The organism is Paraconexibacter antarcticus, from assembly GCF_024220175.1.
GTDB lineage: Bacteria > Actinomycetota > Thermoleophilia > Solirubrobacterales > Solirubrobacteraceae > Paraconexibacter > Paraconexibacter antarcticus.
Genome location: NZ_CP098502.1, coordinates 1000773 through 1053385, shown reverse-complemented (window position 1 = coordinate 1053385; position 52613 = coordinate 1000773). Strand labels below are relative to the sequence as shown.

The window sequence follows — 52613 nt, the reverse complement described above, 5'->3', positions numbered from 1 at the left end:
GGCGAAGTGGTGGCCTCGTCCATGCTCGACCTGCTGAGGCCCTCATGACCGTAATCGACCTATTTGCGGGCCCCGGCGGCTGGGATCTGTCCGCAGAAGCCATGGGCATCAGCCCCATCGGCCTGGAGTTCGACGACAACGCCTGCGCGACGCGGCGCGCGGCGGGCCTGCGCACGATGCAGTGCGACGTGGCCGCCGTCGATCTCACCGACCCCGTCGTGGGGTGGCCGGGGACGCGGGTCCACGGCCTGATCGCCTCCCCGCCGTGCCAGGCCTTCAGCACGGCCGGGAAGGGCGCGGGTCGCGGCGCCCTTGGCGTGTACGTGGAGGCGCTGCAGCGGATGGCCGACGGCGACCCGATGCCCATCGAGGAGCTCGACGCCGCGTGCGGCGACCCGCGCGGGCATCTGGTCCTCGAGCCGATGCGCTGGGCGCTGGCACTGAACCCGGAGTGGATCGCGCTCGAGCAGGTCCCCCCGGTGCTGCCGCTCTGGGAGATCATGGCCGTCAGCCTCCGCAAGCTGGGCTACTCGGTCTGGACGGGGATTCTGTCCGCCGAGCAGTACGGGGTGCCGCAGACCCGCAAACGGGCGATTCTCATCGCCTCCCGGACCCGCACGGTGTCTCAGCCGCCGCCGACGCATCAGCGATACCTGCCGACGCGGAAGAACGACGCCGAGGGCCTGTTCGACATGGAGCCGCAGCGGCGGGTGCATCCCGACGACCATGGGCTGCTGCCGTGGGTGTCGATGGCCGATGCGCTCGGGTGGGGCATGACCGAGCGGCCATACCCGGTGATCGCGTGTTCGAGCGGCACGGGCGGCCCTGACAAGGAGAAGGTCGGCGGCTCGGCGGCCCGCGCTGTGATCTACGACGAGCAGGCGGCGGGTCGGTGGTGTTTCAGGGCGACGAACGAACGCCCGCGCGCCGCCGAGCGCGAGCTGGACGAGCCCGCGCCCTCGCTGGCCTTCGGGCACAACCCACCTCGGTGGGTCCTGCGGGCCGGTACGAACGCGAACGACGCCTCGCGGCACCTCGACGAGCCGGCGCCCACGATGCGGTTCGGCGCCCGCCTGAATAACGTGTCGTGGGTGGAGGAGCGCCCGGCGACGACCGTCGCGTGCGACCCGCGGATTCACCCGCCGGGCCACAAGGTCAGCCAGGCCGATCTCGACGCGGGCCGCAACGACTACGAGGGTCGCGCCGGGACGAACGCCGTGCGCGTGACCATTGAGGAGGCCGGGGTGCTGCAGTCCTTCCCCGCCGACTACCCGTGGCAGGGCACGAAGACCAAGCGGTTCCAGCAGGTCGGCAACGCAATTCCGGTCCTTTTGGCCGGTGCCATCCTGAAGGCGCTGGTCGACTAATGCCGCGCTACAAGAAGCTCAAGATCGCCGGGAAGACCCTCTCGGCGCATCGGGTGATCTACGAGCAGCACCACGGGCCGATCCCGACCGGCTGGCACGTTCACCACATCGACGGGGATCCGCTCAACAACGATCCTGCGAACCTCCAGGCGCTCTCGCCGCGCGAGCACTCGCGGTTGCATAACGACCGCCATCCGCGGGTCAAGGCGTGCGAGGTGTGCGGGCGGGACTTCGAGCCCCCGCCAACGAAGCGCAAGCGCGCGAAGTCGTGCTCGCCCGAGTGTGCTCGCGCCCTGATGTCGGCCGCCGCGGTCAAGAGAGAGGCTGCGCGCCGCGCCCTCGTCGGCTGACGCCTCTGTCCGCAGTAACTTCCGGTGCGTGCCCGCTGCACCCTTCGAGGTCGACTACGACGCGCTGCTGGCCCTCCCGGAGGCCGAGCAGCGCGAGTGGTATGCCAAGATCGCGCGGCTCAAGCGGGACCTCGAGTCCAACCCGCTCTGGGGCTACGTGCCGCACGACGGCCGCGGGACCGGCGGGCAGATCGCCTACCACGAGTGCTCGACCGACGGGCTCTTCATCGCGGCCGCCATCGCCGGCAACCGCTGGGGCAAGACGCACGGCGGCCTCATGGACGACGCGATCCAGACGCTCCCGCCCGAGTTCGTCCCGCCGTGGCTTGAGGGCTACCGGCGCAAGCCCTACAACGGCGACTACCGCTGCCGCGTCGTCGTCGTCGACCTGCCGAACGCGCTCACGAAGGTGTGGCTGCCGAAGATGCGCCGCGTCATCCCCGCCGGCGCGCTCTGGAAGGGCGACTTCCAGAAGGCCTGGAACGAGCGCACCCGCATGCTGCAGTTCGCCGACGGCTCGTGGTGGGACTTCCTGACCCACGACATGGACGTGGACGCCTACGCCGGCGCGGACGTTGACCGGATCCACTTCGACGAGGAGCCGCCCGGCGCCAAGGGCCGCGCGCAGTTCGACGAGTCCCTGGTCCGCCTCATCGACCGCGACGGCGACGTGCGCTTCACGCTCACCCCGCTGCTCGGTCTGAACTGGGTCTACTACGAGATCACCGACGGCGGCGTGCCGCGCAACGACGAGGACTGCCGCGTCATCACCGGGTCGATGGACGACAACCCGCATACCGCCAAGGCGATGAAGGAGCGGCTGAAGAAGAAGTGGGCCAAGGACCCGCTGCTGCTCGAGGCGCGCATGAACGGCTCCTTCGTCCACTTCGCCGGCTCGATCTACCCCGAGTTCAGCGAGGCCGAGCACGTCGTCCCCGCGCGCCCGGTCCCGCGCCGGGGCGAGAAGGCCAAGCCCTCGGTGCCGGTCTATGCCTCCATCGACCCGGGTCTGGACCACCCTTCGGGCGTCGTCTTCGCCTGGGTGGACGAGCTCGACGTGATGGAGGTCTTCCACGCCTTCAAGATCCGGGGCACCGTCAGCGACGTGGCCAAGCACTTCCACGCCGCCTGCGAGCGGTTCGAGGTCAAGCCGCGGTGGGTGGTCATCGACCCCAGCGCCCGGAACAAGAGCCACATCACGGGCCGCTCGATGCAGCTCGAGTACGCCGAGCACGGCATTCACACCCTGCCGGGCCAGAACAGCCGCCTGGCGGGCTTTTCGCGCGTTAAGGAGCGGCTGTCGACCGGGAGGCTGCTGGTCCACGCCGGGAACGAGGAGTTGGTCGAGGAGTTCCGCGACTACCGCTGGAAGGCGCGGCGCAACCAGTCCGAGGATGCGAGCCCGGAGGAGCCGATCAAGGTCAAGGACGACATGCTCGACGCGCTGCGCTACCTCGTGATGTCGCTGCCGGTGAAGGGCCGGGCCGAGGCCGACGAGAAGCTGCTCACCGGCCCCGAGCAGATGCTTCAGGACGACCTGGCCTCCAAGTGGCGCAAGCGCCGCAAGCGCCAGAGGATCGGGTCCAAGTGAGCCAGGAGCAGGCGGGCTTCCTCCGCGACACGGCGCCAGCTGGCGCCTCCCTCGGCGCGCTCCTGGTGGCGGGCACCGAAGATCTGCGCTTTGCCGGCGGCAAGTCCTCCTTCGCTGCCGTGCTGTCGACGGCCGGCGACAACGCCGTCATCGCGCCGGCGGCCGGCAAGCGGATCCGCGTCTACTGGGTCGCCTTCATCCCCAGCAGCGACAACGCCTCGGCGAACCTCGTCACCGTTGGCTGGCCGTCGACCGCGGTGAACATGTACATCGGCTACGCGCTCGCGCACTGGGAGGTCTTCACCGGCGCGATCAACGAGCCCGTGAACGTCAACCTCGCCAACGCCCAGCCGGTCGCGGTGACCATCCACTACCAGGAGATCGCATGATCCCTCGCCTCGGCCAGGAGGTGCGCCTGCATGGCGCGTCGGCCTGCCACATGCGGGTCGTGCGCGCCGACGGGCGCGTGGAGCACTACTCCCACTTCAGCCGGCCGCGGCCGGTCTACAACCTGCGCGCCTGGCTGTGGCTGGTCGCGCGCTTCCTCGAGTACAAGCAGATGGAGAAGAACGATGCCCGCTGAGCGCACCGTCCGTGTATCGCGGACCTGGGACCTGAAGGTCACCGCCGAGTACGGCGACACCGACGAGACCCTCGTCGAGAAGGCCGTCGTCACCGACGCCGACGAGCCGTCCGAGACCCGCAACCTGCTCCCGGAGGACTGACCCATGGCCCTGACCACCGTTGGCCGAGGCTGGATCATCGACCGCCTCCAGAACGTCGAGCTCCCCGCCGGTGCGCTCATGCAGTTCATCGGCTGGGGCACCGGCTCCGTGGCCGAGAACGTCGCCGACACGGACCTCGGCACCGCGAGCTCGGAGGCGCGCACGACGGGCACGCTCTCGCAGCCCACGGCGACCACGGACCGCTGTGTCGGGACGATCACCTCGACGCAGACGCAGACGATCACCGAGGCCGGCCGCTTCAACACGCTCACGAAGGGTGCCGCGAACCAGCAGATGCAGCAGCGTCATGTCTTCACCGGCATCCCGCTGCTCTCGGGGGACGCCATCGTCTTCACGCTCGACCTGACGGACTGACATGGCGGTCGCCTTCCGCAACGCCAGCTCGGCGGCGGCACAGGCGGCCAGTGTCACGGTCAACAAGCCGACGGGTGTCGTCACCGACGACATCATGGTGCTGTTCACCGCCACGACGGCGAACGCCGCCTTCACCACGCCCACCGGCTGGACGGTCCTGACCTCGTCGGTGATCGTCCAGGACGGGGCGGCGACGCTGATGACGGTCGCCGCCTACTACCGCTTCGCGGGGGCGTCGGAGCCCACGACGTTCACGGTCACAAACGCATCCTCGGGCGGCATCTCGGCCGCGATCTCCGCGTGGTCGGGGGTCTCCAAGACGAACCCCATCGACGCTTCCGCCCGCGCGGCGACGGCGAACAACACCACGTCCATCGCCACCCCAACGGTCACGACGACGAAGGCCGGCTCGGGGGTCGTCATCGCGGCCGTGACGGCCGTCAACCTTGCCTCGGCGCCGGCGGTCACCTATCCCACGGGCACCACGAAGGACTCCGAGGCACTCGGGACCACGGCCCTGGCGAACAACTCTGGGTCCGGCGTCGGCCAGGAGAACGCCCTCATCGCCACGGCCGGCACGACGACGACCTCGAGGACGCTGACCACGGCGTCCAACGCGGGGTGGTCGGCGTGGACGGTCGCGCTCCAGCAGGCCAACGCCACCTACAACCAGGCGGGGGCTGCGGCTGCGACGTTCACCGCCGCCCGGGGCTCGCAGCAGATCTCGAAGCTTCGCGCTGCCGCCGTCACGTTCGCCGTCGTCCTGGCGCGATCCCTGCTGGCCAACCGGTCGCTGGCGGCGCCGGTCACCTTCGCCACCACGGCGACGCGCGCCGGCACACTGCGCCGCAGCCTCACGACGGCCGTCACGCCCACGGCCGTCGTGTCGCGCAGTGTCAGCGCCGCTCGAGCCTTCACCGCGTCCATGACCACTGGGGTTGCCCGGAGCGTGACCGTGTCCGCGATGCGCACCGCGGCGATGACGCCCGCGACCGCCTTCACCCGGAGCATCTCAGCCGCGCGTTCGTTCGCCGCCCCGGCGACCCTCTCAACGGTCTTCAACCGCGGCACCCAGGTGCCGCGCGCCTACGTCGCCTCGGTCGCGTTCACGGTGAAGGGCCGCGTCGACATCGCGATGAGCGTCCTGAACCGGATGACAGGTGGCGGCGGGACGACGATCATCAAGAAGATCACGACCTACGTCTTCGATGACTGACCCTCAACGTAAGGTTTAGGCATGAGCGTTCGCGGCGACCTGCAGGCAGCGATCAAGGCCTACACGGCTGCCTCGCAGCACATCTCCTCCGCGCAGGGGCTCGTCGAGCGCCTGCAGGCGTGCAGCCAGGACGTGGCCAGGCTCCCAGACCCTGAACCCCAGGGTGAGGGCATGGTGCCGCCGCAGCACGAGGTCGACGCCAGGACGCCGACCCCTGGGCAGCAGGCGGCAAACCAGGCCGGCGGCGTGCAGGTTCACGTCCATGTCGGGGGCTCGCAGCCGCCGTCGTTCCCCGACAAGAAGCAGGTCATGGCCCGGCTGCGCCGGAACGGGTGAGAACCTCTCAGCATGACTGACTTGTCCGCAGCCTCCAAGATTCGGCTGTCCGCACCCCCGACCGCGTGCGCTTCGTGCTTCGGCCAGTACCCCGAGCGCCGCCATGTCGACTTCGGCGCCGCCTACGACGGGCCGACGGTGGAGGGTGACTCGCCCCTCGCTGGCGTCACGACCGTCGCCATCGACGACCTCATCATCTGCGAGGAGTGCCTGTGTGCAGCCGCTGCACTTCTGGGCCTCCGCGACGACGGGGAGACCGCTACCGAGGTCGAGCGCCTGACCGCCCAGGTCGACGACCTCCGCGCACGCAACCTCGGAGCCTTGGACTACATCCGCCGGGTCGACGAGGAGATCGCCGAGCGCGCGAAGCTCGAGGAGCTCTTCCGGCCCAAGGAGGAGCCGGTCGAGGAGGAGAAGCCGCAGCGGCGCCCGACCAAGCGGACGGCCGCGTGAGCAGCCTGCCCAAGAAGGCCGACGGCTCGGTCGACGGCGACGGCACGAACGCCGCCACCTCCGCGCTCCACGGCTACGGCTTCACATCCGCCGGCAAGCTCGCCGTCGCGTCGGGAGGCACCGTGGCCTACATCCACAACGGCCTGCCGTTCACTGCTGCGGGCCAGGTCGCCGTCGCCGTCGACACCGCCATCACGGTCACCCACAACGGCTTCGGCTATGACGCCGCCGGCCGCTTGGTGACGACGCAGGCTGGCCCGTTCACGGTCACCCACAACGGCTTCAACTTCAACGCGGCCGGCGCGCTGCAGATGGCCATCGCATGACGGTCATCGCCTGCATCGAAGCGGTCGCTCTGGTGGTCGTCGTCATCGCCTTCCTGCGATACGCCCAGTGGGCTGCGGCGGCCGCGCAGCGTGAGCGCGCCGCCCTCCTGGACCTGCGCCTCTCCAACCCGCAGACGCAGTTTGTTGCCCCGCAGGGGCCGCGGCCTGTCCCTGACCCGCCGAAGGATCTGGCCAACCTGAACCGCATCGGCACCATCACTCGAGGAGTCCCGGATGCCGCAGATTGACTCGACCGTCGCCGACCTGGACGCGTTGCTCCTTGCCGCCGAGTCCGCGCGCCGGCCGTTCGAGCCGCAGGTCTTCCTGAACCTCGCGTTCTACACGGGCGACCAGTGGGTGGCCTGGGATGGCACACAGGTCTTCGAGCCCGAGCTCGAGGACTGGCGCGCGAAGGTCGTCGACAACCGCATCCAGCCCGCGGTCCTCACCGAGGTCGCGAAGATGACCAAGGAGCGGCCCAACTGGGAGGTGCTCCTCAACAGCCAGGCCGACGAGGACATCAGCGGCGCGCGCTTCGCCGAGATGGCGATGAAGGACGCCTGGCGCACCTTCGACATGGCCCGCAAGCTGCGCGGTAGCGTCCTCGCCTCACGAGTCATGACGGCCTCCTACTGGAAGATCTGGTGGGACTCTTCGGCCGGCAAGAGCACGAAGGCGCTCGTCTACGCCGACGATCACCCGCAGGCCGGCAAGGTCGCCCGGGCCAAGTCCTCCGGCGCCCCGTTGCGTCCGGACGCGCTCGGCTCGATGCCGCCCGAGATGGCGGCCATGCTCACGCCGAAGACCATCGCCATGGGCGAGATCCGCGTGGACCCGAAGAACTTCTTCGAGATTGCGGTGGACCCGATGGCCACCGATGAGGGGATCGCCTCGGCGGGCTACATCGTCGAGAAGGCGGTGTTCTCGCAGGACTACTGCCGCGAGCACTTCAGCGACTTCTACGACCAGCTGAACTTCGACCAGTCGCCCACCGCCGGCATCGGCAAGGGCCGCATGGCCTTCAGCCGCTTCATGGGCTCGGGGATGGCCACGCAGCACCAGGCCCAGGGCGCCGAGATCCGCGAGTACTGGTCCAAGGACAAGCACACGATCTGGACCAAGGACGGCCTGCTGCTGCTCGAGGAGGCCAATCCCTACCCGCGGCTGCCCTACTTCATGTTCCGCGGCCGCCCGGTCCCTGGTCAGTTCGTCCCGGACTGCACGGTCACGCAGCTCATCCCCCGGCAGATCAGCCTGAACCGCATCGAGTCCCAGCTCGAGGAGAACGCCGAGCGCATCGGCAACCCGCCGCTGCTCTCGCCCTCGTCCATCGACGACGAGGACTTCCCGTGGATGGGCCTGCCGGGCGAGAAGGTCATCTACAACGACACGGGCTCGCCGGGCGCGGTGCCGCAGTTCATGCGCGTGCCGGAGATGCCGGGCTACATCCAGAACCTCGTGCCGAGCATCGAGAAGTCGATGATGGAGATCTCCGGCCAGCACGAGGTGTCCGGCGCCAACGTCCCCCAGGGCGTCACGGCCGCCTCGGCCATCCAGCTACTGCAGGAGGCCGACGACACGCGGCTGGGGCCGGACATCTCCGAGATGGACAACACCCTCTCTGAGGCCGGCTCGATGATGCTCTGGCTGATGGACCGCTTCTACAACGACGAGCGGTTCCTGCGCGTCGCCGGCGACGAGGGCATGTGGGACGTGCAGTCGTTCAAGGGCAAGATGCTCAACGGCCACACGCAGATCCAGGCGCAGACCGGTTCGGGCCTGCCGCAGAGCACGGCCGCCAAGCAGGCGGCCCTCTCGCAGTTGGCGATGATGTTCACCCAGAACGGTCAGGCGATCCCCGACCGCGCCTGGCGCAAGATCCTCGCCGAGTACCAGATCGGTGGCCTGGACCAGTTCTTCGCCAACAGCACCCGGGACTCCCGTCAGGTGCTCGAGGAGAACCGGAAGATGGCCCAGCCGGACGCCGAGGACCTGCCGATCAACAACTACGACAACGACGACGCGCACATCGAAGAGCATGAGGACTTCCAGAAGACCGCCCAGTACAGCCAGCTGCCGCTGCTGAACCGGGAGATCATCGAGACCCATGTGCAGGCCCACCGCGACCGTCGCGGCCAGCTCCAGGCCGCCCAGCAGCAGGCCGGCATCCCGCCGGCCGCTGGCCCTCCGGGCGCCCCTGCTGGCTCCCCACCTCCCCCCGGACCGATGCCGCCGAGCTAGGTCTTACCTTTCAACCATCAGCCTCAACCTGAGAGTGAGCGTTATGAGCACCCCAGACAGCACCGACCGCGATCCCGTCGAGTACGGCGACCCGGCCAGCACGCCCGAGTCCCCGAACCCGGCCGCCATCGACCAGCCGACCACGGCCGAGCCGACGCAGGAGAGCACCGACGGTCCCGGCCTCCAGGACGACCAGGACGTGAACGCCGAGAGCGTCGCGCCCGGCGTCGACGCCCCGGAGCTCGTCGCCAAGCACGACGCGAAGTTCCCCCAGCCCACCCAGACGTTCGTGGACGGCGCCCCCATCGAGGGCCACTTCGTGACCATCGACTCTTCCTACGACGGCGTCAGCGACGCCTACGCCAACGTCAAGGGCCTCGAGGACCACAAGGGCTTCTACGGCGTGTGGTACTCGACGACCCGCGAGGGCCAGGCCGTCGTGCGCCTGCGCGACGACACCGCCGCGTACGTCACGGTGCCCATCGAGGCGCTCTCCCGCGCGGTGGCCGGCGGGCGCTGATCCCGATGTTCCCGCCCCCGAAGAAGAGGCCCGCTCCCGGCGCCGACGCCATGCCCCCGGAGGGCTCGCCGGCCGAGGAGCGCAACGAGTCTCCCGCCGAGGAGCACTCTGAGCAGGAGGCGGGCATGAAGGCGGTCGACGTGCTCGCCGGCCTCGTGTCCTCCCCGAAGGCTCAGCTCGCGCTGAAGATCGTCGAGCAGGACATCATGGGCGGCGGCGACGCCGGCCCCACCCACTCTTCCCCGCCCGGCTTCGCCGGCGCGAAGGAACAGGCCCTCGCCGCAATGAAGGCGCAGGGCTAACCAACCGACACGCGCCAAGGGCACGCCACAGCTTTCGGGCCAAGGGCGAGCTACAGCGCCAAGGAGCAGCATGGACAATCTGTCCGCATCAGATGGCGTCGTACAGCCCCACGAAGACATCGAGCCTTTCGACATCTTCCGCGCGGCCCGCTTTGGCTATCCGCTCCCCCGCCTTGCCGGCGGGTCTGGAGAGGGTGGAGAAGGCGGGGAAGGCGGGGAGGGTGGCGAGGACTCAGGTGTCGTCGACGCGGGCCAAGGCAACGGCCTCTACGACCTCAGCAGCGCGCCGGAAGAGCTTCGGCCGTACCTCGAGGAGCAGCTTCGTCAGGTGCAGAAGAACGTCGGGTCCAAGTTCGAGGAGAACGCCCAGTACCGCAAGCAGTGGGCGCCCTTCGAGGATCTTGGGATCCAGGATGTGCCCACGGAGGACCTGCAGGAACTGCTGGCCTTCCGTGACCTGTTGCAGGACCAGGACGGCTTCAAGTCCTGGCTGACCGCGGCGGCCGAGCAGGTTGGCCTCGACCTCGGTCAGGGCCAGATGGACGAGAACTCCTGGCTGGAGTACGGCCAGGCCAACGGCTTCCTTGCCGGTGGCGAGGACGACCCGATGGGCGAAGAGCCCGCCGGCGTCGACCAGCAGGGCCTCATCGACCAGATGATGGCCCAGATGGAGCAGCGGTTCTCGGGCTTTGAGCAGTTCATGGCCGAGCAGCAGCAGGAGAAGGCCGTCGGGTCCGCCGAGCAGGAGCTGCAGCAGTCGCTGCAGGCCCTCGAGGCAGAGCACGGGGAGTTCGACCAGGCCGCAGTGATCAGTCTGGCGCACGCCTTCATCGACCAGCCCGACCCGGTCGCGGCCGCCTTCGCTGAGTACCAGCGGATCGCGGGCACGAGCCAGGCGGACCTGCTCGACGAGAAGGCCACGGGGCAGCCCGCCCCGGCTCTGGCCCCCGGCACCACCGACACATCCCCCCCGAAGTTCAACGGCATCAACGATCCCGCCCTCAAGGACGCGGCCCGCGCCCGGTTCGCAGCCTCATCCTGAACGAACTAGGAGCCATCCATGGCCACGCAGACCCTCGCCACTGCGGACGCGATCCTCAAGGATCTCTACCGCGGCCCCATCATCGAGCAGCTCAACTACAAGACGTACATGCTCGACATGATCGAGCGCGACTCGGAGTCCGTCGACTTCACCGGTCGCCGCGCGATCTTCCCCGTCCACTCGGCGCCGAACTTCTCGCCCACGTCCTTCGGTGACGGCGGCGGCCTGGCCACCCCGGGCACCCAGGGGTACCAGGACGGCATCGTCGGCATCAAGTACCACAACGCCGGCATCGAGCTGACGGACCAGTCGATCCGTCAGGCGAACGGGGACAATGCTGGCGCGTTCGTCAACCTGCTCGACAACGACACCAAGCTGCTCGCGCAGGACATGAAGAAGAACCTCAACCGCCAGATCTTCGGTGACGGCACGGGGCTCATCACCGCGGTCACCGCGGGCGGCGCCGGCACGAACAACGTGACGGTCTCGTCCACCCAGTACCTGCGTCCGGGCGCCGTCGTGGACGTGCTCGTGCGCGCCTCGGGCGCGTCGGTCACGGCGTCCACCTCGGTGGTCATCCAGTCGATCAACCGTGCTACGAAGGTCGTCACCTTCACGACGACCATCACCGGCACCACGGACAACACGTTCGGGCTCTACCTGCCTGGCGCGCGTACGCTGGAGCTGGAGGCGGGCCTGCGCAACGTGGCCGCCACGAACCGCACGCTGCACGGCATCAACTCGGCGACGGCCGGCAACGAGTTCTGGAACTCGAGCCAGCGCGACGCGGCCTCGGCCGTGGCGGGCGAGTCGATCTTCGAGCAGCTCGCCGACGACATCGGCGGCGTGGGTCAGGGCGAGGTCGAGGTCTTCCTCACCACGCGCGGCATCCGGCGCCGGCTCGCGGACACCTACCAGTCCCAGAAGCGGTTCGTGGACGCCAAGGCCGTGGAGATCCACGGCGGCTACCAGTCGATCTTCGTCAACGAGATCCCCGTGATCGCCGACGACGACTGCCCGAAGGGCTACGCCTTCGCGCTCCGCAAGCCGAGCTGGAAGTGGTTCGAGCTCGCGGCGCCGGACTGGCTGAAGTCCAAGGACGGCTCGGTGTGGCAGCTGGCCAACTCGGCGGCCCCCGCCCAGGGCTCGCTGATCGGCCGGCGCGCCGCCTGGCAGGCGTGGTTCATCTGGTACGCCTCGCTCGCGTGCATGGCGCCCAACCAGACGGGCGCGATCATCAACGCCGCGGACGACGCTGCGGTGAACTACTAGGCCCTCTGTCCCTAGCAGTCGCCGGGGGGTGGCCCATACTTGGGCCACCCCCCGTCTTCTTGGAGAGCCCCGTGGACTACGTCGAGATCAGCCCCGCCACCATCACCCAGGTCCACCAGGCGATGGGCCGCACGAAGTCGCTCGTCCTCGTGGACGACGACGTGCAGGGCATCGCGACGAGCCTGCAGGAGATCGACGACTCGCTGCATCTGCACTACGACCCCCAGCAGGACATCTGGGTGGTCACGCAGGAGGTCCATCAGCCCGACGGCACGGTCGAGGACAAGCTCGTCACCACGCACTCGGGTGACCTGGACCACCGGCTCCTGAACCGTGTGCGTCAGGTCACCGGCCGCGGCTACGACATGCACGCCGACATCGAGGCATCCGAACGCGCTGCCGAGCGTGTCCGTGACCGCGAGCGCCTTGAGCAGGTCGGCCCGACGGCCGAGCGCCTGTTGCACGCCCTGCGTCGGGACCTCGGCTACGACCAGGACCGCATCTTCGTCCCGGGGGGGCGCGATGGCACGGACGTACGCTGACCTCGTTTCGGAGGCCATGGGGGCCACCCTCCCGGACTTCGACACCAACTCCTACCTGCCGCGCGCCCAGGCGTGGGTGAACGACGGCCTGCGCGAGATCGCGCGCCGCACGAACATCCCGGCGCTGGACATGATCGCCACGGTGGCGCTCGTCCCCGGCACGAACGCCTACAACCTGCCGACCGACTCGATCCGCGTGCGGTCGCTCGTGGATCCGCTCTACATCCGCGAGCTCGATCAGATCGACATCGGCGACATCGACTCGCTGGTCCCACTCGGGAGCGAGCCGATCTACTACGCGCTGTTCGACAACCAGCTCGTGCTCTACCCCACGCCGTCGTCGGCGCGGAACTTGACGCTCCGCTACCAGGCTCTCCCGGGGTTGCTTGCCGGCACGGATCTGCAGGCCACCATCCCGGACGATTACAGCCACCTGATCGTGTGCTTCGTCCGGGCACGCCTCTTCCGGGCCGAGGACGATTACGAGGCGGCCGGCGTGTGGCTCGCTGAGTTCGAGCGGCTGCTGGGCCACCTCCGCGCCGACCTGCAGCGCCAGGCCCCGTTCAAGGTCCGGCAGATCCGCGGGCGCACTGGCATGGACGTCAAGCGTCGGAGGATCTGATGGCGCTCCTTCCCCTCCGCGCGCGGGACGGCACGGTGCGGGCGTATGCCCGGTTCGATGTGGACGACCTGCGTCTTGTGCGAGGGCGGCCGTGGCATCTGGCCGCGGTCGGCTACCCGCGCAGCAGCCAGGACTATCTGCATCGCGTCGTCATGGGCCTGGAAGCCGGTGACCGGCGTAGCGTCGACCACATCAATGGCGACAAGCTCGACAACCGGCGCTGCAACCTCCGCGTGGTCACTCACGCTGAGAATCAGCAGAACCGCCGGGAGGGATACGGGATCTCGTCGCACCGCGGCGTGTCGTGGGACGCCACGAGAGGCAAGTGGACTGCCAGGGTCAAGCTCGCTGGGAAGGTGCATTACCTCGGGCGCTTTGAGGATGAGCAGAAGGCTGCCGATGCTGCGGCCCGCTTTCGCGCCGAGCACATGCCGTTTTCGGCCGATGCGATGGCAGAGAAGGTATGAGAGGCAATCCATTTTACTTCGGCGGGTTCACGGGCGGGCTGAACACCCGCGACTCCGCGTACGACGTCGAGCAGAACCAGGCCCGGGACCTGAGCAACATGCTCGGCACCAACACGGGCGCGATGCGCAAGCGCGAGGGCAACGTCACCTTCGCCACGCCGGCCTCGCCGCTGCAGTCGATCTTCCCCTTCGAGAACGGCGCCACCCCGTACCTCGTCGCCCAGGGCTACAGCGCCGGCGCGGGCAGCGCGTGGTACCGCATCGCCGCTGACGGCAGCGTGACGACGATCACCGGCACGAGCACGCCGACCGCCAACCTGCCGTGGTCGGCGGTGCAGGCCCCGTCGACCCTCGCCGGTCAGGGTCCGCTCTACCTCGCCAACGGCGTGGACCCACCCCAGACCTGGACGGGCTCGGGCAACCTCGCCGCCTGGACGGCGAACGCCACAAGCAACCTGCCAAACGGCAAGTACATGGTCTACACCAATGACCGCGTCTGGGTCGCCGGCATGTCCTCGTACACGCCGTTCGGCGCCAGCGCCGTCGCCGACCCCGGCTCGACGCTCGCGTTCTCCGGGATCGCCAACCCGCGCGACTTCCCGGCGATCAACGTCGCCACCTTCGACGCCAACGACGGCGACCAGATCACCGGCCTTGGCACCTACGGCCCGTACCTGCTCGTCTTCAAGCGCCGCAAGGTCTTCCTCGTCTTCGACCTGGACACCGGGGCTCACCGCCGGATCTCGGACGGCACCGGCTGCATCGCGCCGCGCTCGATCGTTGAAACACCGCAGGGCACGATGTTCCTCGCGCTGGACCGTGGCGTCTACCGCACCAAGGGCGACGGGGTGGAGCTGATGTCGGACATCATCCGCCCGTCCCTGGACGCGATCCCCTCGGCGCTGCGCGCCAATGCCTGCGCCGCCTTCCACAACAACCACTACTACCTCTCCACCTCCGAGACCTCCACATCGGTCTCGGACGTCACCTACGACTTCGACCTGAACCTGCAGTCGTGGTGGAAGCACAGCTTCGCCGCCACCCAGTTCGCGGTGTGGCGCGCGTCCACGAGCCAGGACCTATACTCGGCGCCGCTCGCCTCGCGCGTGGACAAGCTGATGGTCCCCGGCGTCTTCACCGACAACGGCAGCAACTACACCGCGTACTGGACCGGCGCCTGGCAGTCCCCGGCCTACTTCCGGCGGCGCATCATCCAGACCCCGGACTACAAGAAGCGCATCCGCGAGGTGCGCCTGCAGGGCAAGGGCAAGTTCAGCCTGTCGGTCGCCCGCGACTTCGCCGGCTCGCCGACGCTCGCCAAAACCTTCGACTTCACCGGCACCCCGACCACGTTCGGCGGCAGCGGTCTCTACGGCGGGGACTACCTCTACGGCGACACCCCGACGATCACCCAGGGCCGCGCCCCGACGCTCGGGGTCGCCAACAGCTTCTCCCTGCAGTGGGCGTCGGACGCCTCTAACTCTGGCTCGTGGGAGCTCGAGAACTACATCCTGCTCCTTCAGGAGCGGAAGGACTAAACCATGACGCTCTCCACTCAGCCCCTGCCCACGCTCGGCGCCTCCAACAGCACCGAGGACCCCAAGGTCCGCTCACTGCTCTCCGAGCTGCAGAACATCCTCAATGGCGGCCTGGACGGCACGAACCTGACCGGCGGCAACCTGAACGTGTCCTCCGGGCTCGGCGTCACCTCCGCCGGCCAGCTGACGCTCGCCTCGGGCGCGTCCAACGACACGATGTTGTTTCTCGGCTCCGGGGCCGTCGAGCGCGCGCGGTTCTCCTCCGCTGGCCTCGCCATCGCCAACGGCTTCCAGATGGGATGGGCGGACGCCTACTTCACGCGCCCGTCCACCGGGGTCATCAGCACCTCCCAGATCCTGCAGGCCCCCACCGCCACCGTAGGCACCAACACCACACAGGTGGCCACCACGGCGTTCGTGCTCGCCAATAGCGGGGCGGCCACGTTCCCGCAGGCGACGCTGACCAACCGCACCGCCGTCAACACCGAGACCGTCATGGCTCAGTTCTCGCTCGCGGCCAACAATCTGACCGTGGGCAAGGCGTACGAGATCCGCTTCGTGTACTTCGTGTCGACGGCGACCACCAACGCCGAGCGTCAGTTCTTGCGAATCGGAACCGCAGGCACGACGGCCGATGCCGTCGTCGCCCAACTGCCCGCCACGATGGACAACATCTCCACGTCCAACGCCATCGTCTTCACGGTCACGTTCACTTGCCTTTCGACCGGGACGACGGGAACGGTCACCGCGGGCGGTCACACGATCCACGCCACAGGGACCGGTTCACCGACAACGCCCGGCGTGTACGTCACGCAGTCCTCCCCGACCACCGCGACCGTCAACACGACCGCGACGCTGTTCGTGTCCGTGACCGCCTCAAACACAGCCAGTTCCGGGGCCACCGCGCGGCAGGCAACGATGCACCAGGTGGCCTGATGAAGCTGCCGTTCACCACCGTGCAGGACCCGGGCGCCACCCTGAACTTCGAGGCGATCTCCAAGCTGCTGCTCACCGGGCGCGGCAGCCCCGCGGGCGTCGTGTCCGCCTCGCCGCCGCAGCTCTACCTGAACCTCAGCGGCGGCGCGTCCACCACCCTGTACGTCAAGGAGACCGGCGTGAACACCACCTCTGGCTGGAGGGCTGTCTGATGACGCAGTGGGGAAGCCTCTCGTACGGCAAGCCGAAGCCGGTGAAGATCCCGGGGTTCTCGACGACGGGCTCCGTCGGGATCGGCTCCAGCCTGCTCCCGGCCGTGCAGGCGGCCCCTGCCGCCCCTGCCGCGTCCCCGCAGCAGCTGGCCCAGTCCTACGCCCAGGCCAACGACCAGCTCGTGGCCGCGTCCGCACCGCCGCCGGATCCCGCGCCCCAGGCCCCGGCGCCGCTGCCCCCTGACGCGAGCGGCGGCACGGCAGCCACCCAGGTGGCCTACCAGCAGCAGGCACAGGCGCCCAGCATCGACTCCAACACGGCCGCCCAGCAGGCGCAGGCGGCGTTCAACGCCAACCAGACCCGCGAGCGGCTGGCGCGCGACTCGGGCCAGGACAAGCTGAACTACGAGGAGGCGCTGCGCCGGCTGACCGACAACCAGACGATCTCCTCCCGCAACCAGGAGAACGCCGCCCACAAGGCAGGCCTCTTCTTCACGGGGACGGGCGCGGCAGATGCCGACCAGATCCGCACGAACTACACCCGCCAGCGCGCCGACGCCCTGCAGGGCTACGAGAACCGCGAGTTTTCCCGCCAGCAGGAGCTGAACGCCGCAAACCAGCAGCTCGTCGGCTCCCAGGCTGCCGCTGGCATCGCGGGCGCTGGTGGCGGCAGCAGCAGCACGAAGATGTCGGCCGACGGCTCGATGAGCCCCGGCTACCTGGACAACCCGGTGACGGCCGCCGCCCAGGCCGCAGCCGACAAGTACAACGCCGACGACCGCGCCGGCCTTCACGCTGTCACGCAGGCCGACATCGACCGTGATCTCGCCTTCCGTCAGGCCCTCATTGCTAAGTCACAGCAGCTGGCCGGCGGCTGACCCCCCACTAGGAGCACCTGATGAACCGTCCCCGCATGACCCCCACCCAGATGGCCGCCAACAAGGCCACCGCCACCAAGCGCGCGAAGCTCGGCATGTCCAAGGCGGTCGTCGACGCCAAGGAGGCCCAGGAGTCGGCCGCGTCCAAGGCGCAGCTCACCCAGTTCCAGCGGGAGGCCCAGGCCGAGGCCGGGACGGCGCCCACGCCCGCCCAGGTCAACCGCTCGGGCAACGCCAACAGCGGCAAGGAGTTCCAGGCGGTCCGCGCGGCCAACGGTCACGAGGAGCACGTCTACGGGGACGGCCACATCGTGGACATGGGGCCGGGCACCGCTCAGACCCGCCGCGCCGGCGCCGGGATCGCCAAGTCCGGCGGCAAGCTCGGGCTCGGCGCCGGCCGCCCCGCCCCGGATTCCGCCCAGCCGGATGTCCAGCGTGCGCTGAAGTCCCTGGCGTTCAACATGAAGCGCGCCGGGAAGGGCTGAGTCATGGCGTCGGCCAAGGCGAAGAGCAGCGCCATGAAAGCCCTGGCCGTCAAGCGCGCCCGGGCCAAGGGCAAGGTGAGCCCCGCCAGCAAGCCCGTGGTGACGAAGATCACGAGCCAGTCCATCAAGAAGCCCGTGGTGACGAAGATCACCAAGCAGCCGACGACGGGCAAGACGGTCCTCCCGCCGACGCCGGGACCGGCGGCGGCCGCTACCCCTGCCACACCCGTGGCAGCGGCTCCGGCCGCCGCGCCCGTGCAGGCGGCGCCGGACTACGCGGCGCAGGCCGCCGCGCTGACCGCCGGCCAGTTCGACCCGCAGGAGCGGCAGGCGAAGCAGTCCATCTCGGATGTGACGGCGCAGTACAACCTGCTGGCCGCCCGGCAGGCCGCCTACCAGAAGCAGATCTCTGACAGCGACGCCGCCGCTCGAGCGCGTTCCGCTGACCTGTCGAAGGCCCTCACCGGCGCCCAGCAGGGGATCACGAACAACACGAACGCCACGCTGGCCGCGAACGCCGCCACGGACCAGTCCGCCCGCGGCGAGGACTTCAACGTGCGCGGCATTGGCGTGGCGAACGGCGGGGCAGAGGATCACGCGCTGCAGGACCGTGGCGCGAACGACGCCGCCATCCAGTCCACGTACGGCACCGGCCAGTCCAACAACTACGAGCAGCTGCTCAACGCGATGGGCCAGTCCCGGGTGCTGGCCGGCGGCGAGGCGCAGTCCCAGCTGGATCTGGCTCGCTCGCAGGACATCGCCAAGGGTCAGGGCACCCTGCAGGATCTCGCGGCCAAGCGCGCCGCCTTCCAGACGGCGACCCTCCAGGACCTGCAGGACAAGGCCGCCGCCCAGGAGTCCGCGGATGCAAAGCAGGCCGCGGCGGACGCCAAGGACCAGCGCGACTTCAACTACAAGGCGTCCCAGGACTCAATCACCAACCAGCTCGCCGAGGCGGCGCTGAACATCAAGGACGACTCGATCTCGGCGGCGCTGCAGCAGAACGCGGCGAACAACAAGACCGCGCTGACGACGACGAAGATCAAGACGACGGCGGCCGAGCGGAAGGCCGCCGCGGATCGGCACGCCCGCTACGTGCTGCAGCAGAAGAGCCTCGCCGCCGGCAGCAAGACGACGGCGGCGAACAACGCGACGAAGCTGCAGACGGCGAAGATCGCGGCCCAGGCGAAGGCGGACGCTGCGCGCGTTGCGAGGGAGGCGGCCGCGAACCGCGCGAACGTGGCGAGCAACAACGCCTTCTTCCAGAAGTACGGCAAGACCAAGGCGCAGTACCTGGCGATGACCCCGGCGCAGCAGGCCGCCGTCATCCACCCGGCGAAGGCCGGCGCCGGCGCCGACAAGCCTCCCCTGACCCCGAACCAGGCGCTCAAGGCCGTCAGCCGGATCCACACCGCCGCCAGCACCGTGAGCGAGGTTCTGGCGAGCCACCCGGGGCAGTCGGAGGCGAAGATCATCGGGTTCCTGACCTCGTCCGCCGGGGGACGCTTCTCTGCCGACGAGGCCCAGTACGGCTTCTGGCTGGCCACGCACGGAGGCCTGAACCCGGGCCAGCTGAACACGCTCAAGGCCCAGGGCATCGACATCAGCAAGCTGCCGAGGGCGAAGAAGGCGTCCCCGGCGTCGGCGAAGAAGACCCTGAAGACGGTGCTGGGCGGCTAGCCGATGCCGGTCCAGAACACCAACAAGGGCGGCACGGTCCGCGCCACGCATGAGGGCAACCGCCAGCGGGCGCAGCGTGTGCGCGTGGACCGCGCGAAGCTCGTCAAGGTGCTCACGACCCCGGCGCCGAAGAAGGCCGAGGGCTGGGGCGGGTTCATCCCCGGCATGCCCAAGCCGAAGCCCGCTCCGGCGCCGCCGAAGCGCCCGCTCGCACTGCTGGACAAGCTCGACACGAAGACCGGCAAGGCCCACCCGGTCTCCGACCAGGGCCAGGTCAAGAAGACCGCCCAGCGCGCCGCCGTGACGCTGCTGAAGACCGGCGGCGGCCCGCACTCCCTCAAGGACAAGGAGAACGCGGCCGAGACCCTCAAGAACGTCGGCCTCATCCCCGGCGCGACCGTCCTGAAGGACCACCAGCGCCGCGCAGCACAGCGCGAGCAGGCCGACCAGGACATGCAGGCGGCGGCCGCCGAGCGCAAGAGCGCACGCAAGGGGTCGCTGCTCGGCGTCATCGACGCGATCCCGGTCGTCGGCGGCACGATCAACGCCGCGGCCGGGCTCGGCGGCAAGGGGCTCCATCTCACCACGGGCGAGCTCGGCAACATCCTCGCCGAGACCGGGTCCGGCTACGGCCTCATCCCCGGCGCCGGGAAGGTGATCAAGAACGCGATCACCGACGCCGGCGACATCCCCACCCAGCTGCTGCCCAGCCTCTACGAGACCGGCAAGGCCGGCGTCAAGGCGCTCGAGGGCGACTCCTCGGACCTGAAGGCCCAGGGCCGCGCGCTGCGCGACCAGACGTTCCTCGGCAAGCTCCTCGCCCACGGCGACGTGAAGGGCGCGCTCAAGCAGGCCGAGAACCACCCGCTCAACTCCGCGCTCGAGCTCTCTGGCGCCCGCGCCATCACCGGCCGCGGCGCCCTGACCGCCGCGCGCCTGGCCACGAAGGTCGGGCCGCTCGCCGAGGGCAAGATCGCCGACTTCGCCAACGCCGAGCGCGTGCCGCTGAAGCTGAGCGGCGACCGCGTCGTCCACCGCGACATCCCCGGCCGGCCCGGCGCCTACTCCGAGTCGGCCGACGTACGCGCGGGCCAGATGGCCTACGACCGCCACCGGTCCAAGAAGAGCGCGAAGCACGCGGCCAACGCCGAGCGGCTCACAGCCGAAGCCGAGGCCGCCACGGGCGCGCGGCACATCGAGCTGCGCGCGCAGGCCCAGGAGGAGGCCCACCTCGCCGCACGCCACGACCCCAACCAGGCGTCCCCCTCCCGCGTCAAGCGCGAGCTGAAGCGCCGCGCCGGCATCGAGTCCTCCATGCACCAGGCGGCACAGCGCACCGAGCGCAGCGCCGACATGCACTTCATCGAGCAGACCAAGCCCGACCGCCGGCCGGTTGCCGACCGCGTCGGAGAGGCCTCGCAGCCGAAGTACCCCCACGTCTTCATCGACATCGGCCAGGAGGGCGGCTCCCCACAGTCCCTCGTCGCCGACCTCACCCGGATTCGCGACCGGCTCATCGCCGAGCGCGAGGCGCACGGGCACACCTACACCCAGACCCAGGCCGAGAACGTCGCCGAGCACATCGACGAGCTGGACCGCGCGCTCGCCGACAAGAACTTCATCCACGAGCAGTCGCAGCCGAACTCCTCCTACTACCGGGCCATCCAGGCGTACGCCGAGCGCCAGGGGGAGAAGGAGCCGCGCCTCGTCGAGAACGCCAACCTCACCGAGCACCAGATCGCCGCCAAGTACATCCCGGCGATGGTCGGCCACGACCTCGGAGACCACGTCCCGCGCGGCGCAAGGCTGCCCACCGAGAAGAAGAAGGCCTACGAGGTCGCGAGGCTCACCGCGCGCGCCGACGCGAAGGCCCGCAAGACCACGAGCAACGTCCTGCTGTCCGAGCTTGGCAAGCGCAAGGACGCAGCAGTCGTCCACGCGCGCGCCGAGGGCGCAGCCGCCGTCCGGGCGCAGCGCACGGAGTCCGATGCCGCCCGCGCGGCCGCCGCGGAGGCAGATCGACACGCAGCGCGCGTGGAAAAGCTTCAGAAGGGCTTCGGCAGCCTCTCCCAGCGCCTCGGAGACCGCAAGGACCGCGTCGCTTCGCTCGAGCAGGAGCTGAAGGCCGCGCAGAACGGGACATCGGGGCCGCTGCTGGACCGTATCGCCGGCGCGAAAGCGTCGGTCGCAAAGACCGAGGCAACACTCGAGCGGACCGGCCAGAAGATCGACGAGCTACAGGCCACCGGCCCCCGTATCCCCATGCAGTCCGCCGTTGAGTCCGCGCGCTCCAAGGCCCTGCTGCGCGCCGACATCTCGCGCGGCATCAAGCGCAACGTCGTCCAACTCTCGGACACCGTCAAGCGTCTGGCCAGCGAGGACCGCGACGCAACGCGCGGAGAGGCGCGAGCAGTGCGCGACCTGAAGCCGCGCAAGGGCGAGGCCTACAACACCTTCCGCTTCATGGCCAAGCAGCCCGACGGCACGCTCTCGCGGACCGAGCCGGTGACCATCGCCGACATGGAGGACTTCTTCGCCTCCAGGCCCTCCCGCCTGGACGAGAACCTCCCCGGCCCGCTGAAGCCGATCTTCATCTCCCACCGCACCTCCAAGGGCGGCACGTTCTCCTCGTCCGGCTTCCCGCAGCCGCCGCGCTCGCGCACCAAGCGCACCGGCCAGGCCGCCAAGCAGGGCACCGCCGAGGGCGCATGGCGCAACGTGCAGGCCTCCCTCGTGTCGCAGGGCGTCCGGGCCAACGCGGCAGAGGCCTTTCAGCGGGTTCTCGGGCGCTACAAGATCGACCGGCTTCTCGACGACGCCGGCGATGCGGAGCGCGCGCGCGAGCACGCCGAGCGCACCCTCGGCGTGCCGATGAAGGTGCTCAACCTCAAGCCGCTGCTCGAGATCTCCAAGATCACCGACAAGATCGCCGAGCGCATCGGCGACCACGAGGTCAAGGCAGCCCTCGGCGAGGACGGCGGCAACTTCCTCGAGGGGCTCGTCCGCACCGCCGTCGCCTCAGCGCACAACCTCGAGGGACCGGGTCAGTACGCGGTCATGCCGGCCGACCTCGTCGACCACTTCGCCGAGCTCGCGTCGTCCATGTCCGCGCTGAAGATCAACGGCGCCACCATCCCCGCCGTGCAGTTCATGCAGAAGTTCACCCAGAACTTCCGCATGACCGTCCTGCCGTTCTCGACCCGCTGGTTCTTCGGCAACCACGCCGAGCCGCTCCTCTTCAGGATGCCCCTCCACGGCATCGGCCCGAGCGACATGCGCCTCGGCGCCGCCATCGCCCGCGCCGAAGAGCACGCCGGCCACACCGACCTCGTCAACGCCCTCGGCGGGATGCACTTCGGGTCCGCCGCGCTGCAGCAGATCCACGACCTCAACCCCGGCGCCATCTCCAAGACGCTACGGCTGAGGGGCATGCGCCACGTCCGCGCCGGCTTCCTGCGCTCGCGGGCCAAGATCCTCGAGGCCAACTCCGCAGGCGAGCACCGCTACCAGCAGGCCGTGCTCGGCGCCTACACGAAGAAGTGGGCCAAGACCGCCGAGGGCAAGGCGGCGCTGAAGGCCGTGCGCGAGGCCCGGCCCGAGCTGCGCAAGACCTTCGCGCTCCTGGCCAAGTCCCAGCAGCACAACGCCGACCTCGTCGAGGCCTTCATCGAGAAGGGCATCGCCGACCCCGACCGCGTCGCGCACATGCTCGGCTACCAGTGGCAGGTCCTCGGCCGCTACACCGGCCACACCGCCAACGAGCGGTGGGTCATCAACAACTTCGCCCCCTTTCTCGACTGGTACCGCAACTCGCTCTTCATGCTCGGCTGGACCCTTCCGGTCCGGCACCCCGTGAAGATGGGGATGTTCGCCGCCATGGAGGAGGCGCTGCAGGACAAGATCCGCGCCGAGGGCCAGTACCACGGCAGCCCGCTCTCCACGCCCAACCGCGGCTACCTGCTCGGCGGCATCCCCGAGAAGAACGGGTCGATCCTGCCGCTGCAGAAGTACCTGCCCGTCGGCGCGTTCTCAGACCCGCTGCAGTCGGCGTCCTCGCTCATCACGCCGCAGTTCAAGGCCGTCGAGGACACCTTCGCCGGCAAGGCCTTCACCGGCAACGACCTGAAGCTCTCCGGCGGCAACACCCCCACACAGCTGGACCAGATCCTCATCGCGCTCTACAACCTGGGCAAGTCGCAGGTTCCGCTCGCCGCGCAGCTGCAGACGATCAGGGAGGGCGGCGGCTCGGGCTTCGACGACTCCACGCTCTTCGCCCCGAAGACCCGGCCCGGCACCAGCGGCGGCGTGGTGAAGGGCCTGAACAAGACCTTCAACCCGCTGAAGCCCTACACCCCCGGCAACCGTTCCGGGACTGGCGGCGGCTCCGGCGACGCCTTCGACAAGTACCTCACGAAGACCAGCGGCGCGGCCGACGCCTACGGCAAGTACGTCAAGAACGGCGGCGGCAGCGGGGCAGCAGACGCCTTCGACAAGTACCTCAAGAAGCAGGGAGGCTGAGATGACCGACTACCGCGCGCTCACACGGCAGATCGCCCAGCAGCACAACCTGGACCCGCACGTCTTCGAGCGGCAGATCGAGGCCGAGTCGAACTTCAACCCGAACGCCGGCTCCGGCGCGGGCGCTGTGGGCATCGCCCAGTTCCTGCCGGCCACGGCGGCCAGCCTCGGCGTCAACCCGCACGACCCGGTCTCGAGCCTGCGCGGCGCGGCGAAGCTGATGCGCCACTACGTCAAGAAGTACGGCAGCTACGACAAGGCGCTGCGCGCGTACAACGCCGGCGAGGGGGCCATCGACCGCTCCCACAGCTTCGCCGAGACCAACAACTACGTGGCGAAGATCCTGCCGCACGGCGAGCCACGGCCGGGTGCAGCCGCTGCACATGGGACATCATCTGGGACGACAGCCAGGACATCTCGGACGCGCACGACCTCGCTGCCCGGCACGCCCGACCAGGTGGTCCCGGGTGCGGTCACCACGGACACCACCCTGGACGCGGACGCGCTGCGCCGCGCGCAGGGCGCCTCCATCGTCGCCGGGATGCTGCAGCGCCAGGGCCGCGGAGGGCCGCTCATCGCCGCGCTCGGCGGCACCGCGGCGCCGGACCCGATGAGCTTCTTGAAGACGACGATGCAGCAGGCGGCGCCCACGGTCGTCAAGGGGATCCCCGCCCTGAGGTCTACCGTCAAGCAGACGACGGGCGCGCAACAAGCGGGACATGCCCCGCTGCTGCCCTCTAGGGGTCGCGGTCAGGTGCAGGTCGCCGCGGGTGCCAACCGTGCCGGCACGCATCTGCAGCGGCCGATCCTGGACTTCTTGTCCCAGGTGTCCGCCGCGTCGGGCCGGCCGATCAAGGTCACCACCGGCACCAACCACAACCAGTACGTGGCCGGCGAGCCCGGCGTGCAGTCCGATCACTGGACCGGCAACGCCACCGACATCGGGCTGGGCGGCGACGCACGCCAGTCCCGGGAGGTGGCCAAGCAGGGCGACCTCATCGCCGCGCACGCCATCCAGGTGGCGGCCGGGATCCCCTTCCAGCAGGCCTACAAGATCGCCTCGGCGGGCGGCGTCCACAACTTCGAGACCAAGCACGGCCGCGTCCAGGTGCTGTGGAAGACCATGGTCGGCGGCAACCACTTCAACCACGTCCACATCGGCCTGAACCCCGGGCGCTAGCCCTCTGTCCGCCGCACCTACCGGGAGACTGTCTGGGTGCCCTTTTCCCCAGCACAACAGCGGGAAGCTGTCAACGCCCTGGCGATCAGCGGCGGGAAGCCCGGCGCTGCCCAGGCACTGCTGGACTTCGACATCTCGACGGACACGCTGCGCCGGCTGCGCGACGACTCGCACGCCCAGCAGTACGCCGACGCGCTCATCCGCGTGCAGCGCGAGATCGAGGCAGACACCGTCGTCAACCTCCGCTCGCTCGCCAAGCGCGCCACCGAGATCGAGGCCGAGCTCCTCGAGAAGGCGGCCAGAGCTCAGCCGCGCGACATCCCCCAAGCCCTGCGCGCCGTCGCCGACGTGAAGAGCAAGAGCGTCGACAAGCTCCTTGCGCTCACGGGCCGCTCGCCCGAGGCGGCTGCCGGCGACGGGGACCTGCGCTCCCTCCTGGAGGGCATGGCCGCCAAGGGCCTCGTCCGCCTCTCCGTGAACCTCGACATCGACCAGACGAAGGAGATCGCTCCATGAGCCTCGTATCCCGCTGGGCCGCTCGCAAGAAGGTCCGCCAGGGCCTGCTCAGCAAGGCTCGCGCCCGCTTCGCCGCACGCAAAACCAAGCCAAACCTGAGGACGGTGAAGGTCCGCAGGGCGCAGGTCGCCTACGCCCAGCGCGTCATCGACCGCCACACCCATCAGCCGGCGCTGCAGGAGCGCGCCCTGGACTTCGCGCGCCACACGCTCGCCCAGCACGTCTTCGAGACCGGCGGTAACAACCGCGGCCCGATGGTCGAGAGGATCATCCGCTACGCCGGCGGCGATGTCGGCGAGCCGTGGTGCGTGGACTTCGTCATCTGGTGCTACGGCAACGCCGGCTCAAGGGTTGTCCATCCGGGCTTCCCCCGCGCGGTGTCGATGATGAAGACGGCCAAGACCCGCGAGACCTCGACGCCGCAGCCCGGCGACATCGTCCGCTACACGTTCGACCACACGGGCATCTTCGTGCGCGACAACGGCAACGGCACGATCACCACCATCGAGGGCAACACGGGCTCGAGCGGCGCCGTGTCCGACGGCAACGGCAGCGACGGCGTCTACGAGAAGGTCCGCGCCAAGTCCCTCGTCGCCGACTACCTCCGGGTCTCCGAGTAGACCCACCCCCGAAAGGAACCCGATGTCCCTCACCACCCTGCTCATCATCATCCTCGTCATCTTCCTGCTCACCGGCGGCTACGCCGGCAGGGGGCGGTGGTAATGATGACCCCGGTCAAGGTCCGCACCGTCGGCCTCAGCAACAAGCTCTACGGGGCCATCGTGGCCCTTATCGCAGGTTTTGTGCTCCTGCTTGCAGGGGAGCGCAGCACCGGCCTGACGGTGATCGTGGGGGCGCTCGGCACCCTCGGCATCGGCGTCGGCATGCCGGCCGACAGGCAGACGCGCGCCTAAAGGGCTGCGCCTGGTATCGCATGGCACCTCTCGACATCGAGGAACGGGTCCGCGTCGTCGAGCAAAAGCAGGAGCGGCTGATGGCGCAGATGGACGAGGTCCGCCACCAGATCACCGTCCTCGGCACTCTGCCCGTCCAGTTCGCCGAGCTCGCCAACAGCGTCCTGAACCTCAAGGACGACATCAGCAGCATCGGCAAGCAGCTCCAGGAGCGGGCCGAGGCCGAGCAGGCTCGGGTGAGGGACGACAAGCAGGACCGCGTACGGCTGCGCATCGCCCTCTACAGCCTGACCGGCGTCATCCTCGCCGCGCTCATCGCTGCCGCCGCCACGGTCCTTGTCGCGAAGATGGGGGCAGGCGGATGATGGGCCAGCGCGACCCGGACAGCCCACGGATCTCCACCCCGGCGCTTGGCATCCTCGTCGCGGTCCTCCTCACGGTGCTCGCCCTCGTCGGCGTCGTGGGCGTGTTCGTCAACGGCCAGGCGAACACCAGGCACCTCAGGGAATCGCAGGCCGCCAACACCCGGCGTCTTGACCTTGCCCAGGCACAGAGCGCGCACAGGATCGTCGAGACCGCCTACGTCCTCAGTATCAAGCGGTGGCATGAGGTCATCGCAGCGTGCGAGGGCTCGGTCGGGATTCGCCGACTGCTGCTCCGTGCGGCGAAGGCGTCGGTGAAGGCAACGCTCATCGTGGCGCACGCCCCCCGTCAGCCACGCCGCACGCGGGTCGCTCGGCTATACGAGGCGCAGGCGCTCAAGCGGGAGATCCACGGGCTCAGGCTTCGGGTGCCGCCGCAGTACTCGTGCGCCCGCGCTAACCCGAAGCCGCGCGTCCCGGTGGGCGTGCGGCCCCTGACCTGAGCGCCGCGCCCCCGGGCTGGGAGGCTGGGGGCGCGGCGCCTCAACTGCCCGATCCTGGGGTAGCGCTGCTCATCGCAGAGCCTCGAAGCCCGCTGCGGTAACGGTGATGTCGTAGCCCCACTCTTCGTCGTGCCAGTCGCCCCGGATGACCAGGCCCTTGCGTTCCAGCGCGGGCGTGACGCGCCACGGGATGTGGCACCAGCCGAGGTCGTCACCGATCCACCCGTCAGACGGCGTGTCGCCGCGCTGTTGGATGCGCGCCGCCGCTTCAAGCACTCGACGCTGCGGCTTCGTGAGGGTGCTGCCCGATCTGGGGACAGCGGTCATGAGTTCACCTGGGAGTCGAGGGTGGTCCGCTTGTCCTTGCCGATGATCTTCTGCACGGCGGCAGCGGTGAGCCCGCACGCCTCCGCGATCTCGCGGCGCGACAGGCCCGCGTCGGCTGCGGCGCGGAAGATGCGCTCGCGCTGCGCGTAGGCGTCAGCGATCCGCGCGTGGGAGTCAGCCAGCGCGGCGCGCCACGTCGGGAACACGTAGTCCGCCTCGCGGTGCGCGATGAGCGGCGGGGCGCACGGCACCATCCGCTCGTCCGAGCTGCCCGAACGTGGGGTCATGCCGCCATCTCCCAGAGGGTGCGTGCGATGCCGTCCACGCCGTTGTCCTTGCGGGGCCGCGACGGGACCGACCAGCCGACACGCGGGGGGCGGGCGGCAAGCACTTTCCAGCCAGCGCCGCGAAGGCTCGCGCCCGACTCACCGGCCTGCGTGTACGTGATGAGCCGCCGATAACCAAGGTTGCTCGCGGCCTTCCAGGCAGCTGCGTACAGCATCGAGTTCGCGTTGCGCGTCCCGTCCGTGGCGGTCCGGTTGACCTCAAGGGTGCGTCCGTCGTCGTAGTGGCGGGCGACGGGCCGACCAACCATCGCCACGCCTACGAGCTTCTCGCCGTCCGCCACGCCGATGCTGAACTTGTGGCCGATGGGCGGGGTGTGGTGGCGGTGCCACATCGCCACGAACCCGCAGGCGTCCGCGAAGGACACAGGCACCAGTTGCAGAGCCGGGACCGCAGCCCCACTTCCGTCAGATTTCATGGTGTCCATCGTCGCTCTCCAGTCGGTCGTGCTGTGGGTAGGGGAGGCCCATCCCCCTCAGAAGGCCATGGGTCTTGCGATGGCACCCATCGCAAAGCGTTGTCAGGTCGGCGAGGTGCTCTGCGCCCACCCGCTCGTAGGTCAGGTGGTGAACCTGCAGCTTGCGCTTGGAGCCGCAACTCGTGCAGGCATGGTCGTCGCGCTCGAGCACGCAGCCTCGGATCTTCTTCCAGGCAGGCGACCGCAGGTAGGCGGCATAGGCCCCCTTCGACTTCGGCCGGCGCTTGCGCTTCGCCAGTTCACCTGGCCGCACGACCTCGTGCGTGCCGTCGCGGAACACACGCAGCACCGGGGAGGCCTTGCCCTGTGTCGGGATTTCCCTGCGTGCGCGCCCTTTTCTGCCCTTCTTCGATCTGGCCATAGGCCCCTCCCCTTGGGTGCCCTACACGGGTTCCCTGGTTGTGCTGCGGTCCTATGTGTCGATGGGGTGGCTGTACTCCCGAACTCCCCCGTGGTCTGCGACCTCGCGCCTTCGCCCTCTGGGCCGGCTCTGCCGATTCGCTTCCCCACCTTGGAACGCCCTGTCCGATTCGGCACTTGTGATCCAACACCGCCGAGCCGAGAGCGCCTCCTGCCATCGAGTTGTCTTCCGTTGGGCAGCCGTCTAGGCTTGGCCTTCGTTCGTGTTCACAACTAGAACGATACGCCCGGCCTCTGTCCGGTGCAAGCGTGGCCGGCTGGACCGCAACTTCGAGACAGGTTGCGACGCCAGCCGGCCATCGCTGCGTGTGCAGCCGCTGCACTCGCCGGTAACCTTGATGGCGTCAGCGCCTAGCGTTGATCTCCAGTCAGCCGATTAGTCACCGGCACCGCGAACGGCCCCCTCTGCGCGTCCCTGTCCCGCGCACCAGGGGGCCGTTCGTCTTCTTACACGGTGGAGATATCGTGCAGGTTTCTGTCCGGCGGCTGTGGAAGTGTTCTGTCCCGTAGTCGAGACCGGCTACGAGAACCACCGACTGGAGTTGCGACATGGCCTACCTGATCCTGTTCATCGCTGCCGCCTTCCTGGCTTGGGACGTGCGGCGTGTGTGGAAGCGGACGCGATGAAGCTGCGCCCCGCTGACCTGCAGAACCTCATCAACGAGGAGCCGGCTCGGCCGCACCTCTCGTACTCGTCGCTGTCGACGTTCATCAACTGCGGCCGCCGCTACGAGTTCGAGCGCGTCAAGCGCCTCGAGCCGATGTCGAAGTCCGACGGGCTGTCGATGGGCACCGCGTTCACGAAGGGCCTGGAGGCCGGCAGCGCGGACGCCGGCGCCGAAGTTCTGTCCGCTGCCCCCATCTTCAGCAGGGCCGACGAGGAGAAGCTGCAGACCGACCAGGCCATCGTCCGCGCGGCAATCACGGCCTACCTGCTGCGCTACGGCTCAGACCATCAGGGCCAGCGCGAGTACGGCTACCGCATCCGCCTGCGCTCGCCGTACACGGGCGCCTACTCGCGGACCTTCGACCTGCTCGGCTACGCCGACGGCGTCATCGACCACGGCGACCACCTCGAGCTGATCGAGGACAAGTTCGTCGGAAAGCTCGACGCCGCCACCGTGCGCCGGGTCAAGCTCGACCGGCAGGTCGGCCTCGAGGCCTACGCCCTGTGGCGCGTGACGGGCAAGCCGGTCACGCAGATCCGATACCGGTTCACGAAGAAGCCGTCGATCAAGCAGCGCCAGAACGAGTCGGTCGCCCAGTTCTGCGAGCGGGTCACGCAGGACTACGTCGAGCGGCCGGACTTCTATCTCGTCGAGGAGTCCACCACGCGCTCGCCCGACGACCTGCTGCGGCTCGAGGCCGAGCTGTGGGACTGGGCCGAGCAGCTTCGCAGCGCCGGCCACCGCGGCTTCTACGCGCGCAACACGACGAGCTGCACCGCGTACGGCGGCTGCCCGTTCATGGACCTGTGCTCGGAGGGCGCCTCGGCTCTCCCGCTCTACCGCGTCCGGCCCGAGCGCAAGGCGGTGGCCGCATGAACAGCGACACGACGGTGACGATCAGCTTCGGTGGCCTGCCGATGCCGAACGGCGAGCCCACCGAGGCCGAGGTCCGGCTGACCTGGGACCCCGAGGCGCACCAGGGCGCGATGGTGATGACCGCCGGCGACTTCACCCAGGTCACCGAGCTGGGGATCAACTGCGAGTGCCGGCACGACTCGGCAGAGGACATCCTCAAGATCCTCTCGCGATTCGCGAGCGCCTACCTGACCGACGTCGCGGCCGACGCCGGCTCAAGCCCGGTCGTTCACGAGCGTGACCGCCCGCGGGCCATGCCGCGCAGCCGTCGGAGGCGCAACCGATGAAGACCTGCCTGCTCTGCGACCGGCCGCTGCCGCCGCCGAAGAAGCCGGGCCTGCGCGGGCCCGCGAAGTACTGCTCGACCGACTGCCGCGAGGAGGACCGGCGCAAGAAGCCCCAGCCGGTCTGCCTCTCCTGCGGCAGGTCCATCGCCTACGTGGGCCGTGGGCGGCCCCGGAAGTACTGCAACAACGCGTGCTTTGTCGCGCATCGGGCGACCGGATGAAGCTCACTGAGTCCGACATGGAGCGATACGTCAGCAAGGTCCGCGAGCAGGACGGATGCTGGCAGTGGCTGGGGAGCTTCTTCAACACCGGCTACCCGGCTTTCTGGCTCGGGCAGAGCAACGTCGGCGGCCACAGGGTTGCTTGCACGCTGGCGCACGGCCCCTCAGGGGGGCGGATGGCGCTGCACACCTGCGACAACCCGGGCTGTGTCAATCCCGCCCATCTCCGTTGGGGGACGGCCGCCGACAACATGCACGACCGCTCGCGACGTGGCCGTGCGCCCGTTGGCGAGCAGCACGGATGCGCCGTCCTGACGGAGGGCCTTGTCCGCGATATCCGTGCTCGCGCTGCCCGCGGAGAGACCTACACCAGCATCGCCAAGGACGTGGGCGTGTCTCGCGTCACCTGCTCACACATCACGAACCGAAAGACCTGGAGACACATATGAGTCTGCTGCCCACTGAAAAGACAAAGCCTGTGCCGGGACTGGGTGCGAGGAATCTGCTGATTTTTGGCAACCCGAAGTCCGGCAAGTCCACGCTCGCCGCCAGCCTGCGCCCGGACACCACGCTCTTCCTTGCCTGCGAGGACGGCCTCTCGGCCATCGAGGCCTTCCAGGTCCCGATCCGTTCGTGGCAGGACTTCCTCGACGTGGCAAACGAGCTGCGCACCGCCGAGCACGGCTACGACACCGTCGTCATCGACACGGTCGACGAGCTCGCCCGCATGTGCGCCGACTTCGCGACCCGCGGCCTCGCCGAGAAGGAGGGAATCCCGGCGACGACGTTCGTCCACGCCTCCGACTTCGAGTACGGCAAGGGCTGGGACGCTGTCGCGTCGCTCTTCCGCCTGAAGGTGTCCGGGTTCTGCAACCTCGGGTTCGCTGTGATCTTCGTGTCGCACGCGAAGGAGGAGAAGGTCAAGAACCGCGTCGGCGTGGAGGTGACGAAGCTGTCGCCGGACGTGGGCCAGAAGGGCATGCGCAAGTGGCTGCTCGGCTTCGTCGACCTCATCGCGTTTTCGTACGTGGAGGAGGCGCAGGGCGGGGTTCAGCACGTTCTTCGCTTCCGCGGGGACGCTGACGTTGCTTCGGGCGGCCGCGTCGCCCAGGAGGACTGGGCGAAGCTGCCCGACACCGTCCCGATGGATCCGGCCGCCGTCAACGCCGTCTTCGAAGCGGTGTGGGGATGACCTCACCCGCGGACGAATCTGGGGATGCGATGTCGGCCCTTGCCGAGGCTCTTGCCGACGCCCTGGCTCCATTCCTAGAGGGACGTTGTTCGTCCTGCGCCGGGACCGGGACGCGGATCGTCAGCAACCTCGATTGCACGCACTGCGACAACGGCTATACGAAGGCCTACGGGCGCACCGCCCGGGACATGGCCGTCGAGAACATCGCGGGCGCGCTGAAGGACCAGGCGGTCGCGGATGCGCTGTACGACCTGCGCGAGGCCGGACGGTGAGGCCCGTTCGGGTTCACCTCCGCACGGGCGGCGATCCTGCCGCCGAGCACACGACGTACGCGATCAGCGTCCCGCGTCCGATCGGGCGACGCGCCGTGGACGCCGACACGTACTACCGCTGTGAGGAACTGCCCGGCGGGACGCTCGTCTTCCGGCCACTCGTCCCGATCCGCGAGGAGGTGACGGCATCGTGACCCCACTTCCCGAGAAGCCGTCCGAAGCCCCAGGATCGGGCAGCAGTGGCAGTCGCCGCGTCCCCGCCGACGAGATCGTCTACGTCGCCGTCGGCGTCCCGAGCGGCGTCGTCCGCGCCGGCTTCACCAGGAAGGCGCTCGCCGTGCTGAACAAGGCCGGCTTCGCCGTGAAGGAGCTGGCGCCCGAGGACATCGTCGCCAGCGCAGCACACATCGTCCGCATCCAGACCATGGCCGAGCAGGCCGCATCCACCGACACCATCGATCCCCAGGAGAACTGATCCACATGCCCATCGACAACCTCGAGCAGCGCCTTGCCAACCTCAACGAGCACTTCCAGAAGGCCGACGCCTCCGCTGACCCCTTCGCCCTCCCGGAGCCCGGCTCCTACAACGCCCGCCTGCGGATCGTCGACTTCTTCGAGGCCAAGGCCTCGGGCGCCGCGTTCCTGAAGCTCTCCTTCGAGATCTTCGGCTCGCCCGACTACGAGGGCAAGACCGTGGACATCGTCCACTGCCTGGAGCCGCAGCGGATCGGCGCCGCCACCCCTGACCAGATCGAGATGAAGTTCGGCTTCCTCAAGCGCGACCTCGAGCTCCTCGGGGTCGACACGACCGAGGACGGCTTCCACCTCGGCCTCGTCTACCCCGGCAGCGCGATCTGGGACTCGGCGCTCGACAGGGCCGTCGCGCTCACGATCTACGACGCCAAGAAGATCAACGAGTCCACGGGCAAGCCGTACCGCAACGCGAAGATCGAGCCGTACATCGGCTCCGACATGCCGGTCGTCGGCACGCCCATCGAGACCGGCGTGCCCTCGGGGGGTGGGATGGTGCCGTCCCAGGACATCCCCTTCGGCCCCTGCATCTTCTGATGGGTCGTCCCGCCTCCTGCTCGTGCGATGAGTGTCCGAGGTGCAAGAAGCGCATCTATATGCGCGGCTGGTACGCGGGCAAGTCGCAGGCAGAGCGGCGGGAGATGCTGCAGAACCGTGACCCCGAGCGCGTGCGTGCCTACGATCGCGCTCGGGGTGGGATGCGGGGCCGGAAGCCGTCGGAAAAGCAGAACCGGGCCCGGCGCAAAGTGCATCTGGCCCGGAAGGTAGGCGATCTCGTCCCTGAGCCCTGCTTGTTCTGTGATGACCTCCAGGTGGTCGCGCATCATCACGACTACGACCTCCCGCTGGAGGTGACCTGGCTTTGCCGGCACCACCATGGGCGGGTTCATGCCGACGAGGCTCGCGCCGCTGCGGCTGGGATCGTCCACGCATGAAGCCAGGACGCAAGCCCGATCCCAGCCGCCCCGCGTCAGCGGCGGAACACGCCGCCTCGGAAAAGGCCCGGTATTCCGATCTCCCGCGCGCCAAGAAACGTGCGATTGTGAATAATCGAGACCGGGATGCTCAGCAGGCGGCAGATCGCCGACGGCACGAGCGGGACAACGGTAAGCGCAACGCCAAGCAGCGTGACTACCAGGCAAAGACATGGGAGTCCGGGGCGGCGAAGCGGAAGGCGCGGGCAACAGCCCGAATGATGGATCCTCAGCCGTGCGCGTCCTGCGGGGCGAGCAAGGTCGAGGCGCACCACACCGACTACAGCAAGCCCAAGGAGATCACATGGCTCTGCCCGACGTGTCACGGCCAGCAGCATCAGAAGTCCCCGCAGGAGTAGACCACGCCTACGAGGTAGAGCAGCGCATCGTTGCCACGGTGGGCACTGTCCGTCGCGCCTGGGCTGACCTTGCCCGCGACCTCTACGAGTTCAGCGACCAGGCGATGTGGAAGACCCTGGGCTACGACACTTTCGAGGAGTGGCTCGAGGGGCCGGACGTGTCGCTGGACCGGCGCTGGGTCTACCAGCTCATCGCCCAGTGGCGCGAGCTCGTCGTCAACCTCGGCGCCGAGCCGTCCCGGCTGACCGCCGTGGAGCCGTCGAAGGTGCAGGAGATCCTGCCGGCCGTGCGCCGCGGCCAGGTGTCGCTCGAGCAGGCGCTGTCGGACTGCGAGATTCTCTCGCGCGCAGATCTGCGTCAGCGGTACGGCGCAGGCGCGCAGAATGGGACATCGGGTGAGATCCACGGCACCGCGTACGACCCGGCCGCCGAGCGCCAGTTCGCCAAGTGTCACGCCTGCGGCTCGACCTACGAGGTCAGGACGTGAAGCTCACCGCTGAGTCCGAGCTCCGCTTCCGCGCCACCATGGCCCAGATCCTGCAGGACCGTCACCCCGGCCGCGCGTTCTCAGTGGCGCCGGCCGGCGTACCGCTCCCAGTCAAGGGGGCGGATCTCGGTGGCCTTCCGCTTGCGGGTGGGGCCGCCGTCGGGCTTCTCCCCGTGCATGAAGAAGAGCAGCCGGTCCTCAATCGGATCCTGTCGGCCTGAGCGGATGAAGATCGCATCCCACACGCTGCCGAGCAGCTCCTTCTGCTCCTCGACCTCGAGCGTCGGCCACATCCGGCGCAGCTCGGTCGGGGGCATGAGGAGCTGCGAGTCCTGCGACCGCGCCTCGATGAGCGCGCGGTTCGCGGAGTCAACGCGCTCGGCCCGCGTGCGCAGGCCGGCGACGAACTCATCCGGTCCGAGCACGCTGATGATGCGCGGGTCGTCGCGGAAGATCGTCATCTCTCGTTCGGCCTCTTCCGCCTCGCGGATCAGGTCGGTCAGGTCGTCGTCCTGATGGTGCTCGCTCACCCACCGCTTGCCCATCAGCTCGAGAAACCTGCGGATGACCTCGGTCTCGACGATGTTGCCCAGCACGGCGGCGCGGTCCATGCACTTGCCGCTGGCGTGATCACCGCGGCAGCGGTAGGTGCGCACGCGCTCCCCGGTGCCCTTGTTGAGCATCGTGTCGGGCTTCATCGCGTACTGGCAGCCAGCGCAGCGGAGCAGGCCGGCGAGCAGCGACGGGCCGAGGGTGGTGGCGGGGCGGGAGTACTCGGCGCGGCGCCCGTTCGCCAGGTTGAAGGTCTCCTCGTCGATGAGCGGCTCGTGCGCGCCCTCCTGGCTGAACGATCCGCTCGTCGCCCGGCCGAGGTAGGCGGGGTTGGCGATGATGTGCCGAATGGTCGGCGAGGACCAGTGCGAGGACCCGGTCGTGACGATGGCGCCGGCGCCCATGAGCATCTCTGCGATGGCCGAGTAGGGCTTGCCGGCGGCGCGCATCTTGAACGCCTCGGTGATGTACGGCGCGGTGGCGTTCGGGATGAGCCGGCCGTCAGGTCCCTTGTCGTAGCCGCTCGGCGGGTGCCGGGAGATGTGGACGCCGCGGCCCACGGCGTGCTCGCGGGCGGTGCTCCACTGCTCGCGGATCCGGTCGAGCTCGAACTCTGCGAGGACGAGCAGGAGGTTCGTCTGCATCTTGCCCATGGGCGTCGTCGGGTCAACGCCCAGGTCGACGCAGACGAAGTCGCCGCCGGCGTCGTGGATCCGCTTGATGGTCTCGAGCGCACCCTGGAGGGAGCGCGCGAAGCGGTCGAGCTTGGCGACGACGATGCCGCTGCTCTCCTTCGCCTCGACGCGCTCGATGGCGCGCTGCAGCCCGGGACGGTCAAAGCCGCCGCCGGACTGGTCGAGGTCTTCGTGGATCTCGAGGATCTCCGCGTTGCGCAGCTTCGCCCAGTGCGCGATCTGCTCGCGCTGAACGGTCGGGGAGATGAAAGATTCACCGGAACGTCCGGACACTCGCGATACTCGCACGTATCCGTCGAGCTTCAGGGTCGACACGGCATGGCCTCCAGTCAGAGTTCAAGAGGCTGGTCAGGCCCCCCGGTGCCAGTCGAACGTCGCTGTTCGATTAGCCACGCCCTGAGTGTATACACCTATTGATCTCCTTGAAGCCGTCGATGTCGACGACGAGCACGGCCCCGCCGAGGCGATAGCCGACCGCGTCCGCCACGCGCTCGGCGAGCTTCTCGTCGAACCGCCGCCCGTTCATCAGACCCGTGAGCGCGTCGTGGTCGGCGAGATGGCGGACCTGCTCCTCGAGCCGCCGGCGCTCGCTGATGTCGCGGGCGATGATCGACGCGCCGGCGATCATCGCGTCCGCGCCGACGATCGGCGAGATCGTCAGCGCGACCTCGACGTGGCTCCCGTCGCGGTGGCGGCGCTCGGTCTCGAAGCGCTGGATGGCGTCGCCGGCGAGGACCCGCTCGACCGCCGCGCGATCGTGCTCGGCGAGGTTCTCGGGCATGAGCAGCCTCGTCGTGCGGCCGAGGACGTCGGCCTCCGGATAGCCGAACAGCGCCTCGGCGGCGGGGTTCCAGCTCACGAGCAGGCCGTGGTGGTCGACCGCGTAGATCGCGTCGCCCGAGGACTGCACGATCGACGCGAGGGTCGAGAGCGTCCGCGCCGCGCTCTCCTGCGCGGTGACGTCCTCGCACACGCCGATCATCCGGATCGGGGCGCCGCCCGCGTCGCAGACGACCTCGCCCTGCGTCCGCATGAGGATCTCCCGCCCGTCCTCGCGGATGACCCGCTTGACGTCCTCGAAGGGCTCATGGTCGGCGAACGCCTTGTGGTTGCGGGCGTCGACGTCCGCGCGGTCGTCGGGGTGCACGTACGCGAGGAACTTGTCGTACGAGGGCGTGATCGACTGCGGCTCGAGCCCGTAGATGCGGAAGAGCTGGTCGGACCACTCGACCGCGTTCGCCGGGATGTCCCACTCCCAGCTGCCCACGCGGGCGAGCTGCTCGGCCTCGGCGAGGCGGCGGCGGCTCGCGCGCAGCTCGGCCTCCACCCGCCGGCGCTCGGTCGTGTCGTGCAGGATGCAGACCGTCAGCTCGCCGTCGTCGGTCGGGAGCGGGGTGCGGCTCAGCTCGACCGGGACCTGCGTCCCGTCGGCCCGCACCGCGCACCACTCCGCCGGGTCCCCGTCCGCGCCGGGCACGAGGTCGGCGAGCGCCATCGTGAGCAGCGCGGCGCGGTCGTACCCGAAGAGCGCCTCGGCGGCGGCGTTGGCGAGCCGCACCTGACCGGCCGCGTCGAGCCCGACGATGGCGTCGGGCGCGTGCTCGAGGAGCCCGAGCGAGATGCCGGCCGGCGCCCGCGTCGTCCCCGGCGCGTCCCCCGTCCCCTTCGGGAGGCTGCGGAAGGACGTTCGACCCTGACCCATGATTGGAGTATCGGCAGCCGGTGGCGCATCTGCAGTCGAACATCCGCGGACGGGCCCTGAAGACACCGAAAAGCAGAGAAGCCCCGCGTGGCGGGGCTTCTCGTGGTCCTGCTCGCGGGCGGGTCGAAGACCGCGATCCTGTTCCTGCTCCAGTCGGGGCGCCCGGATTCGAACCGGGGACCTCGCCGACCCGAACGGCGCGCGCTACCAGGCTGCGCCACGCCCCGATGAGGCCGGGAAAGTATCCCAGGTTCGCCTGCCGGACGTCCGCCCGGCGGGCCGCGGGGGTCAGCCGCCGCCGGCGACGGCCTTGAAATAGCGGACGGCGAGCCCGGTGATGAGCGTCTGGAAGGCGGCGTCGACGCCGATCTCCTCCCGCTGGGCCCAGCGCGAGAGGCCGAGCCGCTCGATCGCGTCGGCCTGGGCGATGACGTCGTCCATGAGGTCGGGGTGCCGGTCGCAGAAATAGGCCCCGATCGAGTAGAGGCTCGTCTCGGTGAGCGACTCGAGGAAGCCGTCGGCGGAGAGGTCGGGGGGTTCGGACGGGCTCAAGCTCGCGCGACGATACCGTCCCACCGGACCCATGACCTCCATCGACACGATCCTCGCCGAGCTCGACGGTCTCCTCCGGCCCGCCGACTTCCGCGACTACTGCCCGAACGGCCTGCAGGTCCCCGGGGCCGAGGAGGTCGCGACCGTCGTCACCGGCGTCTCCGCCCACCTCGAGCTCTTCGAGCGCGCGGCCGAGCTCGGCGCCGACCTCGTGCTCGTCCACCACGGCCTCTTCTGGAACAACGCGCCGCGCGCGCTCGACCGGGTCGCCGTCAGGCGCCTGCGGGTCCTGCTCGAGCACGACATCGCCCTCGTCGCCTACCACCTGCCGCTCGACGGGCACCAGGAGCACGGCAACAACGCGCTGCTCGCCGCCGCGCTCGGCGCCGAGTCGTGGGTGCCGTTCGCCGGGGACCCCCGCGCGCCGATCGGGGTCGCCGCGACGTTCCCGGGCGACGGAATCGCGCGCGAGGAGCTCGTCGCCCGGGTGCAGGAGGCGACCGAGGGCCGCGCGCCGCTCGCGTTCCTCGACGGCCCGGCGACCGTCCGGCGGGTCGGGATCGTCTCCGGGGCCGCGAGCGATCACGTCCACGACGCGCTCGCCGAGGGCCTCGACGCCTTCATCACCGGCGAGCCCGCCGAGCGCGCGATGGCGATCGCGCGGGATTACGGCATCACGTTCCTCGCCGCCGGGCACCACGCGACCGAGCGCTTCGGCGTCCGGCGCCTCGGCGAGCTGCTCGCGGAGCGCTTCGGGGTCGCGCACACGTTCATCGACGTGCCGAACCCCATCTGACCCCTAACCTGGACCGGGTGCGCACCGACCCGACCGACAACGGCGGTCTCTTCATCGGTCGCCGTCCCGGGACGGCGCCGCTGAAGTACCGCGAGCTGCCGGACACCGGGACCGCCGGCCGCCGCCGGACCGATGCGGTCCTCGCCGCCGGCCTCCTCGCCGTCCAGGTGCTGCTGAACCTCCTCTTCTGGGGGCCGATCCCGGCGGGGTCGCTGTGGATCGCCTCGCAGGTCCAGTACCGCACCGGCAGCGTCTCCCTCGGCATCCTGCTCGGGTTCGTCGCGCTCCTCGCCGCGCTCTTCGGCGGCCTCTCGATCCTCAAGCGCCTCGATCACGCCTGGGTCCTCGTCCGCCGCGCCTCGGGCGTCGACCAGCGCGAGGGCGTCCTCGGCACGGTCTTCGGCGTCTGTGCCGTCGTCGGCGGCAGCGCGTTCGTCCTCTGGCTCCTGCTCATCGGCGGCCTCGGTTCGATGGCCGTGTCCGGCCAGGCCTGATCCGCCTCAGCCCGTGGGCCTCCTCGACCGCTACCGGCAGTTCGAGGCGCTGACCGAGGAGGAGGTCAACGCCGGCAAGCGCGCGGAGGCCGCCGCCCGGCGTGCCCGCGAGCTCGAGCAGGTCCCGCCGCTGGACCTCTCGCGGACCACGTGGCCCGGGGTCCCGCCGCCCGACGTCGTCGGCGCGATCACCTTCGCCGCCCGCCGCGGGCTGCACCGCTACGCCGACCGCGATGCGGGCGCCCTCCGCGGGGAGCTCGCCGCCCGGCACGGCCTCGATGCCGCGCGGATCGTCGTCGGCGACGGCGCGGCGGCGCTGCTCGAGTCCGCCACCCGCGCCCTCGTCGAGGAGGCGGGCGACGAGCTCATCACCCCGTGGCCGTCGTACACGCTCTACCCCCTGATGGCCCGCCGCGCCCACGCCTGCCCCGTGCCGGTCGCCGGCTTCGGGGTCGACGCGATCCTCGCCGCCGTGAACCCCCGCACCCGGCTCGTCGCGCTCTGCAACCCGAACGACCCCACCGGCGAGCTCGTCCCGCTCGCGGAGCTCCGCCGCCTGCTCGTCGCCCTGCCCGAGCGCGCCGTCGTCCTGCTCGACGAGGCGCTCCGCGACTACGCGGTCTCCGAAGCCGTCGACGACACCCTCACGCTCCTCGAGGACCACCCGCGCCTCATCGTCTTCCGGAGCTTCTCGAAAGCCTGGGGGCTCGCCGGCCTCCGGGTCGGCTACGCGATCGGCGGCCCGGGGTCCGAGCCGCTGCTCGAGGCGCTCGCGCCGTCGCTCGGCGTCGGCGACCTCGGCCAGGCGGGGGCCCTCGAGGCCGTCCGCGGCCACGGCACCCTCGCGCGCTCGCGCGGCGCCCGCGTCGCCGCCCTCCGCACCGAGCTCCGCGACAGCCTGCGCGAGCTCGGCTACGACGTCGCGCCGAGCGAGGCGAACGTCCTGTGGGTCGCGGGCCCGGGCGGCGGCGCCCTCGCCGCGAAGCTCCAGCGCCTCGGCGTCCTCGTGGCGCCCGGCGCCGCCCTCGGCGACGACACGCGCGTGCGCGTCACGGTCCCGCACACCCCCGAGCTCGCCGGCCGCGTCCTGCGCGCCGCCGAGCTCGCCCGCGACCTCTAGTCCGTCGAGGAGGACTGGCGCAGCAGCGCGCCGGTCGTCTGCTCGAGGATCTTCCGCCACGCGCCGGTACGCTCCGGCTCGGACCCGAAGTGCTGCACGACCTTGCGCACCCGCGTCGGCGAGATCTCGATCCCGTGCTTGTCGCACACCGCCTGGAAGCGGTCGTAGTCCTCGGTGAGCTTCAGCGTCACCGACTGGAAGCCGTGCCGCGCGATGTCCGTCCGCGCGCTCGTGCTCATCATCGACGTCTGGAACATGAGCTCGTCGTCGGGGGCGGGCTCGATGAGGACGATGTCGACGCCGGGGTAGCGCTCCTGCCACTGCTTCGCCATCTCGTGCAGCCGCTGGTAGGCGACGAGCTTGTAGGCCTGGAAGCCGATCTGCGGGAAGCCCGTGTCGCTCACGTGCCGCGGCCGCGCGCCGAGCAGCGTCGGCACCGTCCTCGTGAAGTCGTTGATGTACGGCACGAGCGGATTGATGACGACGATGAACTTCGCGCCCGCCTCCACCGCGATGTCGAGGTTCGTCGTGGAGACCACGCCGCCGTCGACGAGCTCGCGCTCCCGGACCTTCGCCGGCCGGTAGAGCATCGGCATCGCCGTCGACGCGCGCACGGCGGTCGAGATCGGGACGTCGTCCCAGCCCTCGCTGCCGAAGACGATCCGCTCGCACGTGTCGAGGTCCGTCGCCGTGATGTAGAGCTCGCCCTCGAGGGCGCGGAAGTCGTCGCTGCGGTCCGGGTCGCTCAGGACCGTGCGGACGTACTGCTCGACGCCGGACCCGGAGTACAGGCCGCTCGGGAGCGCCTCCGCGAGCCCGAGCACGATGTCGACGGCGTTGACCGACCCGAGCCGCGGGGCGAACTCGCGGGCGAGGCCCAGGAGCTTCCACGGCAGGAGGAGGCCGGTCTTCGCGAACTCGCGGACGTTCGGCCGCAGGAGCTGCCCGAGGTCGATGTCCCGGAACGGCGTCGGCACCTGACGGTTGACGACCCGCATCATCTCCTCCGGCGTCACCCCGTTGGCGACCATCGCCGCGAGGAACGCGCCGGACGACGTGCCGACGTAGACGTCGAACTGGTTGACCGTCCGCTTCACCGAGAGCAGGTCGAGCGCCCGCAGCGCGCCGATCTCGTAGACGCCGCCGGTGAACCCGCCGCCACCGAGGACGAGCGCCGTCTTGGACCGGCGCTTGCGCCGCACGCGGGTGCGTGCGGCGTCCGGTCCGCGCCCCTCCCCGGGGTCGAGCTTCACGACCTTGCCCATTGGGGCTGAGTCTACGCCGAGTGGCGGCGTGCCCGGCGCACCGCTACCCGCAGGCGTCACCGGTGTTGCCTACCCTGCATGCCGATGCTCCCGCCTTCCCGCCGGACGCCGCGCCGCGTCGCCGGAGTCCTCGCCGTCGCGTTCGCCGTCCTCGGGCCCGCCGGTGGCCTTCCCGGCCTCGGCGCCGGCCCGGCCGACGCCCGCAGCCGCACCGAGCTGCGCGCGAAGCTCACGAAGGAGAGCCGCAAGCTCGCGCCTCACTCGGGCTCCTACGTCGTCGACCTCACGAGCGGCCGGGAGCTCTTCGCGCGCCGGGCCGACCGCAGGCTCTCCCCCGCGTCGAACGAGAAGCTCTTCACGACGTCGACCGCCCTGCTGCGCTTCGGGGCGGACGGGACGTTCTCGACGGGCGCGCGGATCGGCTCGGGCGTGGCCGTCGACGACAAGGGCGTCCTGCGCGGGGACCTCTACCTCGTCGGCGGCGGCGACCCGAGCCTGAACGACGTGGCGCTGAAGGCCCTCGCGCAGCAGATCGTCGACCGGACCGGCCTGAGGAGGATCACCGGCGGGATCGTCGGCGACGAGTCGATCTTCGACGCCCGGCGCGGCAGCTTCGACTCCGGCTTCGGCCCGGACGACGACCTCGGCGGCCAGCTCGGCGGCCTGACCTGGGGGCACGGACGGGCGACGCCGGGCGGCCCCGCCACGGTCGCCGCGGCCCGCCTGCAGTTCTTCCTCGCCCAGCTCAAGGTCAACGTCACCAAGGCCGCGCGCACCGGGCTGCTGACCTCCGCCCCCGGCGGTCCGGGCGCCACGCTCGGCACGGCCGTCTCCCCGCCCATGGCGACGCTCGCGGCGATCACGAACCAGCCGTCGGACAACTTCTACGCCGAGACGCTGCTGAAGGACCTCGGCGCCCGCGAGGGCACGGCCGGCACGACCGCCGCGGGCACGGCCGTCGTCCGCAGCACCCTCGCGGACGAGGGCGTCGCGCCGGCGCCGACGATCGTCGACGGCAGCGGCCTGTCCCGGACGGACCGCACCACCCCGCGGCAGATCGTGACGCTCCTGCGCGCGATGCAGCGCTCGCCCGTGGCCAAGGTCTTCGGCGCCTCGCTCGCGGTCCCCGGCCGGGTCGGCACGCTCGCGGGCCGGATGCGCGGCACGGCCGCCGACGGTCGCTGTCAGGCGAAGACGGGCACCCTCCACCGGGTGAGCGCGCTCTCGGGCTACTGCCGGACGGTCACGAACCACCTCGTCGCCTTCTCGTTCCTGGAGAACGACATGGACGCACGTTCCGCCAAGGCCGTCGAGGACCGCATGGTCCCCGCGATCGTGAGCTACCGGCCATGAGGCGCCCTCGCGGTGACGAGCCCGTCCGTCCGCGTGACCGTCGTCCCGCGCGTGACCGCCCGCGCGAGCCGCCGCGCCCGCAGCCGGGTGCGCTTCTCCGCGCCGCTCCCCCGCCGTTACCCCGCCGCGGGCGGCCCCTCCTCGACGAGCCGGAGGAGGGCCGCCTCGTCGATGACGGGGACGCCGAGCCGCTCGGCCTTGTCGAGCTTGCTCTGCCCCGCGGCCTCGCCGGCCGCGAGGTAGCTCGTCCGGCCGGAGACCGACGAGGTGACCTTGGCGCCGGCGGCGACGAGCCGCTCGGTCGCCTCTTCACGCGTGAGGGTCGGGAGCGTGCCGGTGAGGACGAAGGTGAGCCCGGCGAGCCGGCCCTCACCGGGCGGCGGCCCGGCCTCCTCCAGGCGTAGCCCGAGCCCGCGCAGGTCCTCGATGAGCGCTCGCATCGCCGGATCCTGGAGCTGCTCGTGGATGCGCGCGGCCATGATCGGCCCGACGCCCGGCACCGCCGCGATCTCCTCCGGCGTCGCGGCGAGCAGCGCGTCGACGGTCCGCAGGTGCGTCGCCAGCGAGCGCCCGGTGACGAACCCGACCTCCTCGAGGCCGATCGCGAACAGCACGCGCGCGAACAGCCGCGCCTTCGACGCCTCGATCGCCTCCACGAGCCGCCGCGCGCTCACCTCCCCGTAGCCGTCGAGCGCGGTGAGCCGCTCGACCGTCAGCCGGTAGAAGTCCCCGGCCGTCTCGACGAGCCCCTCGCGCATCAGCCGCCCGACCTGCGTCTCGCCGAGCCCGTCGACGTCCATCGCGCCCCGGCTGACGAAGTGCTTCAGGAGCTGCCACTGGCGGGCCGGGCACGAGCGGTTCGGGCAGCGCGTGAAGACGCTGCCCTCGGGCTTCACCGTCGGCGTGTCGCAGCTCGGGCAGCGCGACGGCGGGACCGGCGGCTCGGCGCGGTCCGGCCGCTCGACGGCGTGCGGCGCGGGCGAGAGCACCTGCGGGATGACGTCCCCCGCCCGCAGGACGAGCACCTCGTCGCCGATGCGGATGTCCTTGCGCGCGAGGTCCTCCTCGTTGTGCAGGGTCGCGAGCTTCACGACGACCCCGCCGACGCCGACGGGCTCGAGCGCCGCGAACGGGTGCAGGTCGCCGAACTTCCCGACGTTCCACATGATGTCGCGGAGCGTCGTCACCTTGATCGTCGGCGGGAACTTCCACGCGACGGCCCAGCGCGGGTCACGACCGACGGTCCCGAGCCGGCGCTGCAGCTCGAGGTCGTCGACCTTCACGACGACGCCGTCGATCTCGAAGTCGAGGCCGGCCCGGCGCTCCTGCCACGCCTGGCACTGGGCGACGACGGCATCCTCGTCATCGAGGACCACGATGTCGTCGTTCACCGGGAAGCCGTGCGCACGCAGCCAGTCGAGCGCCTCGTGGTGGGCGGTGAAGGCGAGGCCGTCGCTCTCGCCGACGCCGTAGGCCCAGAAGGAGAGCGGCCGCTCGGCGGCGAGCCTCGGGTCGAGCTGGCGGATCGTCCCGGCCGCGCTGTTGCGCGGGTTCATGAACGTCGACTGCCCGCGCTCGGCCCGGCGCTCGTTCAGCGCGGCGAAGTCCGGGAGCGACATGAAGATCTCCCCGCGGACCTCGACGAGCGCGGGCGGCGCCGAGCCGTCCGCCGCGTCGGGGAGCCGCGCCGGGATCGCGGCGATCGTCCGCAGGTTGTGGGTCACGTCCTCGCCCACCTCGCCGTCGCCGCGCGTGGCGCCGCGTTCGAGCACCCCGTCGACGTAGACGAGGGACATCGCGAGGCCGTCGACCTTCGGCTCACAGACGTATCGGAAGGCGGGGTCCTCGATCCCCTCGCGCGCGAGGTGGCTCCGCATCCGCGTCACCCAGGCCCGCAGCTCGTCCGCGCTCCGCGCGTTCGCGAGCGACAGCATCGGCCGCAGGTGCGTGACCTTCACGAGGCTCGAGACCGGAGCGCCGCCCACCCGCTGCGTCGGCGAGTCGGGCGTCACGAGCGTCGGATCCGCGGCCTCGAGCGCCCGCAGCTCGTCGAGCAGCGCGTCGTACGCCTCGTCGTCGATCTCGGGATCGTCCTCGACGTAGTAGCGCCGCCCGTGATGGGCGAGCTGCTCCCGCAGCTCTGCGGCGCGTACCTGCGCCCCGCCCGCCATCAGGCGCCGGGGGCCACCGGGGCGAGCAGCCGCTCCAGGCGCGCCTCCCCGAGCGCCCCGAGCCCCTCGTGGTGGGTGAGGTCGAGGTGGACCGGCGTGACCGCGATCCGGCCCGCGTGGACCGCGTTGAGGTCGGTGCCGGCCTCGTCCTCGAAGTCCGGCTCGGCTCCGTAGATGAAGAAGCTGCGGCGCCCCGGGTCCGCGCCGTCGTCCTGCGGGTCGAGCCGGTCGCGGTAGATGCGCCGCCCGAGCCGGGCGACCTCGACGCCGGTCGGCGTCCCCGCCGGCACGTTGACGTTGAGCAGCGTCGACGGCGGCAACGGGACGTCCTCCAGCTCGGCGACGAGCCGCGCCGTGAATCGCGCGGCGACGTCGAAGCGGAAGTCCACCCCCTGCCGGAAGTCCATCTCGCGCGCCTCGGACTGCTGCGACACCGCGATCGCGGGCAGGCCGAGCATCAGGCCCTCCATCGCGGCGGCGACCGTCCCCGAGTACGTCACGTCATCCCCGAGGTTCGACCCGTGGTTGATGCCGGCGACGACCATCTCGGGCGCTCAGCCGTCGACGAGCCCGAGCGACGCAAGCCGCACGCAGTCCACCGGGGTGCCGTCCGTCGCGAACCCCTCGCCCCCGTCCTCGAAGGTCACCCGCTGGACCATCAGCGCCCGCCGGGTCGTGATGCCCCGCCCGATCGCCGACCGGTTCCCGTCCGGGGCCACGACCTGCAGGTCGATCCCGGGGACCGTGAGCAGCGCTCGCCGGAGCGTCTGCAGCCCCTCGGCGTCGACGCCGTCGTCGTTGGTGAGCAGCACCCGAAGGGACACGGCCTCAGGATAGTCCCGAGGGTCCGTCCATCACGCCCCGGGGAGGATCGCCGCCGACGGGGCGGGTGAGTGGAATCCTGGCGCTGCCTGCGAGCACCGCGATTCCACCCAGCCCTCCGAAGACGACGAAGGCCGCCCCCACCGACCACCGCCACCGACCCCGCTAGTACCGCACCCCGACCAGCGTGAGCCCGTGCGGCGGCGCCGTCGTCCCCGCCTCGCGCCGGTGCGCGCCGTCGAGCAGCGCGACGAACGAGCCGATGTCGCGGCGGCCGAGGGCGACGTCGAGCATCGTGCCGACGAGCGCCCGGACCATGTTGCGCATGAAGGCGTTGCCCTCGATGGCGAACGTCAGGTGATCGCCGTCCCGGCTCCAGCCGGCGCGGTGGACGTGCCGGCGGAAGCTCTTGTGGTCGGTCTCGGTAGGCGTGAAGGCCCGGAAGTCGTGGGAGCCCGGGAGTGCGGCCGCGCAGGCGTGCAGCGCGGGCTCGTGGAGCGGCCGCGAGAAGTGCAGCTCGTGCCGGTGGTGCAGGGCGCTCGCGGTGCGACGCGTCAGCAACCGGTACTCGTAGGCGCGCGCGACCGCGTCGTGGCGGGCGTCGAACCCCTCGGGGGCCGGAGCGCTGGCGACGATCCGCACGTCCCGCGGAAGGATGGCGTTGAGCTGATGCGCCCGCACCGGCACGCCGTCGTGCGACGCGACCTGCCCGGTCGCGTGGACGCCGCGGTCCGTCCGCCCTGCCACCGTGAGACGCAACGGGCGCCGCGCGATGATCGCGAGCGCCCGTTCGACTTCACCCTGCACGGTCCGGACCTCCGGCTGGACGGCCCAGCCGAAGAAGTCCGTCCCGTCGTATTCGATGTCCAGGCGGGCGGTCAACGCTCGCGCCGGGACGTCAGACGAGTTCGATGAACACCATCTCCGTCGAGTCGCTGCGACGCGGCCCGAGCTTCAGGATGCGGGTGTAGCCGCCCGGACGCTCGGTGTAGCGCGGCGCGACCTCCTCGAACAGCTTGTGGACCGTGAACTTGTCCTGGCCCAGCGCGCTGAGGGCCTGACGACGAGCGTGCAGGTCACCCTTCTTCGCGAGGGTGATGAGCTTCTCGACCTCGGGCTTGACGGCCTTGGCCTTCGCCTCGCTGGTCTTGATCCGCTCGTGCTGGATGATCTCCTTGCAGAGGTTGGCCAGGAGGGCCTTCCGGTGCGCGGAGTCGCGGCTGAGCTTGTGACGGGTCTTCTGGTGGCGCATTGCTCGTGGTCCTAGTCGTCGCGCAGGTTCAGGCCGCGCGCGTGGAGAGTCTCGATGACCTCATCGATCGACTTCTTGCCGAAGTTCGGGATGGCGTTGAGCTCACCCTCGGACTTGGAGATCAGGTCGCCGACCGTCTGGATGCCGGCACGCTTCAGGCAGTTGTACGAGCGGACGCCGAGCTCGAGCTCCTCGATGAGGATGTCGTGCATCGGGCCGCCGGCCCCGCCGCCGCCGTTGACCGCGGCGACGCCGCCGCCGTTGTCGAGCGCACCCGCACCGGGGACGCCGGCGCGGAGCTCCTCGACCCGCTCGGGGTCGGTGAAGATCGCGAGCTGCTTGATGAGGATCTCGGACGCCTCGCGGAGCGCGGCGGTCGGATCGATCGAGCCGTCGGTCTCGATGTCGAGCGTCAGCTTGTCGAAGTCCGTCTTCTGGCCGACACGGGCCTGCTCGACGGCGTACGCGACACGCTTGACGGGCGAGAAGATCGAGTCGATCGGGATGACGCCGATCGGCTGGTCGGGGGACTTGTTCTCCTCGGCCGGACGGTAGCCGCGGCCACGGCCGATCGTGAGGTACAGCTCGAGCTTCGTCTTCTTCTCGAGCGTCGCGATGTGCACGTCCGGGTTGAGGATCTCGACGCCCGCGGGGAGGTCGATGTCCTTCGCCGTGATGTCACCGGGGCCGGTGACGACGAGCGGCGCCTCGATCTCGGTCGCGTCCGAGTGCATCTTCGCGACGACGTCCTTGAGGTTCAGGACGATGTCCGTGACGTCCTCCTTGACGCCCTTGATCGTCGAGAACTCGTGCGCGACGCCCTCGATCCGGACGGAGGTGACGGCGGCGCCCGCGAGCGAGCTGAGCAGCACGCGGCGCAGGGAGTTGCCGAAGGTGTAGCCGAAGCCACGGTCGAGCGGCTCGATCGTGAACTGGCCGCGGTTCTCCTCGACGGATTCGCTGGTGATCCGGGGATCCTGGAAGTCGAGCATCAGAAGGGGTCCTGTCTGTCGTGTCAAAGGCGGAGGAGGGAGGCCGCCGGGTCCTGGCCGCCGCGCGCGCCGCGGATGGGCGTCGCGCGCAGCGGGTGAAGCAGTCCTACTTGGAGTAGAGCTCGACGATGAGCTGCTCCTGCACCGGCGCGGTGATCTCACGGCGCTCGGGCTGGCGCAGCACCTTCGCCGTCAGCGCGTCGTGGTCGGCCTGCAGCCACGCGGGGACCTGGGCGGTGAGCTCGGTCGCGTCGCGGATGAGCGCCTCGGCCGGCGTGCTCGCCTTCACCGAGATGACGTCGCCCTCCTTCAGCTGGTAGCTGGGGATGTCGACGCGGCGGCCGTTGATGTTCCAGTGGCCGTGACGGATGAGCTGCCGGGCCTGGCGGCGCGAGGCGGCGAAGCCGAGGCGCACGAGGACGTTGTCGAAGCGGCGCTCGAGGAGCGTCAGCAGGTTCTCGCCGGTGATGCCGTCCTGACGGGACGCCTTCTCGTAGTAGTGGCGGAACTGCTTTTCGAGGACGCCGTAGTAGCGGCGGGCCTTCTGCTTCTCGCGGAGCTGGACGCGGTACTCGGACTGCTTCTGACGGCCGCGGCCGTGGTCGCCCGGCGGGTACGCGCGACGCTCGACGCCGCACTTGTCGGTCAGGCAGCGCTCACCCTTGAGGAAGAGCTTCTGGCCTTCGCGGCGGCACTGCTTGCACTGGGGAGAGGTATCTCGAGCCATGGTGAGGTGTTCCCTTCGCCCTTAGACCCGGCGCCGCTTGCGGGGGCGGCAGCCGTTGTGGGCCTGCGGGGTGACGTCCTTGACGCCGGTGACCTCCAGGCCGGCGGCCTGGAGCGAGCGGATGGCGGTCTCACGACCGGAGCCGGGGCCCTTGACGAAGACCTCGACCTTCTGGAGGCCCTGCTCGATGCCCTTGCGCGCGGCGGCATCGGCGGTGACCTGCGCCGCGAACGGCGTCGACTTGCGCGAGCCCTTGAAGCCGGCGCCGCCGGCGGACTCCCACGCGATGACGTTGCCCTCGCGATCGGTCAGCGACACGATCGTGTTGTTGAAGGACGTCTTGATGTGCGCCTGGCCGATGGGGATGTTCTTCTTCGGCTTGCGGCGGCCGCGGGAGGGGCGCTTGGGAGCGGGCATTACTTCTTACCGGCCTTCTTCTTGCCTGCGATGGACATGCGCTTGGGACCCTTGCGCGTACGCGCGTTCGTCTTGGTCTTCTGCCCGCGCACGGGGAGTCCGCGGCGGTGACGCAGACCGCGGTAGCAGCCGATCTCCATCAGGCGCTTGATGTTCTGGCTGCGCTCGCGCCGCAGATCGCCCTCGACCGTGAGGTCGCCGTCGATCAGGTCGCGGAGCTTGGTGACCTCGGCCTCGGTGAGGTCGCGGACGTAGGTGTCGGGCGAGATCCCGGCCTTCGCGAGCAGCTCGTTGGAGGTCGAGCGTCCGATGCCGTAGATGTAGGTCAGACCGACCTCGACGCGCTTGTTGAGGGGGATGTTGATCCCTGAGATACGTGCCATGCGTTGATTACCCCTGGCGCTGCTTGTGACGCGGGTTCTGGCAGATCACGAGCACCGCACCGTGGCGGCGGATGATCTTGCACTTCTCACACATCGGCTTGACCGACGGTCGTACTTTCATGATCCCTTTCGGCTGTTATTCCGGCGATCGTGGCTCTGGCTGCCGCTGCAGGCTGCCGCTACCAGTCGCGGAGGCGCGCACGCAAGGAACTCCCCAAGCGCGCACGGGTTCGTCAAGATAGCAAAGCCCCGGTGCCCGGCGCGGTCCGCCCAAGGCGTCCGACCGGCCTGCTACGCCGGAGTCGGGTCGGCGGCGAGCTCCTCGTGCCACGGCGTGAGGATCCGCGGACCCTCCTCCGTGACCGCGATGGTGAACTCGAAGTGCGCCGCGAGCGACCCGTCCTGGGAGTAGATCGACCAGCCGTCGTCGCCCATCCGCACCATGTGGCGACCGGCGTTGACCATCGGCTCGACCGCGAAGACCATGCCGGCCTCGAGCAGCGGGCCGCGGCCCGGCTCGCCGTAGTTCGGGATCTGCGGGTCCTCGTGCATCGCCCGGCCGACGCCGTGGCCGACGAGCGAGCGGACGACGCTCAGCCCCTCCCCCTCCACGAGGGTCTGCACCGCGTGGGAGACGTCCCCCAGCCGGTTGCCGACGCGGCACTGCTCGACCGCGGCGAAGAGCGAGGCCTCGGTGACCTCGAGGAGCTTCTGCGCGACCGGGGTGATCGGGCCGACCGGGAAGGTCACGGCGCCGTCGGCGACCCAGCCGTCGTAGGTGACGCCGATGTCGACCGAGATGATGTCCCCGCGCTTGAGGCGGTACGGCCCGGGGATCCCGTGGACGACCATCGAGTTCGGCGACGCGCAGATCGAGCCGGTGAACCCGCGGTAGCCCTTGAAGGACGGCTCGGCGCCCTGCGAGCGGATGTACTTCTCCGCCGCGGCGTCGAGCTCGGCGGTCGAGACGCCCTCGCGGATCTTGCCCGCGACGAGCTTCATCGTGCGGGCGTGGATGGCCCCCGCAGCGGCCATCTTCTCGATCTCCTCGGGGGACTTGCGAATGATCACTGCGGCCTCCGGCCTTGCCTGACGCTCAGAGCGCGTCCTCGAGGCGGAGCGTCGCGACGGTCGCCCGGATGTGGTCATGCACCTCGGTCGGGGACCGGGTGCCGTCGAAGCGCCGCAGCAGGCCGCGGTCCTCGTAGTAGTCGATGAGCGGCGTCGTGAGCGCGTGGTACTGGTCCAGGCGCGCCTGCACGACCTCCGGCTTGTCGTCGTCGCGCTGGAGGAGCGCGGAGCCGTCGATGTCGCAGCGGCCCTCGTGCTTGGGCGGGTCGAACTCGACGTGGTAGATGCGGCCGGACTGCGACGTGCGGCGCCCGGAGATGCGGCGGACGATGTCCTCGTCCGGCACCTCGATGAGCAGGACCGCGGTCATCTTGCGCCCGAGCTGCTCCATCTCGCCCTCGAGGGCGTCGGCCTGCGCGACGGTCCGCGGGAAGCCGTCGAGGAGGAACCCGTCGCGCGCGTCGTCGGACTCCACGCGCTCGAGGGCCATCCCGATCATGACGTCGTCGGGGACGAGCCCGCCCGCGTCCATGAAGGTCTTCGCCTTCAGGCCGAGCTCGGTGCCGGCCGCGACGGCGGCACGGAGCATGTCGCCGGTCGCGATGTAGGCGAGCGGGAAGTCCTGGGTCAGGCGCTCGGCCTGGGTCCCCTTCCCGGCCCCCGGAGGACCGAGAAGGATGAGATTCAGCTCAGACACGGTCGCAGGACCCTACAACGAACGGCTATTTGAGGAAGCCTTCGTAGTTGCGCATCATCAGCTGCGCCTCGAGCTGCTTCATCGTGTCGAGGGCGACGCCGATGACGATGAGCAGGGACGTGCCGCCGAAGAAGAAGTTCGCGGACGTCGAGTTGATGAGGATCGTCGGGAACGCGGCGACCGCGGCGAGGTACAGCGCGCCGGGGAACGTCAGGCGGGCGAGGACGCGGTCGAGGAACTCGGCGGTCGGCCGTCCCGGCCTCACCCCGGGGATGAAGCCGCCGTACTTCTTCAGGTTCTCCGCCTGGTCCACGGGGTTGAACGTCACCGCCGTGTAAAAGTAGGTGAAGACGATGATCATGATCGACTCGCCGACGATGTAGGGCGCCTTGCTCGGGCTGAAGAAGTTCGCGACCGAGTGGGCCCACGGCTGGTTGATGAGCTGCCCGACGGTGGGCGGGAAGGCCATGATCGACGCCGCGAAGATGACCGGGATGACGCCGGCCATGTTGACCCGCAGCGGCAGGTAGGTCTGCCCGCCGCCGCTCATCCGGCGGCCGATGACGCGCTTGGCGTACTGCACCGGGATGCGGCGCTGGCCCTCCT

The 52613-nt window shown here is 70.0% G+C and carries 69 protein-coding genes, 1 tRNA gene and 1 pseudogene (2 of these 71 cut by a window edge); 50 read left to right on the top strand and 21 right to left on the bottom strand.

The window, feature by feature from the left end; all coding sequences use genetic code 11:
• The 34 genes from NBH00_RS05290 to NBH00_RS05125 form a co-directional block, all read left to right on the top strand.
• Positions 1-48, top strand: the 3' portion of a protein-coding gene (locus tag NBH00_RS05290; RefSeq protein ID WP_254572304.1) for a hypothetical protein. 174 nt of this gene lie to the left of the window's left edge; 48 of the gene's 222 nt are visible here — the last part of the coding sequence; its start codon lies off the left edge, out of view; the stop codon is at positions 46-48.
• On the top strand, positions 45-1367 hold the full coding sequence (locus NBH00_RS05285) for a DNA cytosine methyltransferase (RefSeq protein ID WP_254572303.1): 1323 nt from the start codon (positions 45-47) through the stop codon (positions 1365-1367). Before NBH00_RS05290 ends, NBH00_RS05285 begins: the two co-directional genes overlap by 4 nt.
• On the top strand, positions 1367-1717 hold the full coding sequence (locus NBH00_RS05280; protein WP_254572302.1) for an HNH endonuclease signature motif containing protein: 351 nt from the start codon (positions 1367-1369) through the stop codon (positions 1715-1717). The genes NBH00_RS05285 and NBH00_RS05280 overlap by 1 nt, the downstream gene beginning before the upstream one ends.
• A 28-nt stretch (positions 1718-1745) precedes the next feature.
• The gene (locus NBH00_RS05275) at positions 1746-3308 is read left to right on the top strand and encodes a terminase large subunit domain-containing protein (protein ID WP_254572301.1); all 1563 of its coding nucleotides are present in this window, start codon (positions 1746-1748) and stop codon (positions 3306-3308) included.
• A complete protein-coding gene (locus NBH00_RS05270; RefSeq protein WP_254572300.1) occupies positions 3305-3697 on the top strand; it encodes a hypothetical protein in 393 nt (130 codons plus the stop codon). Before NBH00_RS05275 ends, NBH00_RS05270 begins: the two co-directional genes overlap by 4 nt.
• Positions 3694-3891 (top strand): hypothetical protein, encoded by a 198-nt coding sequence (locus NBH00_RS05265; RefSeq protein WP_254572299.1) that lies wholly within the window; start codon positions 3694-3696, stop codon positions 3889-3891. Before NBH00_RS05270 ends, NBH00_RS05265 begins: the two co-directional genes overlap by 4 nt.
• Positions 3881-4033 (top strand): hypothetical protein, encoded by a 153-nt coding sequence (locus NBH00_RS05260; RefSeq protein WP_254572298.1) that lies wholly within the window; start codon positions 3881-3883, stop codon positions 4031-4033. The genes NBH00_RS05265 and NBH00_RS05260 overlap by 11 nt, the downstream gene beginning before the upstream one ends.
• A gap of 3 nt (positions 4034-4036) precedes the next feature.
• The gene (locus NBH00_RS05255; protein ID WP_254572297.1) at positions 4037-4408 is read left to right on the top strand and encodes a hypothetical protein; all 372 of its coding nucleotides are present in this window, start codon (positions 4037-4039) and stop codon (positions 4406-4408) included.
• Between the two features lies 1 nt (position 4409).
• Positions 4410-5624: a hypothetical protein gene (locus tag NBH00_RS05250; RefSeq protein WP_254572296.1), complete on the top strand. Its 1215-nt coding sequence runs from the start codon at positions 4410-4412 to the stop codon at positions 5622-5624.
• Positions 5625-5645: 21 nt separating this feature from the next.
• On the top strand, positions 5646-5960 hold the full coding sequence (locus NBH00_RS05245; RefSeq protein WP_254572295.1) for a hypothetical protein: 315 nt from the start codon (positions 5646-5648) through the stop codon (positions 5958-5960).
• A 12-nt stretch (positions 5961-5972) separates the two neighbouring features.
• Positions 5973-6413, top strand: coding sequence for a hypothetical protein (locus NBH00_RS05240; protein ID WP_254572294.1), 441 nt, complete (start codon positions 5973-5975; stop codon positions 6411-6413).
• Positions 6410-6739 carry a hypothetical protein gene (locus tag NBH00_RS05235; protein ID WP_254572293.1) on the top strand — a complete coding sequence of 110 codons (330 nt, stop codon included), beginning with the start codon at positions 6410-6412 and terminating at the stop codon, positions 6737-6739. The genes NBH00_RS05240 and NBH00_RS05235 overlap by 4 nt, the downstream gene beginning before the upstream one ends.
• The gene (locus tag NBH00_RS05230) at positions 6736-6987 is read left to right on the top strand and encodes a hypothetical protein (RefSeq protein WP_254572292.1); all 252 of its coding nucleotides are present in this window, start codon (positions 6736-6738) and stop codon (positions 6985-6987) included. Before NBH00_RS05235 ends, NBH00_RS05230 begins: the two co-directional genes overlap by 4 nt.
• On the top strand, positions 6974-8980 hold the full coding sequence (locus tag NBH00_RS05225; RefSeq protein ID WP_254572291.1) for a portal protein: 2007 nt from the start codon (positions 6974-6976) through the stop codon (positions 8978-8980). Before NBH00_RS05230 ends, NBH00_RS05225 begins: the two co-directional genes overlap by 14 nt.
• Before the next feature lie 43 nt (positions 8981-9023).
• Entirely contained in the window at positions 9024-9500 is a 477-nt protein-coding gene (locus tag NBH00_RS05220; protein WP_254572290.1) for a hypothetical protein, read from the top strand.
• 5 nt (positions 9501-9505) lie between these two features.
• Positions 9506-9802, top strand: a complete 297-nt coding sequence (locus tag NBH00_RS05215) for a hypothetical protein (RefSeq protein WP_254572289.1) — start codon at positions 9506-9508, stop codon at positions 9800-9802.
• Between the two features lie 70 nt (positions 9803-9872).
• Positions 9873-10844, top strand: a complete 972-nt coding sequence (locus NBH00_RS05210) for a hypothetical protein (protein WP_254572288.1) — start codon at positions 9873-9875, stop codon at positions 10842-10844.
• An 18-nt stretch (positions 10845-10862) separates the two neighbouring features.
• Positions 10863-12116: a phage major capsid protein gene (locus tag NBH00_RS05205; RefSeq protein ID WP_254572287.1), complete on the top strand. Its 1254-nt coding sequence runs from the start codon at positions 10863-10865 to the stop codon at positions 12114-12116.
• A gap of 71 nt (positions 12117-12187) precedes the next feature.
• A complete protein-coding gene (locus NBH00_RS05200) occupies positions 12188-12658 on the top strand; it encodes a hypothetical protein (protein ID WP_254572286.1) in 471 nt (156 codons plus the stop codon).
• Between the two features lie 16 nt (positions 12659-12674).
• A complete protein-coding gene (locus NBH00_RS05195) occupies positions 12675-13280 on the top strand; it encodes a phage adaptor protein (RefSeq protein ID WP_254572285.1) in 606 nt (201 codons plus the stop codon).
• A complete protein-coding gene (locus NBH00_RS05190) occupies positions 13280-13747 on the top strand; it encodes an HNH endonuclease (protein ID WP_254572284.1) in 468 nt (155 codons plus the stop codon). Before NBH00_RS05195 ends, NBH00_RS05190 begins: the two co-directional genes overlap by 1 nt.
• On the top strand, positions 13744-15285 hold the full coding sequence (locus tag NBH00_RS05185) for a hypothetical protein (RefSeq protein ID WP_254572283.1): 1542 nt from the start codon (positions 13744-13746) through the stop codon (positions 15283-15285). Before NBH00_RS05190 ends, NBH00_RS05185 begins: the two co-directional genes overlap by 4 nt.
• 3 nt (positions 15286-15288) lie before the next feature.
• Entirely contained in the window at positions 15289-16221 is a 933-nt protein-coding gene (locus tag NBH00_RS05180) for a hypothetical protein (protein ID WP_254572282.1), read from the top strand.
• Positions 16221-16433, top strand: a complete 213-nt coding sequence (locus tag NBH00_RS05175) for a hypothetical protein (RefSeq protein WP_254572281.1) — start codon at positions 16221-16223, stop codon at positions 16431-16433. The genes NBH00_RS05180 and NBH00_RS05175 overlap by 1 nt, the downstream gene beginning before the upstream one ends.
• On the top strand, positions 16433-17311 hold the full coding sequence (locus NBH00_RS05170; RefSeq protein ID WP_254572280.1) for a hypothetical protein: 879 nt from the start codon (positions 16433-16435) through the stop codon (positions 17309-17311). The genes NBH00_RS05175 and NBH00_RS05170 overlap by 1 nt, the downstream gene beginning before the upstream one ends.
• A 20-nt stretch (positions 17312-17331) precedes the next feature.
• Positions 17332-17796, top strand: a complete 465-nt coding sequence (locus NBH00_RS05165; RefSeq protein WP_254572279.1) for a hypothetical protein — start codon at positions 17332-17334, stop codon at positions 17794-17796.
• Between the two features lie 3 nt (positions 17797-17799).
• Entirely contained in the window at positions 17800-19476 is a 1677-nt protein-coding gene (locus NBH00_RS05160; RefSeq protein WP_254572278.1) for a hypothetical protein, read from the top strand.
• Positions 19477-19479: 3 nt separating this feature from the next.
• Positions 19480-23994: a hypothetical protein gene (locus NBH00_RS05155; protein WP_254572277.1), complete on the top strand. Its 4515-nt coding sequence runs from the start codon at positions 19480-19482 to the stop codon at positions 23992-23994.
• A gap of 1 nt (position 23995) precedes the next feature.
• Complete coding sequence (locus tag NBH00_RS05150) at positions 23996-25174, top strand: lytic transglycosylase domain-containing protein (protein ID WP_254572276.1); 1179 nt, start codon at positions 23996-23998, stop codon at positions 25172-25174.
• A gap of 36 nt (positions 25175-25210) precedes the next feature.
• Positions 25211-25690 (top strand): hypothetical protein, encoded by a 480-nt coding sequence (locus NBH00_RS05145; RefSeq protein WP_254572275.1) that lies wholly within the window; start codon positions 25211-25213, stop codon positions 25688-25690.
• A complete protein-coding gene (locus NBH00_RS05140; protein WP_254572274.1) occupies positions 25687-26310 on the top strand; it encodes a CHAP domain-containing protein in 624 nt (207 codons plus the stop codon). Before NBH00_RS05145 ends, NBH00_RS05140 begins: the two co-directional genes overlap by 4 nt.
• 105 nt (positions 26311-26415) lie before the next feature.
• Entirely contained in the window at positions 26416-26604 is a 189-nt protein-coding gene (locus NBH00_RS05135; protein WP_254572273.1) for a hypothetical protein, read from the top strand.
• A gap of 20 nt (positions 26605-26624) precedes the next feature.
• Entirely contained in the window at positions 26625-26969 is a 345-nt protein-coding gene (locus NBH00_RS05130) for a hypothetical protein (RefSeq protein ID WP_254572272.1), read from the top strand.
• The gene (locus NBH00_RS05125) at positions 26966-27469 is read left to right on the top strand and encodes a hypothetical protein (RefSeq protein WP_254572271.1); all 504 of its coding nucleotides are present in this window, start codon (positions 26966-26968) and stop codon (positions 27467-27469) included. The genes NBH00_RS05130 and NBH00_RS05125 overlap by 4 nt, the downstream gene beginning before the upstream one ends.
• A 69-nt stretch (positions 27470-27538) precedes the next feature.
• Here the strand turns inward: NBH00_RS05125 and NBH00_RS05120 are convergent, their stop codons facing one another.
• The 4 genes from NBH00_RS05120 to NBH00_RS05105 are packed head-to-tail and all read right to left on the bottom strand — an operon-like array spanning position 27539 to position 28980.
• Positions 27539-27796, bottom strand: a complete 258-nt coding sequence (locus NBH00_RS05120) for a hypothetical protein (protein WP_254572270.1) — start codon at positions 27794-27796, stop codon at positions 27539-27541.
• Positions 27793-28083: a hypothetical protein gene (locus tag NBH00_RS05115; RefSeq protein WP_254572269.1), complete on the bottom strand. Its 291-nt coding sequence runs from the start codon at positions 28081-28083 to the stop codon at positions 27793-27795. Before NBH00_RS05115 ends, NBH00_RS05120 begins: the two co-directional genes overlap by 4 nt.
• Positions 28080-28568 (bottom strand): XF1762 family protein, encoded by a 489-nt coding sequence (locus tag NBH00_RS05110; protein WP_254572268.1) that lies wholly within the window; start codon positions 28566-28568, stop codon positions 28080-28082. The genes NBH00_RS05115 and NBH00_RS05110 overlap by 4 nt, the downstream gene beginning before the upstream one ends.
• On the bottom strand, positions 28549-28980 hold the full coding sequence (locus NBH00_RS05105) for an HNH endonuclease (RefSeq protein ID WP_254572267.1): 432 nt from the start codon (positions 28978-28980) through the stop codon (positions 28549-28551). The genes NBH00_RS05110 and NBH00_RS05105 overlap by 20 nt, the downstream gene beginning before the upstream one ends.
• A 682-nt stretch (positions 28981-29662) precedes the next feature.
• Here NBH00_RS05105 and NBH00_RS05100 point away from each other — a divergent pair.
• From NBH00_RS05100 to NBH00_RS05045, 12 genes are read left to right on the top strand one after another with little or no spacing between them, the layout of a single operon-like run.
• The gene (locus NBH00_RS05100) at positions 29663-30583 is read left to right on the top strand and encodes a PD-(D/E)XK nuclease family protein (protein WP_254572266.1); all 921 of its coding nucleotides are present in this window, start codon (positions 29663-29665) and stop codon (positions 30581-30583) included.
• Positions 30580-30909 (top strand): hypothetical protein, encoded by a 330-nt coding sequence (locus NBH00_RS05095; protein ID WP_254572265.1) that lies wholly within the window; start codon positions 30580-30582, stop codon positions 30907-30909. The genes NBH00_RS05100 and NBH00_RS05095 overlap by 4 nt, the downstream gene beginning before the upstream one ends.
• Entirely contained in the window at positions 30906-31130 is a 225-nt protein-coding gene (locus tag NBH00_RS05090) for a hypothetical protein (protein WP_254572264.1), read from the top strand. The genes NBH00_RS05095 and NBH00_RS05090 overlap by 4 nt, the downstream gene beginning before the upstream one ends.
• A gap of 17 nt (positions 31131-31147) precedes the next feature.
• Complete coding sequence (locus tag NBH00_RS05085; RefSeq protein WP_254572263.1) at positions 31148-31579, top strand: HNH endonuclease; 432 nt, start codon at positions 31148-31150, stop codon at positions 31577-31579.
• A complete protein-coding gene (locus tag NBH00_RS05080; protein WP_254572262.1) occupies positions 31576-32322 on the top strand; it encodes an ATP-binding protein in 747 nt (248 codons plus the stop codon). Before NBH00_RS05085 ends, NBH00_RS05080 begins: the two co-directional genes overlap by 4 nt.
• Entirely contained in the window at positions 32319-32594 is a 276-nt protein-coding gene (locus NBH00_RS05075; protein ID WP_254572261.1) for a hypothetical protein, read from the top strand. Before NBH00_RS05080 ends, NBH00_RS05075 begins: the two co-directional genes overlap by 4 nt.
• The gene (locus NBH00_RS05070; protein ID WP_254572260.1) at positions 32591-32788 is read left to right on the top strand and encodes a hypothetical protein; all 198 of its coding nucleotides are present in this window, start codon (positions 32591-32593) and stop codon (positions 32786-32788) included. The genes NBH00_RS05075 and NBH00_RS05070 overlap by 4 nt, the downstream gene beginning before the upstream one ends.
• A complete protein-coding gene (locus NBH00_RS05065; protein ID WP_254572259.1) occupies positions 32785-33069 on the top strand; it encodes a hypothetical protein in 285 nt (94 codons plus the stop codon). The genes NBH00_RS05070 and NBH00_RS05065 overlap by 4 nt, the downstream gene beginning before the upstream one ends.
• A gap of 5 nt (positions 33070-33074) precedes the next feature.
• Positions 33075-33662, top strand: a complete 588-nt coding sequence (locus NBH00_RS05060) for a hypothetical protein (protein WP_254572258.1) — start codon at positions 33075-33077, stop codon at positions 33660-33662.
• A gap of 59 nt (positions 33663-33721) precedes the next feature.
• Positions 33722-34060, top strand: a complete 339-nt coding sequence (locus tag NBH00_RS05055) for a hypothetical protein (protein WP_254572257.1) — start codon at positions 33722-33724, stop codon at positions 34058-34060.
• Positions 34057-34458, top strand: coding sequence for a hypothetical protein (locus NBH00_RS05050; protein ID WP_254572256.1), 402 nt, complete (start codon positions 34057-34059; stop codon positions 34456-34458). Before NBH00_RS05055 ends, NBH00_RS05050 begins: the two co-directional genes overlap by 4 nt.
• Before the next feature lie 38 nt (positions 34459-34496).
• Positions 34497-34946, top strand: coding sequence for a hypothetical protein (locus tag NBH00_RS05045; RefSeq protein ID WP_254572255.1), 450 nt, complete (start codon positions 34497-34499; stop codon positions 34944-34946).
• Positions 34947-35026: 80 nt separating this feature from the next.
• On the opposite strand, the gene NBH00_RS05040 is transcribed toward NBH00_RS05045, so the two are convergent.
• The 4 genes from NBH00_RS05040 to NBH00_RS05025 form a co-directional block, all read right to left on the bottom strand.
• Complete coding sequence (locus tag NBH00_RS05040; RefSeq protein WP_302182700.1) at positions 35027-36481, bottom strand: recombinase family protein; 1455 nt, start codon at positions 36479-36481, stop codon at positions 35027-35029.
• Between the two features lie 97 nt (positions 36482-36578).
• A complete protein-coding gene (locus tag NBH00_RS05035; RefSeq protein WP_254572253.1) occupies positions 36579-37895 on the bottom strand; it encodes a PAS domain S-box protein in 1317 nt (438 codons plus the stop codon).
• 153 nt (positions 37896-38048) lie between these two features.
• Positions 38049-38122, bottom strand: a tRNA-Pro gene (locus NBH00_RS05030).
• A gap of 61 nt (positions 38123-38183) precedes the next feature.
• Positions 38184-38447 carry a hypothetical protein gene (locus tag NBH00_RS05025; protein WP_254572252.1) on the bottom strand — a complete coding sequence of 88 codons (264 nt, stop codon included), beginning with the start codon at positions 38445-38447 and terminating at the stop codon, positions 38184-38186.
• 31 nt (positions 38448-38478) lie between these two features.
• Here NBH00_RS05025 and NBH00_RS05020 point away from each other — a divergent pair, with 31 nt between their 5' ends.
• The 3 genes from NBH00_RS05020 to NBH00_RS05010 are packed head-to-tail and all read left to right on the top strand — an operon-like array spanning position 38479 to position 40857.
• Complete coding sequence (locus NBH00_RS05020; protein WP_254572251.1) at positions 38479-39243, top strand: Nif3-like dinuclear metal center hexameric protein; 765 nt, start codon at positions 38479-38481, stop codon at positions 39241-39243.
• A gap of 17 nt (positions 39244-39260) precedes the next feature.
• Positions 39261-39737, top strand: a complete 477-nt coding sequence (locus NBH00_RS05015) for a hypothetical protein (protein ID WP_254572250.1) — start codon at positions 39261-39263, stop codon at positions 39735-39737.
• Between the two features lie 13 nt (positions 39738-39750).
• Entirely contained in the window at positions 39751-40857 is a 1107-nt protein-coding gene (locus tag NBH00_RS05010) for a pyridoxal phosphate-dependent aminotransferase (protein ID WP_254572249.1), read from the top strand.
• Here NBH00_RS05010 and NBH00_RS05005 read toward each other — a convergent pair.
• Entirely contained in the window at positions 40854-42122 is a 1269-nt protein-coding gene (locus tag NBH00_RS05005; RefSeq protein ID WP_254572248.1) for a patatin-like phospholipase family protein, read from the bottom strand. The two genes, NBH00_RS05010 and NBH00_RS05005, sit on opposite strands and share 4 nt — an antisense overlap.
• An 84-nt stretch (positions 42123-42206) precedes the next feature.
• Here NBH00_RS05005 and dacB point away from each other — a divergent pair, with 84 nt between their 5' ends.
• Entirely contained in the window at positions 42207-43475 is a 1269-nt protein-coding gene (gene dacB / locus NBH00_RS05000; RefSeq protein ID WP_254572247.1) for a D-alanyl-D-alanine carboxypeptidase/D-alanyl-D-alanine endopeptidase, read from the top strand.
• Between the two features lie 116 nt (positions 43476-43591).
• Here the strand turns inward: dacB and ligA are convergent, their stop codons facing one another.
• The 12 genes and pseudogenes from ligA to secY form a co-directional block, all read right to left on the bottom strand.
• The gene (ligA, locus tag NBH00_RS04995) at positions 43592-45646 is read right to left on the bottom strand and encodes an NAD-dependent DNA ligase LigA (protein ID WP_254572246.1); all 2055 of its coding nucleotides are present in this window, start codon (positions 45644-45646) and stop codon (positions 43592-43594) included.
• Positions 45646-46458, bottom strand: a pseudogene (surE, locus tag NBH00_RS04990) (5'/3'-nucleotidase SurE). The gene ligA and the pseudogene surE overlap by 1 nt, the downstream one beginning before the upstream one ends.
• 175 nt (positions 46459-46633) lie before the next feature.
• Positions 46634-47350 (bottom strand): tRNA pseudouridine(38-40) synthase TruA, encoded by a 717-nt coding sequence (gene truA / locus NBH00_RS04985; protein ID WP_254572245.1) that lies wholly within the window; start codon positions 47348-47350, stop codon positions 46634-46636.
• Between the two features lie 16 nt (positions 47351-47366).
• Positions 47367-47720 (bottom strand): 50S ribosomal protein L17, encoded by a 354-nt coding sequence (gene rplQ / locus NBH00_RS04980; protein WP_254572244.1) that lies wholly within the window; start codon positions 47718-47720, stop codon positions 47367-47369.
• An 11-nt stretch (positions 47721-47731) separates the two neighbouring features.
• Positions 47732-48712, bottom strand: coding sequence for a DNA-directed RNA polymerase subunit alpha (locus NBH00_RS04975; protein WP_254572243.1), 981 nt, complete (start codon positions 48710-48712; stop codon positions 47732-47734).
• Between the two features lie 106 nt (positions 48713-48818).
• Positions 48819-49439: a 30S ribosomal protein S4 gene (gene rpsD / locus NBH00_RS04970; protein ID WP_254572242.1), complete on the bottom strand. Its 621-nt coding sequence runs from the start codon at positions 49437-49439 to the stop codon at positions 48819-48821.
• Between the two features lie 21 nt (positions 49440-49460).
• On the bottom strand, positions 49461-49856 hold the full coding sequence (gene rpsK / locus NBH00_RS04965; RefSeq protein ID WP_254572241.1) for a 30S ribosomal protein S11: 396 nt from the start codon (positions 49854-49856) through the stop codon (positions 49461-49463).
• The gene (gene rpsM, locus NBH00_RS04960; protein WP_254572240.1) at positions 49856-50239 is read right to left on the bottom strand and encodes a 30S ribosomal protein S13; all 384 of its coding nucleotides are present in this window, start codon (positions 50237-50239) and stop codon (positions 49856-49858) included. Before rpsM ends, rpsK begins: the two co-directional genes overlap by 1 nt.
• 7 nt (positions 50240-50246) lie before the next feature.
• Positions 50247-50360: a 50S ribosomal protein L36 gene (gene rpmJ, locus NBH00_RS04955; protein ID WP_037400725.1), complete on the bottom strand. Its 114-nt coding sequence runs from the start codon at positions 50358-50360 to the stop codon at positions 50247-50249.
• 170 nt (positions 50361-50530) lie between these two features.
• Positions 50531-51310, bottom strand: a complete 780-nt coding sequence (gene map / locus NBH00_RS04950; RefSeq protein WP_254572239.1) for a type I methionyl aminopeptidase — start codon at positions 51308-51310, stop codon at positions 50531-50533.
• Positions 51311-51335: 25 nt separating this feature from the next.
• Positions 51336-52007 carry an adenylate kinase gene (locus tag NBH00_RS04945; RefSeq protein WP_254572238.1) on the bottom strand — a complete coding sequence of 224 codons (672 nt, stop codon included), beginning with the start codon at positions 52005-52007 and terminating at the stop codon, positions 51336-51338.
• Between the two features lie 25 nt (positions 52008-52032).
• A protein-coding gene (gene secY, locus NBH00_RS04940; protein WP_254572237.1) for a preprotein translocase subunit SecY crosses the window boundary here: on the bottom strand, positions 52033-52613 show its 3' portion. Its footprint extends 691 nt past the window's final position; the window shows 581 of its 1272 coding nt (coding positions 692-1272); the start codon falls outside the window, past its right edge; the stop codon is at positions 52033-52035.

Excerpts from the sequence above, each read along its gene's own strand:
- NBH00_RS05105 (WP_254572267.1), bottom strand. The coding sequence starts at position 28,980 with ATGGCCAGATCGAAGAAGGGCAGAAAAGGGCGCGCACGCAGGGAAATC.
- NBH00_RS05185 (WP_254572283.1), top strand. The coding sequence starts at position 13,744 with ATGAGAGGCAATCCATTTTACTTCGGCGGGTTCACGGGCGGGCTGAAC.
- NBH00_RS05085 (WP_254572263.1), top strand. The coding sequence starts at position 31,148 with ATGGAGCGATACGTCAGCAAGGTCCGCGAGCAGGACGGATGCTGGCAG.
- NBH00_RS04975 (WP_254572243.1), bottom strand. The coding sequence starts at position 48,712 with ATGCTCGACTTCCAGGATCCCCGGATCACCAGCGAATCCGTCGAGGAG.
- rpsM (WP_254572240.1), bottom strand. The coding sequence starts at position 50,239 with ATGGCACGTATCTCAGGGATCAACATCCCCCTCAACAAGCGCGTCGAG.
- rpmJ (WP_037400725.1), bottom strand. The coding sequence starts at position 50,360 with ATGAAAGTACGACCGTCGGTCAAGCCGATGTGTGAGAAGTGCAAGATC.
- NBH00_RS05155 (WP_254572277.1), top strand. The coding sequence starts at position 19,480 with ATGCCGGTCCAGAACACCAACAAGGGCGGCACGGTCCGCGCCACGCAT.
- NBH00_RS05170 (WP_254572280.1), top strand. The coding sequence starts at position 16,433 with ATGACGCAGTGGGGAAGCCTCTCGTACGGCAAGCCGAAGCCGGTGAAG.
- NBH00_RS05110 (WP_254572268.1), bottom strand. The coding sequence starts at position 28,568 with ATGGACACCATGAAATCTGACGGAAGTGGGGCTGCGGTCCCGGCTCTG.
- dacB (WP_254572247.1), top strand. The coding sequence starts at position 42,207 with ATGCTCCCGCCTTCCCGCCGGACGCCGCGCCGCGTCGCCGGAGTCCTC.
- rpsD (WP_254572242.1), bottom strand. The coding sequence starts at position 49,439 with ATGGCTCGAGATACCTCTCCCCAGTGCAAGCAGTGCCGCCGCGAAGGC.
- NBH00_RS05255 (WP_254572297.1), top strand. The coding sequence starts at position 4,037 with ATGGCCCTGACCACCGTTGGCCGAGGCTGGATCATCGACCGCCTCCAG.
- NBH00_RS05240 (WP_254572294.1), top strand. The coding sequence starts at position 5,973 with ATGACTGACTTGTCCGCAGCCTCCAAGATTCGGCTGTCCGCACCCCCG.
- NBH00_RS05230 (WP_254572292.1), top strand. The coding sequence starts at position 6,736 with ATGACGGTCATCGCCTGCATCGAAGCGGTCGCTCTGGTGGTCGTCGTC.
- NBH00_RS05250 (WP_254572296.1), top strand. The coding sequence starts at position 4,410 with ATGGCGGTCGCCTTCCGCAACGCCAGCTCGGCGGCGGCACAGGCGGCC.
- NBH00_RS05060 (WP_254572258.1), top strand. The coding sequence starts at position 33,075 with ATGCCCATCGACAACCTCGAGCAGCGCCTTGCCAACCTCAACGAGCAC.
- NBH00_RS05090 (WP_254572264.1), top strand. The coding sequence starts at position 30,906 with ATGAAGACCTGCCTGCTCTGCGACCGGCCGCTGCCGCCGCCGAAGAAG.
- NBH00_RS05120 (WP_254572270.1), bottom strand. The coding sequence starts at position 27,796 with ATGACCGCTGTCCCCAGATCGGGCAGCACCCTCACGAAGCCGCAGCGT.
- NBH00_RS05195 (WP_254572285.1), top strand. The coding sequence starts at position 12,675 with ATGGGGGCCACCCTCCCGGACTTCGACACCAACTCCTACCTGCCGCGC.
- NBH00_RS05130 (WP_254572272.1), top strand. The coding sequence starts at position 26,625 with ATGGCACCTCTCGACATCGAGGAACGGGTCCGCGTCGTCGAGCAAAAG.
- rplQ (WP_254572244.1), bottom strand. The coding sequence starts at position 47,720 with ATGCGCCACCAGAAGACCCGTCACAAGCTCAGCCGCGACTCCGCGCAC.
- NBH00_RS05135 (WP_254572273.1), top strand. The coding sequence starts at position 26,416 with ATGACCCCGGTCAAGGTCCGCACCGTCGGCCTCAGCAACAAGCTCTAC.
- ligA (WP_254572246.1), bottom strand. The coding sequence starts at position 45,646 with ATGGCGGGCGGGGCGCAGGTACGCGCCGCAGAGCTGCGGGAGCAGCTC.
- rpsK (WP_254572241.1), bottom strand. The coding sequence starts at position 49,856 with ATGCCCGCTCCCAAGCGCCCCTCCCGCGGCCGCCGCAAGCCGAAGAAG.
- NBH00_RS05215 (WP_254572289.1), top strand. The coding sequence starts at position 9,506 with ATGTTCCCGCCCCCGAAGAAGAGGCCCGCTCCCGGCGCCGACGCCATG.
- NBH00_RS05180 (WP_254572282.1), top strand. The coding sequence starts at position 15,289 with ATGACGCTCTCCACTCAGCCCCTGCCCACGCTCGGCGCCTCCAACAGC.
- NBH00_RS05020 (WP_254572251.1), top strand. The coding sequence starts at position 38,479 with ATGACCTCCATCGACACGATCCTCGCCGAGCTCGACGGTCTCCTCCGG.
- NBH00_RS05280 (WP_254572302.1), top strand. The coding sequence starts at position 1,367 with ATGCCGCGCTACAAGAAGCTCAAGATCGCCGGGAAGACCCTCTCGGCG.
- NBH00_RS05080 (WP_254572262.1), top strand. The coding sequence starts at position 31,576 with ATGAGTCTGCTGCCCACTGAAAAGACAAAGCCTGTGCCGGGACTGGGT.
- NBH00_RS05050 (WP_254572256.1), top strand. The coding sequence starts at position 34,057 with ATGAAGCCAGGACGCAAGCCCGATCCCAGCCGCCCCGCGTCAGCGGCG.
- NBH00_RS05260 (WP_254572298.1), top strand. The coding sequence starts at position 3,881 with ATGCCCGCTGAGCGCACCGTCCGTGTATCGCGGACCTGGGACCTGAAG.
- NBH00_RS05150 (WP_254572276.1), top strand. The coding sequence starts at position 23,996 with ATGACCGACTACCGCGCGCTCACACGGCAGATCGCCCAGCAGCACAAC.
- NBH00_RS05265 (WP_254572299.1), top strand. The coding sequence starts at position 3,694 with ATGATCCCTCGCCTCGGCCAGGAGGTGCGCCTGCATGGCGCGTCGGCC.
- NBH00_RS05190 (WP_254572284.1), top strand. The coding sequence starts at position 13,280 with ATGGCGCTCCTTCCCCTCCGCGCGCGGGACGGCACGGTGCGGGCGTAT.
- NBH00_RS05210 (WP_254572288.1), top strand. The coding sequence starts at position 9,873 with ATGGACAATCTGTCCGCATCAGATGGCGTCGTACAGCCCCACGAAGAC.
- NBH00_RS05075 (WP_254572261.1), top strand. The coding sequence starts at position 32,319 with ATGACCTCACCCGCGGACGAATCTGGGGATGCGATGTCGGCCCTTGCC.
- NBH00_RS05125 (WP_254572271.1), top strand. The coding sequence starts at position 26,966 with ATGATGGGCCAGCGCGACCCGGACAGCCCACGGATCTCCACCCCGGCG.
- NBH00_RS05100 (WP_254572266.1), top strand. The coding sequence starts at position 29,663 with ATGAAGCTGCGCCCCGCTGACCTGCAGAACCTCATCAACGAGGAGCCG.
- NBH00_RS05160 (WP_254572278.1), top strand. The coding sequence starts at position 17,800 with ATGGCGTCGGCCAAGGCGAAGAGCAGCGCCATGAAAGCCCTGGCCGTC.
- NBH00_RS05055 (WP_254572257.1), top strand. The coding sequence starts at position 33,722 with ATGCGCGGCTGGTACGCGGGCAAGTCGCAGGCAGAGCGGCGGGAGATG.
- NBH00_RS05095 (WP_254572265.1), top strand. The coding sequence starts at position 30,580 with ATGAACAGCGACACGACGGTGACGATCAGCTTCGGTGGCCTGCCGATG.
- NBH00_RS05220 (WP_254572290.1), top strand. The coding sequence starts at position 9,024 with ATGAGCACCCCAGACAGCACCGACCGCGATCCCGTCGAGTACGGCGAC.
- NBH00_RS05005 (WP_254572248.1), bottom strand. The coding sequence starts at position 42,122 with ATGGGCAAGGTCGTGAAGCTCGACCCCGGGGAGGGGCGCGGACCGGAC.
- NBH00_RS05225 (WP_254572291.1), top strand. The coding sequence starts at position 6,974 with ATGCCGCAGATTGACTCGACCGTCGCCGACCTGGACGCGTTGCTCCTT.
- NBH00_RS05205 (WP_254572287.1), top strand. The coding sequence starts at position 10,863 with ATGGCCACGCAGACCCTCGCCACTGCGGACGCGATCCTCAAGGATCTC.
- NBH00_RS05285 (WP_254572303.1), top strand. The coding sequence starts at position 45 with ATGACCGTAATCGACCTATTTGCGGGCCCCGGCGGCTGGGATCTGTCC.
- NBH00_RS05245 (WP_254572295.1), top strand. The coding sequence starts at position 5,646 with ATGAGCGTTCGCGGCGACCTGCAGGCAGCGATCAAGGCCTACACGGCT.
- NBH00_RS05115 (WP_254572269.1), bottom strand. The coding sequence starts at position 28,083 with ATGACCCCACGTTCGGGCAGCTCGGACGAGCGGATGGTGCCGTGCGCC.
- NBH00_RS05175 (WP_254572281.1), top strand. The coding sequence starts at position 16,221 with ATGAAGCTGCCGTTCACCACCGTGCAGGACCCGGGCGCCACCCTGAAC.
- NBH00_RS05165 (WP_254572279.1), top strand. The coding sequence starts at position 17,332 with ATGAACCGTCCCCGCATGACCCCCACCCAGATGGCCGCCAACAAGGCC.
- NBH00_RS05035 (WP_254572253.1), bottom strand. The coding sequence starts at position 37,895 with ATGGGTCAGGGTCGAACGTCCTTCCGCAGCCTCCCGAAGGGGACGGGG.
- NBH00_RS05140 (WP_254572274.1), top strand. The coding sequence starts at position 25,687 with ATGAGCCTCGTATCCCGCTGGGCCGCTCGCAAGAAGGTCCGCCAGGGC.